This is a genomic window from Pseudomonas sp. BCA17 (genome assembly GCF_004519405.1).
In the GTDB taxonomy this organism is placed as follows: Bacteria; Pseudomonadota; Gammaproteobacteria; order Pseudomonadales; family Pseudomonadaceae; genus Aquipseudomonas.
Window position 1 is genome coordinate 631,964 of sequence record NZ_SGWI01000002.1, and the last position, 56,142, is coordinate 688,105.

Sequence of the window (56,142 nt, forward strand, 5' to 3'; positions counted from 1 at the left end):
GCCTGCCACGAGGCGGCATCATCCATGCGTTCGCCGGCAGCGCTGAAGAGGCCCGCGAGTACATCAAACTCGGTTTCAAACTCGGGCTGGGCGGCGCAGCTACCTGGCCCCAGGCACTGCGCATGCACAAGGTGCTCGCTCAACTGCCTCTTGAGGCGGTAGTGCTCGAAACAGACTCGCCGGATATGGCCCCGGCCATGTACCCAGGCCAGCGCAACAGCCCGCAACACTTGCCGGACATCTGCGTCGCCCTGGCTGAACGCATGGGCATCGAAGCGTCAAACCTGGCCGAGGCGAGCACCCGCAACGCCTGTGAGCTGTTCAATTGGCCGCGAACTGATGGCCTGTAGATTCAAGGTCATCTTCTGCCGGTGGCGGGCGTAACGCACGATCAGGCAGTGCACCAACACCGTCACCAGTGAGATATTGAACTGCCCGATCACACTGAGCAGCCCCACCCACTCCGCAACCAGCGCCATCAGCAAGGTCGTACACGTCAGAATGACCATGCCGGGACGAACCAGCGCCCAATGGTCCAATGCTCGGAATTGACGTAACTGCTTATGGCAACACAGCTGCAAGCACGAGTGACAATACCTGCAGCCAAAGGGCTCATCGATGGCAATGGCATTCAACTGCCAAGGCTTGAGCTCGAACGTCATATCACACTGTGCACAATGCCCTTTGATGCCGATGACAGCGTTCATGGCAGTGCCTCCACGAGATCGTTACTAGGTGATACAAATTCTCACCGTTTCACATCACAATGAAGGCCAATAGGAAAAACCAGACAAGCACCACGCCGTAAAAAGCTTGTTCCCACACAAACTTCCTACACGCGAAACGCACCGATCAATTGCTTCAGCTCGATCACCTGCGTCGACCACGGTCGGTTCGCAGGGGCGCTAAGGCAACACGGTCCAGATGGCAAACCCGGCGTACCACAACACGGCGGCGCGCAACAGCAGTTCCCACAAGCTGTCCAGGCTGCTGAGACCGTCGGCGCCCACTACGGGCGCAGGGATTTCCGCGGCCACCAGGCCGACTTTCTCCAGCAGTTGCGCAGCGCTGATATCCCAACTCAACAACTCGTGGAGCATCACCCGGCTGACCGCGACGAAGTTGCCGACCAGAGCAAAACTGGCCGCCAGCAGGCGTACCGGTACCCAGTCAAACGCATGCCGCAATTGCCCGGCGCGCTCGGCCACCAACGGGTTCTGGCTGTTTTCGTTTGCCAGCGCCAGCAAGCGATAGGCCAACGCCGCCACCGGGCCCAACAGGAAATACCAGAAAATCACCGCAAAAAAGCTCTGATAAGCCTGCCAGAGCAAGTGCCCTTGAACCCGTTCCAGCAATTGCTCGCCACTGTCTGCGCCGATCTTCAGGTCACGCTCGGCCACGTGCTCGGCGGCCTGCAGGTCACCGCGGCGCCAGGCATCGCGAAAAGGTCCAAGCTGCGCCAGCAGATCGCCACGCCCCAGGCTGTAGATCACCACCAGCAAGTGCACCGGCAATGCCAACAAGCCGTAAGCAACCGGCTCCAGCACCAGCAGCAACAATGCCAGCAACAGCACTGGCAACAGCACCAGCAACAGCAGAATCAGCCAGGGCCGCTTGCCCATGCGTGGGCTCGACTCCAACTTGGCCAGCTCACGCAACCAACCGCCATCACGTTGCAACCGCTGGCGCAGGGCCGAGAACTTCTCGATCCACACCGCCAGCACCAACACCAGGAAACTCATCGTGCGTGTCCTCCATCCTGCAGGGCGCTGCGAAAGCGCGTCCAATCAAAAGCCGGGCCGGGGTCGGTCTTGCGGCCCGGTGCGATATCGCTATGACCACAAATACGCTGCTGCGTTATGTCGGGGTAAGCCGCCAATAACTGGCGTGTCAGCTCGATCAGCGAAGCATACTGGGCATCGGTAAATGGCAGCTCGTCCGTTCCCTCCAATTCGATCCCCAGGGAAAAGTCATTGCAGACCTCACGCCCCTCGAAGCTGGAAACCCCGGCATGCCACGCCCGATCACGGCACGAGACAAATTGCGTCACCGTGCCGTCACGCTCAATCAGAAAATGCGCAGACACTCGTAGGGCGGCAATCCCTTCAAAATAGGGATGCTCCGTGACATCCAGGCGGTTCTGGAAAAACGCTTGCACCTTGCCTGTGGCGAACTGCGCCGGTGGCAAGCTGATGTTATGCACCACCAACAGCGAGATTTCACCAGCAGGGCGCTCGTTGAAGTTGGGTGAAGGGCAATGAAGGATGCCCTGGCACCAACCGCTGGCGGGGTCCAACTGCATACTGGCTCCTTAAATGAGACGAGGTGTTACCAGTATGCCGCGTTCAGCCCTGCCGTTGCGATCACTTGCCGCGATTGAGTTGACGCAGGTTGCCGATCACCGATGCCAACGCCCGATCAAACAGCAAGCCGTCGTCCAACGTGCGCAGCACACCCTGCTTGAAGGCCATGGCCAATTGCGCTGCACTCTTCTCCAGGACCTTGAGCCCGGAGCGATTGACAAAAATGTAGCTATTGGTCGGCGCCATGATCGCCGTGAGCTTACAGCGCAAGGTAGTGGTTTTGTCGGTCTGGAATTCGAACCAACTACCCATCCGCAACTGATAGACCTTGAGCAGGTCCGGGTCGTCATTGGGCAGGCTCACGACCGGATCAGACGCTGCGGAACCGAACACGAAGGGCTCGCGCACCTCAATCAGTGTCTCGAAGCCTTCGCCACCGAATGACTGCACATGCATGGCTTGCAACCGATCAAAGAATTCACGGGTGCTGAAGGGATCGAACGCGGCACTGGTCAGACCGTCGCGCAGTGCCTTGAGCAGCCCGGGCAACTGTTCCAGCAGATGACGACCGGCCTCGGTGTCTTTCTGCAGGCCCACGCTCCAGATCAGTTCGTCCATGGTGCGCAGCCCCGCCTGCCATTGGACCGACTGCTCCCCGTGCTTGAGATTGGCCAGCAGCAGTACCTGGCTCCAAGCCTGTTGGATAAATTGCACCACCGCCTGGGGCAACACCTTGCCCAGTAACCGTCGGTTGAGCACCTCGGCCACACGCTGGCGAGCGGCTTCGGCGCGCAAACGCCCTTCTTCGGCCACATAGGTGTGTTGTTCGAGCAGCTCGCTGCGGCGGCGCTCATCCGTGATAAACGCAGTGAACTGCGCCAGCAACTCGGAAAAAATCGTCATGTCGTCAACGAAATCATTCAGCAACCGCTGCACCACCTGCTCGATGTGCAGGTACAGGCTGTCGCGCTGATAGTCATCCCGAGGGCTCCAGCTCATGGCGGCGGCGGCTATTTCATTGAGCAAGCGTCGTGCCGGATGGCTGGTACGGCTGAAAAAGCTCTTGTCCAGCACCGCCACTTTCAGCATCGGGATCTGCAAACGACCGATCAGCGCCTTGAAGGCATCAGGCACGATGCGGTCATTAAGGATGTATTCGAACAGCAGCGCGACCAGGTTGATCACGTCCTCGTCGGCATCCTCCACCACGCGGGATTTGCCGCTCTTGACGCTGACCCGGGTCAACAGCTGCTCAAGCTGGTTACGCAGGTCAAAATCGTCTTCGGCCTCAGGTTCCGGTACGTATTGCTGCAGGTGAGAAAGCAGACGCAGCAGGTCGCGGGAGGCAATCGGTTGCGGTTCGGCGCTGGCTTCAAGGGTAGGAGCGACACTGCCACGCACGGCCGCCAGCAGCGTCTGCAAAGCGGCAAAGGCTTCCTGACCACTGTCATCTAACACCGGCTCGGTGGCCAGCGAGCGTTCCTCGCGCTGATGGTCACGGGACGCCCGCCCGCCGGAGCGGCGCGAGGGTATAGCCTTGAGCTCCGGCAATACGCCGGTGGCGACCAACAGTTGATTAGCTTCGCCGTACAACAGGTCAGCGTCACTGAGCACATACTTTTCAAAGAGTTTGAGAATGATCAGCTTGACGCGGATCTCCACCCCCAGGCTGCGCCCCGCCCGCAAAAAGAATTCGCATAACAATGCCGGGCCTAACGGGTTTTCACGCTCATCCAGCGGCTGCCCCAGCAAAGCACTCAAACGGGCCGTCAGTTGCCCCAGCGCCAGGCCGTCACGGTGGCGCACGCGCCCCAACATGGCCTCCAGCGCCACGGCTTTTTCCCGCTCATCACTGGACTTACCGGCGCCGGCTTCGTATGACACCCTCGGCACCAGGTGCACGTCACCGCGCCCAACCTGTCCCAGATTGGCGAAGGCTGCAAAAAGCTGCTCCATGAAGACGCGCTCGAAACTCTTGCGCTTGAGGCGCAGGTCACGCATGGCCTCAAAGAAAATGTGATGGTCGACGTTATTGCGGGCCTTGTCGGCCATCTCGAACAGGGTGTCGTCTGCGTTATCGAACAGTTCCTGCAACCCTTGTTGCAACTGTTGCGCAGCTTTGTCACGCACCTGCAGTAACACCACCGGCAGGCGCGCGAGCGGCGATGGCGTGGCCTGTGCCTTGTTGATGGGCACCACCTTTCCGTCATTGTGCATCCTGGCCTCCTGAAACGGCGGTGTTTAAATGGAGAAATATCGAGGGCAGGCCTGGACGGGCGCTGCAATTACCCCGGGTATCACCAATACGTCAAAGCTATGACGCCAATTGCAAGGCGCTGGATTATCTTGCAAATGAGGGCACTTGCGCCAGCAAACTCTGCCATTGCATGGCAAATGAGTAGCGAGTCTGGGTTCAGACGCCCGCTGCCCCTATAATCCATGCACTTTGTTTGTGGAGCCCGTTATGCCGAATCTCCGTCTTGCCGACCTCACCGCCGAAATCGAAGCCAATGTGCGCCGCGCACTGCTGGAAGATATCGGCAGCGGCGATATCACCGCGCAATTGATCCCGGCCGAACGGCTGGCCAAAGCCACGATCATTACTCGTGATGCGGCGGTTATCGCCGGTACCGCCTGGGTAGACGCGGTGTTCCGCCAGCTCGACCCGCGCGTCGCGGTGCATTGGCAGGTCGCCGATGGTGATCGCGTCAGCCCCAACCAAGCGTTGTTTCATCTCGAAGGCCCGGCGCGCTCGCTGCTCAGCGGTGAGCGCTGCGCGCTGAACTTTCTGCAAATGCTGTCTGGCGTGGCCACGCGGGCTCAGTACCTGGCGGATTTCGTCGCCAGCACCCAGGTCAAGTTGCTCGACACCCGCAAAACCTTGCCGGGCCTGCGCCTGGCGCAGAAATACGCTGTGACCTGTGGCGGCTGCCACAACCACCGTATTGGTCTGTATGACGCGTTCCTGATCAAGGAAAACCATATCGCTGCCTGTGGCGGCATTGCCCAGGCGATTACGGCCGCCCACAAGATCGCCCCAGGCAAGCCGGTGGAAATCGAAGTGGAAAGCCTGGAAGAACTGCGTGAAGCACTGGCGGCGAATGCCGATATCATCATGCTCGACGAATTGAGCCTGGATGACATGCGCGAAGCTGTGCGACTGAACGCCGGCAAGGCCAAGCTGGAGGCCAGCGGCGGGATCAATGAAAGCACCCTGCTGCCTATCGCTGAAACCGGAGTGGACTACATCTCCATCGGCGCGATGACCAAGGATGTGAAGGCGGTGGATTTGTCGATGCGCCTCAGCATCTGACTCAAATGCAGCAGTGAGCGGGGGCAAGCCCGCTCACTGCACTGTACTGTCAGACGACGAGATTATTCATCTCGCAATACTCTTCCCATTCGACACCCAGCACCTCGGCCGCCTCTTTGTGCAAGGCCAGCCGTGCGGCTTCGAACTCTTCCGGTGTAGAGGTGTACTTGAGGGTCAGTTCCCAGGGCTGATAGCCCTGGCTTTCAGCCTCGTCCTCGAATGCCCACTGGATCTGGTCGCGCTGGTCATCAGCACTCAAATCCTTGATCTCTTCTTTAAGCTGCGGTGACTCCTCGAGGTATTTTTCGAGGGCTGCCTGGTGCCGAACTTCCTGGGTCATCTCAGTCGTGGTCATGTTGTTCTCTTAGATCGAGGAATGGGGATGCATCTGGGTCATCAAGGTCGCGCAGATACTGATAAGTCGGCAGGAGTGCCGACTCGTCTGGCCTTCAGAACCATTCTGGGATCATCTGAAAACGTTGCCTTTGAAACAGTGTTGCCTTTTTGCCCGAGACAGGAATCGAACCTGCGACCTTCGCGTTACGAGTGCGCTGCTCTACCGGCTGAGCTACACGGGCGGTGGACTAAAGCTAGCACCGCATCGGGCATGCGGCAACTCACTCGCCTACCGCCCGGCAACCGTTACGCGCCGTCGGTGCCGCAGCCCTTGGCGATGTATTGCGCGTCAGCCGTGGTGGCACACTTCCAGCCCGTGGTGGCACTGCGCGTCAAAGTGATGCTCTTGCCCAGCACGGGCGCAGGTGCATCCAGGATTTCACAACGGATGGAACCGGCACCGGTGGCCACATCGCCAGCCACGTCGATCTTGCAGTTGGCGGTAGGACTGGTACCACCGATCAACGCCAGCGTCGGCACGGTGCCTTGGTTGAGGGTGTCCTCGAAGCCAGCCTTCAATGCACTGATTTCAGCCAGGCCTGCCGTGAACTTGGCCTTGGCCTGGTGCTTTGTATACATGGGCAGACCGATGGTTGCCAAAATGCCGATGATCGCCACGACGATCAGCAACTCGATCAAGGTAAAGCCTTTCTGACGCATCACATTCACTCTCCAGAGATAGAACCCAAGACAAGGCGCTTCCTGCGCCCTGCATTTTGCAGCGGCGCCAGTGTACTCATCCGTAAGCGGCCAATCGCGCCCAAGACGCACATTCTGACATTTTATCGCTCACCTGCTTCATGCCCGAATCCGTCACCTGACTAAGCTATAAAGCTTCCACTACCTGTGTGCGGAACCGTGACATGAACGACGCTTCGACGATCTACGCCTGGGAAGGCATCAACCGCAAAGGGCGCAGGGTGACCGGAAAAACAGTCGGCCATGACCTTGCGCAGATCAAGGCCCAACTGCGCCAACAAGGGATCTGCCTCGATCATGTGCGTAAGCAAGCCCAAGGCTTGCCAATGCTCGCTCCTGCAATAAAACCCACCGATATTGCGCTGTTCACTCGTCAACTGGCGACGCTGCTCAAGGCTGGCATCCCCTTGCTGCAAGCATTCGACGTCATCCGGGAAGGTGTCGAAAACCGACAACTGCGCGAATTGGTCGAGGGGCTGAAACACGAGATCGCCGCCGGCAGCAATCTGGCTGCCGCGCTGCGCAAGCACCCGCGCTGTTTCAATGAGTTGTATTGCAACCTGGTTGCCGCCGGCGAACAGGCCGGCGCCCTGGAAACCCTGCTGGAGCGAGTGGCAATCCATCTTGAAAAAAGCGAACGGCTCAAGGCCAGGATCAAGAAAGCCATGACCTACCCTATCGCGATACTGGTGGTTGCCAGCCTGGTCAGTACACTGCTGCTGATTCATGTGGTGCCGCAGTTCCAGAACCTGTTCGCGGGCGTCGACAGCCCATTGCCCGGCTTTACCCTGTGGGTCATTGCCCTGTCCGAGTTCCTGCAGCGCGCCTGGTGGTTAGTGGCACTGGGCCTGGGCGCGACGATTGCCGGGCTACGCCTGGCCTACCGGGCCTCCCCTGGCTTTCGTCACAAGCTGGAAGCGGGTTTGTTGAAACTGCCGCTGGCAGACACACTGCTGAAGAAGTCCGCCATCGCCCGCTATGCCCGCACCCTCTCGACTACGTTTGCAGCAGGCGTGCCTCTGGTGCAGGCATTGAGCTCGGCAGCCGGCGCCGTCGGCATCGGCCCCTTCAAAGAGGCGATCGAACGTATGCGCCACGATGTATCCACAGGCATGCAACTGAACCACTCCATGGCCGCCAGCGGTTTGTTTCCAGGCATGGCGATCCAGATGACGGCCATCGGTGAAGAGTCCGGCACGCTGGACGGCATGCTGGAAAAAGTCGCGAGCCACTACGAGGCCGATGTGGACCACTTGGTCGATAACCTCACCAGCCTGATGGAGCCGCTGATCATGGTGGTGCTGGGCGGTATTGTCGGTGCGCTCGTCATCGCCATGTATCTGCCGGTCTTCCAATTGGGGAGTGCATTTTGAGCATGCTGTTCGCTGAACGCCCATGGGCCTTCGTTGCAACCGCGCTGATGCTGGGCCTGATCGTCGGCAGCTTCCTCAATGTGTTGGTGTGGCGCCTGCCGAAAATGCTCGAACGGGAATGGCGTGCCCAGGCCAATGAAGTCCTCGGGCTGCCGGCTGCGCCTGTCGGGCCTGCCTACAACCTGATGCGCCCCAACTCCTGCTGCCCGCACTGCAATCAAACGATTCGTCCCTGGGAAAATATCCCGCTGCTCAGCTACTTGATGCTCAGGGGACGTTGCGCCCATTGCCGCGAGCCCATCAGCGCCCGCTACCCGTTTACCGAGCTGGCCTGCGCCCTCATTTCGGCCGCCACTGCGTGGCACTTTGGTTTCGGCTGGCAGGCCGGTGCAGCGATGGTGCTGAGTTGGGGCTTACTGGCCATGAGCCTGATCGATGCGGATCATCAACTGTTGCCGGACGTGCTCGTGCTGCCACTGTTATGGCTAGGCCTGATCCTCAACAGTACCGCCTTGCTGGCGACACTGCCCGATGCGCTGTGGGGAGCAGTCATGGGCTATATGAGCCTGTGGACGGTGTTCTGGCTGTTCAAGCTGATCACCGGCAAGGACGGCATGGGCCATGGCGATTTCAAATTACTGGCCATGCTCGGCGCCTGGGGTGGTTGGCAGATTCTGCCGATGACGCTGCTGATGGCGTCGCTGCTGGGGGTGTTTGCCGGGCTGATGCTGATGCATTTGCGCAAGTCCCGGGTATCGACGCCGATGCCATTTGGTCCTTGCCTGGCGATTGCCGGCTGGATTGCATTGCTTTGGGGTGGTCAAATAACAGACTTCTATTTGCAGTCTGTCGGTTTCAGATGACCACTTCTGTCGAAACACCCTGGATTCTTGGCCTCACCGGCGGCATAGGCAGCGGCAAAAGCGCCGCTGCCCAGCACTTTATCGACCTCGGCATCGACCTGGTAGACGCCGACCATGCCGCCCGCTGGGTCGTCGAGCCCGGCCGGCCGGCACTGGCGCGCATCACCGAACACTTCGGTACCGGCGTGCTGCTGCCCGACGGCCAATTGGATCGCGCCGCGTTGCGTAAACTGATCTTTGAAGTTCCTGAAGAACGCCTCTGGCTGGAAGCTTTGCTGCACCCACTGATTGGCGAGGAGATTCGCAGCCACCTGGCGCGTGCGCAATCGCCCTATGCGATCCTGGTGTCACCGCTGCTGATCGAGTCCGGCCAGTACAGCATGACCCAGCGCATCCTGGTGATCGACGTGCCGCAATCGCTGCAGATTCAGCGTACCCTGCAGCGCGACGGCATCAGCGAACAGCAGGTGCAGGCGATTCTCAAGGCCCAGTCCAGCCGTGAAGACCGCCTGAACCATGCCGATGACGTGCTGGTCAATGACCAGGACCTCGCCTGGCTGCACAGCGAGGTCGAGCGATTGCACCACTTTTACCTTACTTTGCGTGGAGGCCGATCATGAGCCAACCCTTGACCGTCGAATGCCCAACCTGCGGTGCACCCGTGGAATGGAAGACGACCAACCCCAACCGACCGTTCTGCTCGGACCGCTGCAAGCTTATCGACCTGGGTGCCTGGGCGGCCGAAGAACACAAGATTCCCGTGGCCCCGGATGCCGAAGACGAACTGTTCTCCGAAGACCTGCAGCCGCGCCACTAAGGCCGCATAAAAGCGTATTCCTGCTGGTCGTCGAGGCTCTCTGCAAGGTATTGCAGCTCGTCGGCCAGGTCTTCGAAAGTGCGCACGCCCTTGCTCTGTTGCACCACCGCACTGAGCATGGCACGCAGGGTCAATCCCGGGTCAAAACCGATTTCCTGTGCCGCGTCCTGGCTTCTGCGCAACTCCTGCCGTGCCCACTCATACACACTCATGATCCGTGCTCCTGGAAAATTGTGCAGAGCATGGGCCCGCCGGATTGCCCGCGATTTGATCTGGGTCAACGCTGCGGATCGTCATCCTTCCAAGGTGCCGAGAGGTAGCGGGTGCGGTTGAAAGTCTCCAGCCATTCAGGGCTGAACACCACCAGGGCACTGATCACCATGCCGTTGATAAATGCTTCGGGGAAGATGATCAGCCATAAGTAACCGACGAAGTCCTCCAGCCATTCCGGCATCGCAAAACGGCCGTCGAACCACAACAGGCCCAACGCGGCCAACAGGCAGAGCAACGCCGATAGCGCTGCGGCGAAAAAGCCCGAGCAAAAGATATACACAAAAGGGTTACGCGGCTGTGCTCGCTCCACCAGCAGCGCGCAGCCCTCGGTGACCAGCACCGGCAGTACGATCAACAACATGCCATTGATGCCAACGGCGGCCAGATCCTGGCGCCCCAACAATACCAGGCCCATTTGCGCGGCAAGGCCACCGACGATTGCCAAGGGCCAGTCGAGCAACAGGGTCACGGCGGTCATGCCGATAAAGTGATAGGAAACCCCCGTGTCGAAATCCCGACGCACCAGCCACAGCATGAACAGCGCAAACACCGTACCGAACAGTAAATGCTGGCGCCGGCGATCAGCGAACAGCTCGACCCAAGGCGAACGCAGGACCGCCCACAGCACCAAAGGCGCGTACAACAGCCAGCCGAAGCCGAGGGTTGCCGGCGCCAAGACCGCTGCGCCGATCACGGGGATACTCCTGCTGCAAATAGCCTCATGACGCATGTCATCCCTGGGGTCACTGTCGAGTGACCAGTCTACACCGCTGTTTTAAAGCAAGACTTCCTGTGGTCATCATTTGAACGCTAAGCTGCAGACATGGATGATTCAGATTATTTGCGCCTGCTCACCGTAGCGGCCGAACAAGCCAATGCATTCTTGTCCAATGCCCGCAAATGGGAGCGTGAGCGTTGGGTCTGCCAGCGCCTGCTGCAAGGCTTGAATGTGCCCTACCGGGCTGAAGAGTTTCACCCTGCCGGGCAAGAGCCGCCGGACGTACTGTTTCGCGACGCCAGTTTCGAGGTCTTTTTTGTTCTGGACGAAGGCCGACGCCTGAACGACGAATGGCGCGATGAGCTACTGCGCCGGCGCAGTGCGTTTTCCCTGAGCCAGCTGGTTCGGCGCGAGGCCAAGCCGCGACGCATTCCCGCCCATGAGTTTCTGCTGCGCCTGGCCCCCACCTTGCGCAAGAAAGCCCATAACTACAAAGAACGCGGCATGGACCTCGGCGAGCTGGACTTGATTGCGTTCACCAGCCTCAAACGTGAAGTACTGGACCTCAACAGCCACTTCCCACCGCCCACCGAATACCTGCGCCAGGGCTGGCGTTCGCTGTCGTTGGTGGGGCCGACCTTCGCACGGGTGCTGTTCGCCCATCCGGACGCACCGGATTTCTTGCGTAACAACCTGGGTCGCAGCATAGTATTCGACGTGGGCATCAGCCTGTGACACGGGCACAGGCTACGCTTGTGGCGATGCCGCCAATCCCCTGACTGTAACGTGGCGCCCTTTTGCAACGTCTACCTGACGAGGCCTTTATGACCAGCCGCCTGAACCCCGATGACCAACAGCATGTCGAAGAGTACCTGCAACTCTCCCAGAACCAAGTCGAGCGCAAGCCTTTCCGGCCGTGGCTGCTCCTTGGTGTGGTGCTGGTGGCGGTGATCGGGCTCGGTTTGCTGAGCCGCCTTTTGAGTTACCTCACGCTATGAGCTGCCTGGCGCTCGCGGGGGTGACTGCTCCGATTTCTTTTAGCCTTGCGAGATATCCCCATGACCCATCGTATTATTATCGTCGGCGGCGGTGCCGGCGGCCTGGAGTTGGCTACCCGCCTGGGTAAGACTCTGGGCAAGCGCGGCATCGCCAGCATCACATTGGCCGATGCCAACCTGACCCATATCTGGAAACCGCTGCTGCACGAAGTGGCTGCCGGCTCGCTGAACTCTTCGGAAGACGAACTCAATTATGTCGCCCAAGCCAAATGGAACCACTTCGAGTTCCAGCTGGGGCGCATGAGCGGGCTCGATCGTGAACAGAAGAAGATTCAGCTGGCCGCCACCCTCGATGAAGAAGGCCGTGAGCTGGTGCCTGCGCGCGTGCTGAGCTACGACACCCTGGTGATCGCAGTGGGCAGTACCACCAATGACTTCGGCACCGAGGGCGCGGCGCAACACTGCCTGTTCCTCGACACCCGTAAGCAGGCCGAGCGCTTCCATCAGCAGTTGCTCAACCACTATTTGCGCGCCCACGCAGGCCAGACCGATGTGGAAGAAAAAATCAGCGTCGCTATCGTCGGCGCCGGTGCCACCGGGGTTGAACTGGCCGCCGAGCTGCACAATGCCGCCCACGAGCTGGCGGCCTACGGCCTGGACCGCATCAAACCGGAAAACATGCACATCACCTTGATCGAAGCCGGACCGAAAGTCTTGCCCGCACTGCCGGAGCGAATCAGCGCGCCTGTGCATAAAACCCTGGAGAAACTCGGGGTGACCGTGCTGACCAACTCGACGGTCAGCGAAGTGACGGCAGATGCCCTGATCACCAGCAGCGGCCAGGTGATTCCGGCCAGCCTGAAGGTATGGGCCGCCGGTATTCGCGCCCCCGGTTTCCTCAAGGATATCGATGGCCTGGAAACCAACCGGATCAACCAACTGCAAGTGCTGCCGACGCTGCAAACCACCCGCGACGAGAATATCTTCGCGTTCGGTGACTGCGCCGCGTGCCCGCAACCGGGCACCGACCGCAATGTGCCACCTCGGGCCCAAGCGGCTCACCAGCAGGCCTCGTTGCTGGCCAAGTCTTTGAAGCTGCGGATCGAAGGCAAGGATCTGCCGTCGTACAAGTACACTGACTACGGCTCGCTGATCTCGCTGTCGCGCTTTTCCGCCGTGGGTAACTTGATGGGCAACCTGACCGGCAGCGTCATGCTGGAAGGCTGGCTGGCGCGGATGTTCTACGTGTCGCTGTACCGCATGCACCAGATGGCTCTGTACGGCTTCTTCCGCACAGCGATGCTGATGCTCGGCAGCAAGATCGGACGTGGTACCGAGCCGAGGCTCAAGCTGCACTGATTAATGCCGGCGTAAAAAATCCCCCTATCGTTCGATAGGGGGATTTTTTTGCCTGAGTAGCGACCGGCGCCCAGCCCAAGAGGCTTCGATCTGGCGGTGAGAGCGGTAACCACCGTCCCTGCCACGGCCATCGATCAAGAATACGCCCCGCTCAAATTGATAGCATTTAGCTATCAAGTCCGTACCTATTCCTAACTGGATGGGGCACCAGACTTGGACGTACCTTCACCACCAACGTGGTGGCTTAATAGCATCATTCGCACCAATCCAGGCCCACACAGGGCATATATCGAGCTAGCCATGAAAAAACCGGTCTCCCTGGCGACACGCATAGGGCTTAGCTTCGCAGCCATCCTTGCGCTTCTTATCGTCATAACCGCCGTCGGGATTCAGCGCGTTGCATTTATAGATTCCACGTTGAGCGACGTCAGCGAAAACGCGGCGAAGGTTCAACGCTATGCCATCAATTTTCGTGGCAGTGTCCATAACCGCGCCATTGCGATCCGAGACGCGGTGCTGGTAGAGAGCGACCTTGATCTGGAAAAACACCTCACGGAAATCAGGACCCTGGAAAAGGCCTACTCAGACTCGGCGGCGCCTATGGATCAGTTGTTCAAAGGCTTAAACGTGAGGGGCGAGGAAGCCCGGTTACTGAGTGCTATCAAGGACATCGAGCAACAAACCCTGAAATCCACCCAGGCTGTCATTTCCCTGCGCCAGGCTGGCGACGTATCGGGAGCCCAGGCACTGCTGATGCGTCAAACTTCTTTGGATTACAGTGAGTGGTTAAAGCGCGTTAATGCGCTCATCGACTACGAAGAGGCGTCAATCAAGGCGAAGCTTGGCGCGGTGCAGGCGACCGCAAGCCAGTTCAGTACGCTGATGTTGATCGCGACCGGTATCGCCCTGATGCTGAGCGTCATGCTGTCGGTTGTCATTATCCGATTCGTTAAATCCACGTTAGGCGCCGAACCCACCGAGGTCGCATTGGCCATAGAACGGCTGGCCGCTGGTGAGCTGAATCAGGCTATCTCAACGAACTACCCTGACAGTGTCATGGGTGTCTTGAAAGACGCGCTTAGCCATCTGGCCGAGACTATGCTGCAAGTGCGCAGTGCGGCACGAGAGGTCAACCACTCGTCCACGCAGTTGTCTGCCACCTCATCGGTAAATAATGAACAGATCAGCCTCCAAATCCGCGAAGCCGAGCAAGTGGCTGCAGCTATCACGCAAATGGCTGCAACGGTTACTGAGGTGTCAGGATACGCCGCTCAGGCAGCCGATGCCTCCAGGCTTGCTGATACTGAAGTGGAAAGCGGCAATCAATTGGTTGCAAGCACGACCCTCTCCATCGAACAGTTGGCGGTTAGTCTGGAGCAGACCACGAGTACCGTGAATCAGGTCTCCAAACACAGTGAAAATATCGAGTCAGTGATCGACGTTATCAACTCCATTGCCTCGCAAACCAATTTGCTTGCCTTGAATGCAGCCATTGAGGCCGCGAGGGCTGGAGAACATGGGCGCGGATTTGCGGTTGTCGCTGATGAAGTGCGTTCGCTGGCCAGCCGTACGCAGCAGTCAACCGAGGAAATTCGGGAGATGATCAGTACGCTGCAGTTGGGCACTGAAACCGCCGCGCAAACAATGCGTGACAGTTGCGAGATGGCGAGCCAAACGGTGGCACTCACCCGCAAAGCGCAAAGTGCATTGGGCAGGATCAGCGAGCAAGTGGGCGCCATCAGTCATATGAACGCCCAGATCGCCAGCGCCTCGGAGCAACAGAACGTGGTTGCCGATGAAGTGGCTCAAAACATCAACCGTATTCACGGCTCCACGGTGCAGTCCGCCGCAGGGTCATGCCAAGTTGCGACGGCGAGCCTGGAGCTCTCGCATTTGGCGGATCGCCTGACCGAGAAGGTGGCGTTCTTCAGCGCGGCTTAGGGTATTCAGCCAGGCAGAAGGGTTCAACACGCCATTCCTTATTGCTATCGATCGGCGCTTGGACGCGGTCCTCAAGACTATAATCTCGAACTACTTGGGCTATACGCAGGTGATAGTCATCGAAAACCTGCCTACGGCCAGCTAATTGGGCAGCACGATGCAGCTCAAGGCCGCGCCACCGCTTGATAGCTTCCTCGTCACGCCAGAATGACAGTGAGAGAACCTTTCCCGGTTCACTTAGGCTTTGGAAACGCTCGACCGAGATGAAGCCATCCAACTCTGCCAGCAATGGTTTCAGTTCAGCAGCAAGATCAAGATACCGCTGGTATTGCTGCTCATGAGGCCATGCCTCAAAGATAACTGCGATCATTGCTGAGTTTCCTGATCACGATAAAACTTAGGGATGCGGCCATTAAGGGACGGCAAATAGCGCCACCGATAAGGACGATCAAACGGGGTTGATTGGCGATGTAGCCATACCAAAATCGTCTGGGAGGCGATAGTCAATGCAAGTTGCTGACCTGGACATTCATGTCTTCCTGAGCCGAAGCTGAAGGTTCGTCGTTGCGTTCGATTGAGCAAGAAGCTATCGGGGTCTGGGTTCGCGCAGGCATCCCTGTTGGCTGAAGCGAGCAGCAATAGAACGGTATCGCCCTCCTCCAGTACGCGGCCCCTGATAGTGCATCGCTTTGCTACGAATCGCCGGGTGTTTTGCACTGGTGAGTCGTAGCGCGCTACCTCTGCCACCAAGTCTGCAACCATCATCGGCGTAAGTTGCATCTCCTCAATCAGGTCAGGGTTGCGATGGAGCGCTACGAGGGTATTGCCGATCAAGCCTGCTGTGGCTTCGCAGGTCTGTGACAATAGACCAATAAGATTAGCGATAAACGCAGGATGATCTCCCCAGGCCGTGGCCTCGCATCCGCTCCGGATATGGCTCAAGAAGCGGCTACATTTATCGTCGCTGCTTAGCAGCGCGGTGAATAATTCGCTTAGCCGAGTGGCCCCGGCATTGGCTTTACCGAGCTGAATTTCGTCGCTTAACGGCGATAGGCAAGCAACAAAATCCCGTGTCAGCTTCGCGACTTCCTGCAGCCGGCTGGATGGAAGGCCTATTAAGGTGGCAATGACGGAAACCGGCAACGTGAACATCAGCTCATCTACATTGTCGACCGGGTTATCGAGGATATCGACCACGCGTGACACGATGTCTTCGATGTTTTCTGTCTCTACAGAGGCCAAGGCAGGCTCGATAGCCATCCTGGGGCACAGGTGCGGCGGGCCCTCGTTCATGCGCATCAAACGACCGAAGATCACTCCTGCCATGCCCCGCGCGATGGCGGGAGGAATCGGCTCGTTTAGCGGACGCACGCAACAATCGGGATGCCCCAGAATGGCTTCGACAAACTCGGCATCACTTGCAATCCATAAACGAAGATCTGCATCGAATAACAGGCCGTTTTGCCGCCTGAGCCCTGAGTAATAAACATAGGGATCAGCATGAGTAGCTGCTTCAAAAGGCGTCATTCCGCAAGTCCTGTTCACAAAGAACGACTACTATCGAACACCCTTCATGCCGACGATTCGCTCAGGAACGAAATATGGACGCTCAAAGCAATGACACCGCGATTTCTCGGGTAGCCGGCGCCATTGCCGAACCGGCGAGGACGAAAATGCTTTGTTCGCTGATGGATGGGCACGCGCGTACCAGTACCGAAATGGCCGTCATCGCCGACGTTAGTGCTTCCACGGCGAGTGCGCATTTAGCAAGATTGAAAGAGGACGGGTTGGTGAGGTTGCACACGCAAGGCAGGCATCACTACTACAGTCTGGAAAACGCGCAAGTAGCCCAGGCTATTGAGGCCCTCATGGTGATAGCCCAAAACGCGGACACGCAATATGTTTCCACGACCCCAACCCGATTGCAGTTCGCGCGTACTTGTTATGACCATATGGCAGGAACACTGGCTGTAAAACTGCACGACTATTTCATGGGGGCGGGCTGGTTAATCGCGCCGGTCGCTGGGGAGAGTCTGTATCAGCTTACTATGAGCGGCGAAAAAGCGATGACAGCTCTCGGTATCGAGATAGAAACGGTAAGGGCACAGCGACGTCGTTTCGCGTGCTCATGCCTGGACTGGAGCATGCGGCGCCCTCATCTTGCGGGAGCACTCGGAGCAGCTTTTCTACAGACTGTCATAAGTCGCAAGTGGGTTATCCAAGACCTTGATAGTCGGGCACTTGCATTGACATCCAAAGGACGAAAGGAGCTGTCTGGCCGATTCGGGATCGTGCTTGAAGACAAAGATATGGAGAGATCAGTCATGCGAAATGGAACACCACTCGCCGAACCGGCATTACCGAAATGACTACAGCTTCCTTGGACTGAGCCTCTATCAACAAGCGAGCACTGCTTCGCGTGTTACGTCTTAAATCAGCGTGTATCAGCGGGATGCTTACGCCAAAAGTGCCGGGTCAAGTTTGGAATGCTGTTGCAGGACAAAACTGGCGCGGCGCATACGGATACGCGGGAACCGCGCAAAAAAAGCCCGGAGGCACACGCAAATGCACCACCGGGCAAAAACGAAGCGACCAGCTTCAGAAACGTGGTTTAACGGTTTTCCACTCCGGTTGATAGCGCTGCATCTGTTTCACGTCGTCGCGCTGGCGAATGCCGCAACTGAGGTACTGATCATGCAGCTTGCCCAGTTGGTCATGGTCCAGCTCAAGGCCCAGCCCCGGTGCACGAGTGATCCGTACGCAGCCGTCGACAATCGGCAGCTTGCCTCCCTTGATCACTTCTTCATCCGGTTCTTGCCACGGGTAATGGGTGTCGCAGGCGTAATCGAGGTTGGGCACCGATGCGGCGACATGGGCCATGGCCATCAGGCTGATACCCAGGTGCGAGTTGGAGTGCATCGACACACCGAGGCCAAAGGTCTGGCACATCTTCGCCAGTGCCTGGGTGTCGCGCAGGCCGCCCCAGTAGTGGTGGTCGGCAAGCACAATCTGCACGCTGTTCAAGGCCACGCTGCGGCGGAATTCGTCAAAGTCGGTGACCACCATATTGGTCGCCAGGGGCAGGCCAGTACGCTTGTGCAACTCGGCCATGCCGTCCAGGCCAGGGGTCGGGTCTTCGTAGTATTGCAGGTCATCGCCGAGCAGCTCGGCCATGCGAATCGAAGTTTCCAGGGACCAGTTGCCATTCGGGTCGATACGCAGCGGCACGCCGGGAAAGGCCTTTTTCAAGGCCTTTATGCATGCCACTTCGTGCTCGGGTTGCAGCGCACCGGCCTTGAGCTTGATGCTTTTAAAGCCGTAAGTTTCGATCATGCGCCGGGCTTGGGCGACGATCTGTTGCTCGTTGAGGGCTTCACCCCAACTGTCGGGTTTGTAAGGTGACTCGATGTGTTCGGCGTATTTGAAAAACAGGTAGGCGCTGAACGGAATCTGGTCGCGAATCGCCCCACCGAGCAGGTCCACCAGCGGTACATTCAATGCGTGCGCCTGCAAATCGAGAAAGGCCACCTCGAACGCCGAATAGGCATTACTCACCGCCTTGCTGGCATGAGAACCCGGCGCCAGTTCCGCCCCGGCCAGGCTCGCCGGTTTGTGGGCGGCCACCGTGGCTTGCACGATGGCGCGCAATTGGTTGAGGTCGAACGGGTCGAGACCGATCAGTTGCGATTGCACCTGCTGCTGGATCGCCAGTGCCGGGGCATCGCCGTAGCTCTCGCCCAGGCCGATGTAGCCGGTGTCGCTTTCGACCTCGATGATCGAGCGCAGTGCAAAGGGTTCGTGAATACCACTGGCATTGAGCAAGGGCGGGTCACGGAAGGCAATCGGAGTGACGGTAACGCGGACAATTTTCAAGAGGCGGCTCCCTGTGGACCTGAACGCAAGGCGTGGTGACGAGTAGAAAGTGTTGACGCGGGAGGCACCCCGCCCTGTGGCGTGGTGCGGGCAAAAAACACCACCACGGCGGCCAGTAACGAGGTTGCGGCGAGGCCGTACAAGCCACCCTCGATGGAGCCGGTGGTCTGCTCGAGCAAACCGAAGGTCGTGGGCGCGACGAAACCGCCCAAATTGCCCACCGAATTGATCAGGGCAATCACCGCCGCCGCGATCCGCGCATCCAGGTAGCCCTGGGGGATCGGCCAGAACAGTGCCGAGGCCGCCTTGAAGCCAATCGCGGCAAAACAGATGGCGACAAAGGCAAACACCGGCCCACCGGTGGTGGACATGAACATGCCGAAAGCGGCGATCACCAGCATCAGTGAAACCCACGCCTGCTGGTGCTTCCATTTGCTGGCCAGGGAGGCAAATCCGTACATGGCTACGATCGAAATCAACCAGGGGATCGAATTGAACAGGCCCACCTGGAAGTCGCCCAGGTTGCCCATTTTCTTGATCATGCTGGGCAGCCAGAACGTGGCGCCGTAAATAGTCAGGGCGATGGAGAAGTAGATAAAGCAGAACAGCGCGATCTGTTTGTCGGCGAGCAACTTGAACATCGACGGCCGCACACTCTGACTCGCCTCGCGCGCCTGCTGCTCCAGCGCGATGACGCTGGTCAATGCATGTTTTTCTTCGTCGCTCAGCCACCTGGCCTGATGGGGGTGGGACTGCAACCAGAACCACACAAAGCCGCACAACACGATAGAAGCAAAACCTTCGATCAGGAACATCCACTGCCAGCCATGCAGGCTCAACCCGCTGACGTTGAGCAACGCCCCCGACACCGGCCCGGAGATCACCGAGGCGATGGCCGAACCACTGAGAAAAATCGCCATGGCTTTGCCGCGCTCGGCGGCCGGCAACCATTGGGTGAAGTAGTAGATGATGCCGGGGAAAAACCCGGCTTCGGCAGCGCCGAGCACGAAGCGCAGGATGTAGAAGCTGGTTTCACCTTTGACAAAAGCCATCGCCATCGCCGCCGCGCCCCAGGTGAACATGATGCGCGTCAACCAGGCCCGCGCGCCGTAGCGTTGCAACAGCAGGTTGGAGGGCACTTCGAAGATCGCATAACCAATAAAGAACAGCCCGGCGCCCAAGCCGTAGGCCGCCGCGCCAATACCCAGGTCCGTCTCCATGTGGCTGCGCACAAAGCCGATATTGACGCGGTCGATGTAATTGACGATGAACATCACCACAAACAGCGGCAGTACATGACGCTTGACCTTGGCAGCCGCGCGGGCGAGCACCGTCGGGTCAGGCGGATTCTGGAGGGTATCCACGGGCAACTCCCATTCATTGTTTTTTTAAGGGACGCACGGATCATGGACGCCGGGGATTGTTCCCGTCTAATCTAACTTGACATACGATTGATACCAGGATTAGATCAATGTTCGAGCTAACACAGCTGCGCTGTTTTACTACCGTGGCGACCGAGCTGAATTTCCGCCGCGCCGCCGAACGGTTGAACATGACCCAGCCACCGCTGAGCCGGCAGATCCAATTGCTGGAACATCACCTGGGGGTTGAGCTGTTTACCCGTACGACCCGCAGCGTCGCCCTCACCGCCGCCGGCCGTGCGTTTTTCGTCGAGGCCCAGAACCTGCTGGAGCGCGCCCAGCAAGCGGCCGTGACTGCGCGGCGCTTTGCCGAAGGCGATATCGGCACGGTCAATATCAGCTTCGTCGGCAGCGCGGTGTATGAGTTCTTGCCCAAAGTGATCGCCGAGGCGCGACTCAAGCAACCCCACGTCAAGATCGACCTATCGGAGATGAACACCTACCAGCAATACGAGGCCCTGCGCGCCCGGCGCATCGACCTCGGCATCGTCCGCGCACCGTTGCTGGAGCCCGGCTACGCCACCGAATGCCTGGTTCGCGAACCTTTTGTATTGGCCGTGCCAAGCAGCCACCGGCTGGCCCAGGCAGCGACGGTCAGCGCGCAGGACCTGGATGCCCAACCTTTCCTGATGTACGCCCACGCCGCCTACCCGCCGTTCAACGAGCTGCTCACCGGCCTGCTGCGCTCCGCCCGCGTGGCACCGGAATACGTGCAGTGGCTCGGCTCGTCCCTGACCATCCTCGCGCTGGTCAACGCCGGCATGGGCCTGGCCCTGGTGCCCCGGTGCGCCAGCAGCGTGGTATTCAAAAACGTGGTGTTCCGCGATATCGACCTGGGCGAAGGCGCGCAGAGCGAGTTGCACCTGATCTGGCGCGAAGACAATGACAACCCGGCGTTTGCCATGCTGTTGGAGGGCATACGCAATGCGGTTCGTGAAGGGTGAGCCTGAGCGGCAGCGGGACCGCGAGCAGCTTCCCTATGAGGGCAGTTGAGCTAACAGAGATTGAGGCTAAGAAGAGCGAAAAAAACGAAGCCTGTGAACATGAATCGATGAACAGCCACGTTCATTCAATCATGGGCTCAAGATTCGCGGCATGAGCCCGATGAACAAACGAAAAAAGGCGCCATAAAGGCGCCTTTTTTCTTTGAATATGGTCGGGGTAGGGGGATTCGAACTCCCGACATCCTGCTCCCAAAGCAGGCGCGCTACCGGACTGCGCTATACCCCGGAAAAAAAGGCGACCTTTCAGTCGCCTTCTTCGATCAGCGCTTTTGGCCTCTGATCTTAAGATTCGATTCCAGCGTTAACTGGTCTCAAAAATGGTGGGTCGTGTGGGATTCGAACCTACGACCAATTGGTTAAAAGCCAACTGCTCTACCAACTGAGCTAACGACCCAAATATGGTCGGGGTAGGGGGATTCGAACTCCCGACATCCTGCTCCCAAAGCAGGCGCGCTACCGGACTGCGCTATACCCCGGTTTTGAATTGGCTCCGTGACCAGGACTCGAACCTGGGACCCAATGATTAACAGTCATTTGCTCTACCGACTGAGCTATCACGGAACTACATATTCAAATGTACAACTTTTACAGCGATGTAACCTTCTCTTCGACTTGTCCGTATCGCTACGTTCATGTCTCTGAGGCGCGCTATTCTACAATCTTAAAAACCCCTGTCAACCCTTTAAATTGCTTTTAAGACAATGATTTGCGCTTCTTTCTGATTTCTTCTTGGGGAGAAGAAATCCGTGGGCTGACGTTGTTGCGGGGCGCACTTTACAAGCCTTTGCCTTACAGTTCAACGCCCTATCGAAAAAAAAGGCCCCGCAATGCGGAGCCTTCGCTTATTGCAGAACTGGCCAGGCTTAATGGAAGACGATTTCGTCGTTCTCCACCGTGGCCTTGACGCTGGTCCCCGGCATAAAGCTGCCCGACAGGATCAACTGGGCCAGCGGGTTTTCGATCCAGCGCTGGATCGCACGTTTCAAAGGCCGTGCGCCATACACCGGGTCGTAACCGACCGCGATCAGCTTGTCCAATGCCTCACCGCTCAACTCCAGGTCAAGATCGCGCTCGGCCAGGCGACCTCGCAGACGACCCAACTGGATCTCGGTGATGCCCGCGATCTGGTCGCGTGCCAGAGGCTCGAAGATGACCACTTCATCAACCCGGTTGATAAATTCGGGACGGAAGTGACTGGTCAACGCGTCCATAACCGCAGCACGTTGTGCCTCACGATCACCCACCAGCTCCTGGATCTGCGCCGAGCCCAGGTTGGAGGTCATCACGACCACCGTATTACGGAAGTCCACGGTACGCCCGTGGCTGTCCGTCAGGCGGCCATCTTCCAGCACTTGCAGCAGGATGTTGAATACATCCGGGTGGGCCTTCTCGACCTCATCCAGCAGGATCACCGAGTAAGGCTTGCGCCGCACGGCTTCGGTCAGGTAACCGCCCTCCTCGTAGCCCACGTAGCCTGGTGGGGCGCCGATCAAACGAGCCACCGAGTGTTTCTCCATGAATTCGGACATATCAATCCGTACCATGGCCTCTTCGGTATCAAAGAGGAACTCGGCCAACGCCTTGCACAACTCGGTCTTACCCACACCCGTCGGGCCGAGGAACATGAATGAGCCGCTCGGACGATTCGGATCGGACAAACCGGCCCGGGAACGCCGCACTGCGTTGGACACCGCGACCACCGCCTCTTCCTGGCCGATGACGCGTTGATGCAACAGGCTTTCCATTTTCAACAGCTTGTCACGCTCGCCCTCAAGCATCTTCGACACCGGAATGCCGGTCCACTTGGAGACCACCTCGGCAATTTCCTCCTCGGTCACCTTGCTACGCAGCAATTGGTTCTCGCTGTGGCCGTGCTGGTCGACCATCTGCAGGCTGCGCTCCAGGTCCGGGATCACCCCGTACTGCAATTCGGCCATGCGGTTCAGGTCACCTTTACGACGCGCAGCTTCCAGTTCCTGACGGGACTGCTCAATTTTTTGCTGGATCTGTGCAGAACCCTGTACTTCGGCCTTTTCCGAGGTCCAGATTTCTTCCAGGTCCGAATACTCACGTTCCAGGCGGACGATTTCTTCCTGGAGTTTTTCCAGGCGTTTCTTCGCCGCGTCATCCTCTTCCTTCTTCAGCGCCTGGGATTCAACTTTCAGTTGAATCAGGCGTCGATCCAGACGGTCGAGCACTTCCGGTTTGGAGTCGATCTCCATGCGAATACGGCTGGCGGCCTCGTCGATCAGGTCAATAGCCTTGTCCGGCAACTGACGATCAGTGATGTAGCGATGGCTCAATTTAGCCGCCGCAATGATTGCGCCATCAGTGATCGCCACCTTGTGGTGGACCTCATAGCGTTCTTTCAAGCCACGCAGGATCGCGATGGTGTCTTCTTCGCTTGGTTCTTCCACCAGCACTTTCTGGAAGCGACGCTCAAGGGCCGCGTCCTTTTCGATGTACTGGCGATACTCGTTGAGCGTGGTCGCGCCAACGCAGTGCAACTCACCCCGAGCCAACGCCGGCTTGAGCATGTTGCCGGCGTCCATCGAGCCTTCGCCTTTACCGGCACCGACCATGGTGTGCAGCTCGTCGATAAACAGAATGATCTGCCCTTCCTGCTTCGACAGCTCGTTGAGCAGGGATTTCAGACGCTCTTCGAACTCGCCACGGAATTTGGCACCGGCGATCAACGAGCCCATGTCCAGGGACAACAGGCGCTTGCCTTTAAGACCATCCGGCACTTCACCATTGATGATGCGCTGGGCCAGCCCCTCGGCGATCGCGGTTTTACCCACGCCGGGCTCACCGATCAGCACCGGGTTGTTCTTGGTACGACGTTGCAGGACCTGGATGGTGCGACGGATTTCATCGTCACGGCCGATCACAGGGTCAAGCTTGCCCTCTTCGGCACGCTTGGTCAGGTCAACGGTGTATTTGTCCAGTGCCTGACGCGACTCCTCATGGTTGGGGTCGTTTACCGCGTCGCCGCCACGCAGGTTGTTGATGGCATTTTCCAAGGCTTTCTTACTGACGCCCTGGCCCAGCAGCAATTTGCCGAGTTTGCTGTTCTCATCCATGGCGGCGAGCAGCACCAGCTCGCTGGAGATGAATTGGTCACCTTTCTGCTGGGCCAGACGGTCGGCCTGGTTGAGCAGACGCGCCAAGTCTTGCGACATGTTCACGTCGCCGGTCGGATTCTGGATTTTCGGCAGTTGGTCGAGCTCTTTGCTCAACTCCTTGCGCAGGCTGTTGACGTCAAAGCCCACCTGCATCAGCAAAGGTTTGATAGAACCACCTTGCTGCTCCAGGAGCGCCTGCATCAAGTGCGCAGGCTCAATGGCCGGGTGGTCGAGGCCCACCGCCAACGATTGGGAATCAGATAAAGCCAACTGCAATTTGCTGGTTAAACGATCAATACGCATTAGTCACCTTCCTTTTGAGCAGGCCGGAGCTACAAACACATCCTGAATGAAGAAACCTGCCAGATAGCCCTATAGATGTGGTCGATTCTGGGAGATTCAAGCTGTGGATAGTTGACTTAGATCAGGAGAGTCTAGCGCTCAAGCCAGATCAGGGAGGCAAACCGACCGGTACGAGGGTGGCAGCGGTAAGAAAAGAAGCGTGGGTCGGTCACGGTGCAGAAACCGCCCCCATAAACAGCAGTGACACCTCGCGCAGCCAGACGCAATCGCGCCAACTGGTAGATGTCCGCCATGTATTTGCCGGGATTGCGGCTGGGCAAAAAGGCCTGCTCGGTCATCGGCAACTGCTGCATGAAGGCATCACGCACTTCCGGACCCACTTCAAAAGCTTGCGGACCAATGGCAGGGCCGAGCCAGACCAGGACGTCGGCAGGTTCGGTATCCAGGCTTTCGAACGCCGCCTCCAACACCCCTGCCGCCAGACCGCGCCAACCTGCATGGGCCGCCGCGACCCGAGTGCCGGCACGATTGCAGAACAACACAGGCAGGCAGTCAGCAGTCATTGAAGTGCAGGCAATGCCCGGGGTACTGGTCCAACTGCCATCAGCTTCGGCGACGCAGTCGGGATCGGCCTCGACCACGACCACGCCATGCACTTGGCGCAGCCAGGCTGGCTGAATATTAAAGGCCTCGGAAAGGCGACGACGGTTTTCAAGGACGGCCTCCAGGCTGTCCTCGACATGATCGCCCAGGTTGAGGCTGTCGAACGGCGCCGGACTGACGCCGCCCGTACGGGTGGTGACGCAAGCTTTCACCTGAGCCGGCGCAGGCCAGTCAGGAATCAGCCAGTCACTCATCCGATAAACGCCTCGCGATCCTGCTTGAGCAGTGACAACAACCAGACCAGGTCGTCAGGCAGAGGCGATTCCCAGCTCATGCGCTTACCGCTCGTCGGATGATCCAATTCCAGGAAGCGTGCATGCAACGCCTGGCGCGGGAAGTTTTTCAACGACTCAACCATGGTTGCACTGGCCGCCGGCGGAATGCGGAAGCGACCACCGTAGGCAGGATCTCCGACCAACGGGAAGTTGATGTGCGCCATGTGCACGCGAATTTGGTGGGTACGACCGGTTTCCAGTTTGACCCGCACATGGGTATGGGAACGGAAACGCTCCAATACACGGTAGTGGCTTACGGCCTGCTTGCCGCCTTCCATCACCGCCATACGCTGGCGCTGCTGGCCGTGGCGACCAATAGGGGCGTTGATCTTGCCGCCCGCGACCACAACGCCGATCACGATGCACTCGTAGATCCGGCTGACACTGCGGCTCTGCAACTGTGTGACCAGCTGCGTCTGCGCCTGAATGGTCTTGGCTACCACCATCAAGCCGGTGGTGTCCTTGTCCAGACGGTGCACGATGCCGCAGCGCGGGACATTGATGATATCCGGCACGTGATGCAACAGGGCGTTGAGCAAAGTGCCATCAGCGTGCCCGGCAGCCGGGTGAACCACCAGGCCTGCGGGTTTGTTGATGACCAGGATGTCGTCATCTTCATAGACGATGTCCAGCTCAATGTCCTGGGCAACCCATTCTCCCTGGGCTTCCTGCTCGGCAGTCAGCTCAAGAATCGCACCGCCATGAACTATGTCTCGCGGGCGGATAACCGCTCCATCCACAGTCAGGCGGCCGTCTTTGATCCAGGCGGAAAGGCGCGAGCGCGAGTGCTCAGCGAATAATTGTGCGGCGACTTGATCGAGGCGTTGGCCGCCCAATTCGGACGGCACCTCTGCGCGAAGTTCAATTTTATCGGACATGCTCAGACTAGGCGTGGCACAGCCTTTGGTTTCGGCTGCGCGCTTGTGGTTAAATACGGCGTCTTTTGCCCCGAGGCTTTCAACGGGGCGCTCATCATAACAGGACGGCCCCGCCCAAGACAGCGGCCGTCATAGGGACGCAAGCCGCCATGCAAGTGAAACACCTGCTGCTGATCGCCATCCTCGCCATGACTGCTGCTTGCTCGTCAACAAAGGACGTCGTCGACGAAAACCTGAGCGAAGTCGAGCTTTACCAGCAAGCTCAGAAAGACTTGGACAATAATAGCTACACCAGCGCCACAGCGAAGCTGAAGGCCCTGGAGTCGCGCTATCCGTTCGGACGCTATGCCGACCAGGCCCAGCTCGAACTGATCTACGCCAACTACAAGAACGCCGAGCCGGAAGCTGCCAAGTCCGCCGCCGAGCGTTTTATCCGCTTGCACCCGCAGCACCCGAACGTGGATTACGCCTACTACATGAAGGGCCTGACCTCGTTCGACCAGGACGTTGGCCTGCTGGCGCGCTTCCTGCCGCTGGACATGACCAAGCGTGACCCGGGTGCTGCCCGCGACTCCTACAACGAGTTCGCCCAGCTGACCAGTCGCTACCCCAACAGCCGCTATGCGCCGGATGCCAAGCAACGCATGATCTACCTGCGTAACCTGCTGGCGTCCTACGAAATCCACGTAGCCCACTACTACCTGACCCGTCAGGCGTACGTGGCCGCTGCCAACCGTGGCCGCTATGTGGTGGAAAACTTCCAGGAAACCCCATCCGTGGGCGATGGCCTGGCGGTAATGACCGAGGCTTACCAGCGCCTGCACCTGGATGCCCTGGCGAGCACCAGCCTGGAAACCCTGAAGCTTAACTACCCGGATCACCCGAGCCTGAAAGACGGCCAGTTCGTGCCTCAGGTCGCCGAAGCGGACAACCGTTCGTGGCTGAGCAAGTACACCTTGGGCCTGATCGAGTCCCGTCCACCGCTGCCGCCGGGCGAAACCCGCGCCAACCAGGACGTGGTCAAGCAGTTCCAGGACGCGAAAGATGCCATTCCTTCCGACCTCAAGCCACACGACGAAAACGGCGATGTGATCGAAGAGCAGGCACCGCAAGCCCTTGGCAACAACGAAGACCGTTCGTGGTTCAGCTACATGACCTTCGGTATTTTCGACTGATCGGTCCAGGCAGTAATGGAAGGGAGCCCGCAGGGCTCCCTTTTTTGTGGGCAGGCATTTTACGCTGTGCGCCTGCCACGTCCTTGGCTAAACTGGCGCATTCACTGTCGAGAAGCTGCTTACCATGGTTCGTCTACTGTTCTGGATTGCCGTCATTGCTGCCGCGGTATGGTTCTGGCGCAAATTCAAAAGCCCGACCGCTAAACAGCAACGGTCCAGCGAACTCGATGCCACGCCGATGGTGCGTTGTGCGCACTGCGGCGTACACCTGCCGCAGGACCGCGCACTGAGCGTACGCCAGGAGTGGTACTGCACCCAGGCGCACCTGGAACAAGGTCCGAAGCCTAGCCAGCGTTGAGGCGACCAGCAGGTGCGTAAGGTGCCGGCTCGATAATCGGTGCATGGCCCAGCAGCAAGTCAGTGAACAACTGGCAGGACGCGGGTGCGAGCACCAGGCCATTTCTGTAATGCCCACAATTGAGCCACAGCCCCTTGAAGCCGGGTACCTCGCCAATGTAGGGAACACCTTCCGGCGAGCCTGGCCGCAAGCCCGCCCAATGGCCCACCACCTCAGCCTCGGCCAACGCGGGAATCAACTCCACCGCCGAAGCCTTGAGGCTTTCCAGCGCCGCTTCGGTCGGCGTCTTGTCGAAGCCCTCATGCTCTAACGTGCTGCCAATCAATATGTGTCCGTCGCGACGCGGGATTGCATAGCGCCCTTTTGCAAGGACCATGCTCGACAAAAAGTCCGAGGCGCATTTGTACAGGATCATCTGGCCTTTGACCGGCTCAACGGGTAGTGCCAAACCCAGCGTCCCCAGCAACTCCCCACTCCAGGCTCCCGCCGCGAGCACGACCTGATCGCCGCAAACCCGCCCGGCCGCCGTTTCGACGCCCACTACGGTGTCGCCCTCCAGGACAAAACCTGCCACCTGACACTGTTCGTGAATCGTCACGCAGGGCAACGCCAGCAATGCCGCCTTCAAGGACTTGACCAATCGCGGGTTGCGCACATTGGCGACATCAGCCATGTAGATGGCCTGGGAATAACCAGCCCCCAGCACCGGCACGGCATCATGAGCCGCCGACACATCCACTTTGCTCAGCGGGCGCCCTTCACGTGCAGCCCAGGCTAATGCTTCGGCCTCATCTTCCAGGTCAAGCCAGTACAAGCCCGTGGTATGAACCTCCGGATCAACACCCGTGGCGGCAAACAACCGTTGCGCCAGCTGTGGATAAAAGTCCTGGGACAAGTGGGCCAAAGCGGTAACGGCCGGGCTGTAGCGCCACGGGTACAACGGTGAAACGATCCCGCCCCCGGCCCACGAAGACTCTTGCCCAAGCCCCCCACGTTCCAGCAGCACGACAGTCTGCCCTTGGGTGGCCAGGTTGAACGCCGTCAACAACCCGATTACTCCGCCGCCGACAATTACCACTCGCTGTTGCTTTGCCATCATTTGATCCAGCCGATATATAGGGATAGGCGCACCCGGCGCTCATTCTTCCAGCATTCTCATCACTGCCCCCAGCACGTTTTGCGCGACATTCCTGGCAGGGCTCCCGGGTTGCTTCGCACGCCGGTACTGCTCAAGCTGAATTCGCCGCACGCGTCGTCCGCCATGACTGAATCGACGATGGGCGTGGCAAGCAGGTCAAAATCCTGGGGAGTCAATACAGCGCTGATTCTATAGTGATCATTGCCCGTACTGACGTCCTCTGCACCAATAAAAGTGCCGTTCCGGGTGTAAAAGCGCTCCAGGTACTGGGCCTGTTCGGTCAACAGTGCTGCGACTTGACCGCGATAAACCTTTTTCACATGTCCGGTATATCCGGGATAAGCGACCCCGGCCAAAACCGCGATGATCGCCATGGCAACCAGTAACTCGATCAGGGTAAAACCCTGGCTCTCCATGCTCATCCGATTGCTCCTTATTGAAGTTGCCGCCATAGGATTCGTTGAAACCGCGCACGCCCTCCCTCCTCCACCCGCGCATATACGCTCTCGAGTACCGTGCGCGATTGGCCAACCAGCCCGACGGCTGTCACCCGAAACAACTGCGCCGAGGTTTGCGGCGGCAAATGCACAAGCCCCAGGCCATCGCCTATGGACTGAATGCCAAAGAATCCACCGTCCGAGGCGATCCAGTTAACCGCCGAGACAGGATTCGTCCCGGCCCCCATCAGCGAAAACGCCTCCTCGGGTGGCGAGCATGTGATGATTGAGTGGCATTCGGGCAGCGCCTCGCCACCTCGCCTTACCGTCACCTCCCCCACCCTGAGGCCGCTTTCGGCGCTTTGAAACGATTGATTGCGATGCCACAAGCTGCCAGCGACTTTTTGCTGGGATATCGCACCTTGCATTGATGACAAACCGACCAGTGATAACAGCAGCAGGAATACCAGGCTGACCAGCAACACCATCCCTGCCTGACGCAAATGAAAACCGCCAACCGTCCTCGTCACGGCCCTACCCCTGCCGATTTCGCAGCGCCGCCACAACGCTGTAGGTCTGGTCCCTGACACGCCCTGTCGGGTCTTGCAGCGTCAGGAGGACGCGCACACTGCGTATCAACGATTCGTCGGCCGGGTTGCTGTCGTAACGCACCACACCGGTCGATGCAGGCTTGGCCGCCATGCCAAAACTGATGTCGAACGCCCCCACGTTATCGATCAGCACCGCTTTAGCCGGCGCCGCCGGGGTACTGACTTTCAGTTGACCGGACTCATAGGTGTAGGTGAGCTGGCGCAGTGCAAAGTGGATCTGTCCAGGCGTCGGCGCAGGCGGCGTTCCAGCATACGCCCGGGCAACCGTCCTGCAGTCGGACGCCACCGTCCAATCAGGCTTGCCTCCACCCTTACCGACATCCGCAGTGATCAGTGTCAGCGCAGTTGCGTCGCCCGACCTACTCCACCCCACTGGCCGCTCCAAGGTAGCTGGAGCGTCTTCGATAAATGCGGTGGTCAGGCAGCCGAACATACCCGCCTGGCGAATATCCTGCGTCAGCTTGCCCAGAACAAACCGTGCATCGTCTTGCAGAACCGTTGCAGCCAATTGGCTGGCGTATGTCATCCGCGTGCTGATTACCACCTGGCTCCCACCCAGCACCAACATGAGCCCAACGGCCAATGCCACAAGCATTTCCACCAGGCTGAATCCGCGTACACGCCGCTTCATTGCAACGCGCCTTGTTCATCGGCCATGCGACTGGTAAGAACGAAAGTCTCCCTGGCTCCCGGGCCGCCTGCCCCCCTGGCTCCTTGCCAACTGATAGTGATGGTGACCTCAGACCCGCTGATCGACACAGCCCCTTTGGCATCTGCGCCGGCGAAGCCAATGATATTGGCCTCGAAATCATGCAAGTCCAGGTCACGCACGCTGGCGGTCGGGGCATTGGCCGGCGCGGGCTCGGCTCGCGTCCATGAATAATCGATCCCCGGATTGGAGCGAATTCGGTCGAGCATGTCATAGGCAATGAAACTGGCCTGGCTGGTCATCCTGGCGCTCTCGGTGTACTTGAGCGCGTTGAGTTGGATGGCCGAGGCCCCCAACAGACCAACAGCCAGAATCAACACCGCCACCAACACTTCGATCAACGTCATGCCGGTTTGGCGCCATTCGCAGGCGCGCAGAAAAAACGTGTGCGTACGGATTAGCATCACCGTCGTCATCCATGTCGAGGGCCGGGAAAGCAGGAAAAACCTGTTGTGAGCCCCAAGACTAGCGCCGCTTTTTAACCAACGCTGCTTCCGGAACAAAGGGAAATACTTTGGACATAAAAGCCATCATCCAACCCTGGCAGTCGGTAGCTATACCTATCGCTACCCGCGGAATCACCGGCGGCGTCCACGGAGGGACGACCTATGACAGAACGAGGCTTCACCCTGATCGAGTTGTTATTCGGCCTGATGCTGAGCGGCCTGCTGACGCATCTGGCAGTTCCCAGCTTCAAAGGGTTGCTCGAATCGCACCAGCAACGCAGCGCAGCGAACTCGCTGGCGGACGGCCTGCGCTTCGCCCGCAGCGAAGCGCTCGCACGTAATCGCGCGGTGATTGTTCATGCACTGGAGGACGATTGGAGCCGAGGTTGGCGAGTGATCGAGGATGTCAGCGGGCGCGGCCATATGGACGATGACAATCCGATACTGTTGGAGCGACAGGACAGCGGGCGCGCAACGATAGTGGGCAATGGCCCGGTCAGAAACCAAGTGCGCTTCAGCGGATTGGGCGAACCGGTTTTTACGGGAGGAGGCTTCCGTGCCGGCACCGTGCACATATGTGACACGGGCCAGGCACAAAGCCTGTATCAGGTGGTACTGGCTCCCAGCGGCCGCATAAGCCTGCGCAGTGATAAAACCGAGCAGGCATTATGTCGAGGCTGATCCGGCACGCCGGAGCTCAGAGCAAAGAGCGAACCCGCAGTTCCTTGGGCATGGAGAACGTGATGTTCTCTTCACGGCCGGCCAGCTCATCCGCGCCGGTCGCCCCCCAGGCCTGCAACTGTTGGATCACGCCACGCACCAGGACTTCTGGAGCCGAGGCACCGGCCGTGATACCGATACGCTCAACGCCATCGAACCAGCTGCGTTGCATGTCTTCGGCACCGTCGATCAGGTAGGCCGGCGTAGCCATGCGCTCGGCCAGCTCGCGCAGGCGATTGGAGTTGGAGCTGTTCGGGCTGCCGACCACCAGAACCACGTCGCATTCGTTGGCCAATTGCTTGACCGCGTCCTGACGGTTTTGTGTGGCGTAGCAAATGTCATCCTTGCGCGGGCCGCCGATATCCGGGAATCGCGCGCGCAGGGCGTCGATAACGCGGCTGGTGTCGTCCATGGACAAGGTGGTCTGCGTCACGAAAGCCAACCGTTCAGGGTTGTGTACCTGCAAGTTGGCGACGTCCTTTTCATCTTCTACCAGATAGATGGCACCGCCGTTGCTGGCGTCGTACTGGCCCATGGTGCCTTCGACTTCCGGGTGACCGGCATGGCCGATCAGGATGCACTCACGTCCATCGCGACTGTAGCGTGCGACTTCGATATGCACCTTGGTGACCAATGGGCAGGTGGCGTCGAATACTTTCAGGCCACGGCCGGCAGCTTCGGTACGCACGGCCTGGGAAACGCCATGGGCGCTGAAGATGACGATAACGTCGTCCGGTACCTGGTCGAGCTCTTCAACAAAAATGGCACCGCGTGCGCGCAGGTCTTCGACCACGAACTTGTTGTGGACAACTTCGTGGCGCACATAAATCGGCGGCCCGAAGACTTCCAGGGCGCGATTGACGATTTCGATCGCCCGGTCCACGCCGGCGCAGAAGCCACGGGGGTTGGCGAGTTTGATTTGCATGCTGTGCCTCGTGTCTTGCCTGCAGGAACGAGTTTGTGTGGCGAGGGAGCTTGATCCCTCACCACACAAGTCCGGCGCTGCAATAGGCCGAATTCGTCAGTTAGATCGCTTTAACGTCGATGATTTCCACATCAAACGTCAAGGTTTTACCGGCCAGCGGGTGGTTGAAGTCGATGGTCACTTGCGCGTCATCGAAGGCTTTGACTACACCTGGCAGCTCGGTATTCGCCGCATCGTTGAAGATCACCAGCAAGCCTTCCGACAGGTCCATGCCTTCAAACTGCGAACGCGCAATGATCTGCACATTCTGCGGGTTGGGCTGGCCAAAGGCATTTTCCGGCAGGATCTGCAGGTTGCGCTTATCGCCGGCCTTGAATCCGAAAAGCGCCGCTTCGAAACCCGGCAGCAGGTTGCCATCACCGACTTTGAAGGTCGCCGGGGCCTTGTCGAAGGTGCTGTCGACCGTGTCGCCATTCTCCAGGCGCAATGCGAAATGCAAAGTGACTTCCGTGTTCTGGCCGATCCGTTGTTCAGTCACTACCTGATCAGTCATTGACGGTCTCTCCGGTTTTCTTGCTTTTGAACATGTCCAACGCCAGCATCACCGCACCGACGGTGATGGCGCTGTCGGCAAAGTTGAACGCCGGGAAATACCAGCGATTCTGCCAATGCACCAGGATGAAGTCGATCACATGGCCCAGGGCAATACGGTCGTAGAGGTTGCCCAGCGCACCGCCCAGCACCAGGGCCAGGGCTATGGCAAGCCAGGTATCGTCGCGCCCCAGGCGCTTGAGCCAGACCACCAGCACGGCACTGACCACCACGGCAATCAGGGCGAACAGCCAGCGCTGCCAGCCGCCACTGTCGGCGAGGAAACTGAAAGCAGCGCCAGTGTTGTAGGCCAGTGTCCAGCTGAAGTAATCCGGGATCACCACGATCTGCTGGAACATTTCCAGAGCACCCTCGAAGTGAGCCTTGCTGGCCTGGTCAATGACCAGGACCAGCACACTCAATACGAGCCAGCCCAGGCGCCCGAAGCGACTGGCTTTAGGCATGTTTCCACTAGGCATAGTGGCGAACCTCGCCGGCACCGCTGATGTTGTCGACGCAACGACCACAGATTTCCGGATGCTCAGGATTCACACCGACATCTTCACGGCAGTGCCAGCAACGGGCGCACTTGGGGAACGCCGACTTGACGACTTTGAGCTTGAGGCCCGGCACTTCGGTGACCACGGCGTCTGCCGGCGCTTGGGCGAACGGTGCCAGGCTGGCCGTCGAGGTGATGAGCACGAAGCGCAGCTCGTTGCTCAGCTTGGCCAGGTCGGCCGTCAGGCCATCTTCGGCAAACAGGGTGACTTCGGCTTGCAGGTTGCCACCGACGGCCTTGGCCGCGCGCTGGACTTCCAGCTCCTTGTTCACCGCAACCTTGACGGCCATTACGCCCTCCCAGTATTCGCGGCCCAATTCGAAGTCCGCCGGCAGTTCGGTCAGACCTTCGTACCAGGTGTTGAGCATCACGGATTCGTTGCGCTCGCCCGGCAGGTATTCCCACAGCTCATCGGCGGTGAAGGCCAGGATCGGTGCGATCCAGCGCACCAGCGCCTCACTGATGTGGTACAGCGCGGTCTGCGCCGAACGGCGTGCCTTGCTGTTGGCGCCGGTGGTGTACTGGCGATCCTTGATGATGTCGAGGTAGAAACCACCCAACTCCTGCACGCAGAAGTTGTGGATCTTCGAGTAAACGTTCCAGAAACGGTATTCGCCGTAGTGCTCCTGCAACTCGCGCTGCAGCAACAGGGTACGGTCCACGGCCCAACGATCCAGGGCGAGCATGTCCTCGGCCGGCACGATGTCGGTGGCCGGGTTGAAGCCGGTCAGGTTCGACAACAGGAAGCGTGCGGTATTACGGATGCGACGGTAGGCATCGGCACTGCGCTGCAGGATCTGCTCCGACACAGCCATTTCGCCCGAATAGTCCGTCGAGGCCACCCACAGGCGCATGATGTCGGCACCCAGCGTGTCATTGACCTTTTGCGGCGCAATTACGTTGCCCAGGGACTTGGACATCTTGCGACCGTTTTCATCAACGGTGAAACCGTGGGTCAGCAGTTCGCGGTACGGGGCGTGGTTATCGATGGCGCAACCAGTGAGCAAGGACGAATGGAACCAGCCACGGTGTTGGTCCGAACCTTCCAGGTACAGATCGGCGCGAGGACCTGTCTCGTGGCCCATAGGGTGGGAACCACGCAGCACGTGCCAGTGGGTGGTGCCGGAGTCGAACCATACGTCGAGGGTGTCGCTGATCTTGTCGTACAACGGTGCTTCGTCGCCCAACAGCTCGGCGGCGTCCAGCTTGAACCAGGCTTCGATGCCTTCCTGCTCGACTCGTTGGGCCACGACTTCCATCAGCTCAACGGTACGAGGGTGCAGCTCGCCGCTTTCCTTGTTGAGGAAGAACGGAATCGGCACACCCCAGTTACGCTGGCGGGAGATGCACCAGTCCGGACGGTTGGCAATCATCGAGTGCAGGCGCGCCTGGCCCCAGGCCGGGATGAAGCCTGTGTCTTCGATGGCTTTGAGCGAGCGCACGCGCAGGGTGTCGCCGCTGACCGGCTCTTTGTCCATGCCGATGAACCACTGCGCGGTAGCGCGGTAGATCAGCGGGGTCTTGTGACGCCAGCAGTGCATGTAGCTGTGCTGGATGGTAGCGGACTGCAGAAGTGCACCGACTTCGCTCAGCTTTTCGATGATCGCCTTGTCGGCCTTGAAGATGAACTGGCTACCAAAGAACTCCAGCGATGGCACGTAAACGCCATTGCTTTGCACCGGGTTGATGATGTCATCGTTGACCATGCCGTATTTCTTGCAGATCACAAAGTCGTCCACGCCGTAGGCAGGCGAGCAGTGGACCACACCGGTACCCGAGCCCAGTTCAACGTAGTCGGCCAGGTAAACCGGCGACAGGCGGTCATAGAACGGGTGGCGGAAGTTGATCAGTTCCAACGCGGAACCGGTCGTCGTGGCGATCACCGAACCTTGCAGGTTGTAACGCGCCAGGCACGACTCGACCATTTCCTCGGCCAGCACCAGCAGGCGGTCACCGACGTCCACCAGGGCATAGGTGAACTCCGGGTGCACGTTCAGTGCCTGGTTGGCGGGGATGGTCCACGGGGTGGTGGTCCAGATCACGATGGCCGCCGGCTTGCCCAGGCTCGTCAGGCCAAAGGCCTCGGCCAGTTTGGCGTCTTCCGCAATCGGGAAGGCCACGTCGATGGTCGAGGACTTCTTGTCTTCGTACTCGACTTCCGCTTCGGCCAGGGCCGAACCGCAGTCGAAGCACCAGTTCACGGGCTTGAGCCCCTTGAATACGAAGCCACCCTTGACGATTTCGGCCAAGGCACGGATTTCACCGGCCTCGTTCTTGAAGTCCATGGTCTTGTACGGGTTGGCCCAGTCGCCCAATACACCCAGACGGATGAATTCGGACTTCTGCCCTTCGATCTGCTCGGTGGCGTAGGCACGGCACAGTTCGCGGGTTTTATCCGCGCCCAGGTTCTTGCCATGGGTCACTTCGACTTTGTGCTCGATCGGCAGACCGTGGCAGTCCCAACCCGGGACATAAGGTGCGTCGAAACCCGAAAGGGTTTTCGAGCGAATGATCATGTCCTTGAGAATCTTGTTCAGCGCATGACCGATGTGAATCGTGCCGTTGGCATAAGGAGGGCCGTCGTGCAGGACGAATTTCGGACGATCCTTGCCAATTTCGCGCAACTTTCCGTACAGGCCAATACTGTCCCAGCGCTGCAAGATCTGCGGTTCGCGCTGTGGCAGGCCGGCCTTCATTGGGAAGGCGGTGTCCGGAAGGTTTAGCGTGGCTTTATAGTCGGTCATTTAAGGCTCTTCGGTTAGCGATGGGCGCTAGGTGCGGCTAGTGCACGGGCGGCGGCGACATCCGCATTGATCGCCGTTTTCAACGCCTCAAGGGAGGCGAAACGCTGCTCTTCACGCAGCTTCTGGTGGAAAACCACCGTCAAACGCCGGTCATACAAATCACCGGCAAAATCCAAAAGGTGTACTTCCAGGTGGGCCTTGCCATCACCTGCAACCGTGGGCCTGACGCCTATATTGGCGACTCCCGGCCACGATTGGCCGTCGATGTCGACGCTCACCAGGTAAACCCCGGTCAGCGGCACACGGCGACGCTTGAGCTGCACGTTGGCGGTTGGCGTACCCAATTGGCGCGCCAGCTTCTGGCCGTGCAATACCCGCCCGGCAATGCGGAACGGGCGACCGAGCAGACGCTCGGCCAAGGCGAAGTCGGCAGCGGCCAGTGCATTACGCACCTGGGTGCTGCTTACGCGCAGGCCATCCAGTTCGACGGTTTGCGCGGCTTCGACGGTAAAACCCTGGTTGACGCCGGCGTGCTGCAGGAAATCGAAATCTCCTACGCGGTCGCAACCGAAACGGAAGTCGTCGCCGACCTCCAAATGTTGCACACCCAAGCCGTCCACCAGGATACGGTCGACGAATTCGGCGGCGCTGAGGCTTTGCAAACGCTGGTTGAAGGCCAGGCAGAGGACTCGGTCCACCCCCTCTTCAGCCAGCAACTGCAACTTGTCGCGCAAGCGGGCCAGACGGGCCGGCGCCGTTTCCGGGGTGAAAAATTCCCGCGGCTGCGGCTCAAAAATCACCACGCAGCTGGGTACACCCAACTCGACTGCTCGCTCACGCAGCCGGGCCAGGATAGCCTGGTGACCACGGTGAACACCGTCAAAGTTGCCAATAGTGGCGACGCAGCCCCGATGCTGGGGGCGCAGGTTGTGGAGACCTCGAACCAGCTGCATAACGCGCTTCTTGCTCATAAAGTGGTCGATTATAACCACACCCGGCCCCGGACGACAGGCAACAGCGCAGGCCAAGTGGGTCGATTCGATAAAACAATCGTTTTATTCAGGCAAAGTCCCTAGCTCAGGGACTTGCGATTGAAATCACGCAGGCGAAAGCCTTGCAGCAGCAACATGCCGAAGTAAACCACAACACCTGCAACCACCAGCACGCCCAGGCGCATGAAGCGCTCCAGCATGTGCCCTTCGTCCCAGGCGGGCATGAAGTGCATCAACCCCAATAGCACCGCAGACATCACGCCCACCGCGACCAGCAGCTTGAGCGCAAAGATGCCCCAGCCCGGTTGCGGCAGGAACATCTGCTGCTTGCGCAGTTGATAGAACAGCAAGCCGGCATTGATACAGGCACCGGCACTGATGGCCAGGGCCAATCCGGCGTGAGCCAGCGGGCCGATGAATACCAGGTTGAGCAATTGCGTGACGATCAGCGTGAAAATCGCGATTTTCACCGGCGTACGGATGTTTTGTTGAGCATAAAAGCCCGGCGCCAGCACCTTGATCACAATGATGCCGAGCAGCCCCACAGAGTAGGCAATCAACGCACGCTGGGTCATGGAGGCATCGAACGCGCTGAATTGGCCGTACTGGAACAACGATACCGTCAGCGGTTCAGCCAGGATCCCCAGGGCCAGGGCACAAGGCAACACCAGCACGAAGCACAAGCGCAGCCCCCAATCGAGAATACGCGAGTACTCCTGGCGGTCTTTGCCGGCATAGGTGCGCGACAGGGTCGGCAACAAAATCGTGCCCAAGGCCACACCGAGTACGCCGGACGGCAACTCCATCAGTCGATCGGCGTAGTACATCCACGACACCGAGCCAGACACCAGCAACGAGGCGAAGGCGGTGTTGATGATCAGGGAAATCTGGCTGACCGATACACCAAGGATCGCCGGCAACATGTTGCGCATTACACGCCAGACACCGGTGTCCTTCAGGTTGAGCCGCGGCAGCACGAGCATGCCGATCTTTTTCAGGTGCGGCAGCTGGTACAACAATTGCGCCAGGCCACCGGCCAGCACGGCCCAACCCAGGGCCATCACGGGCGGATCGAAGTACGGCGTGAGGTACACCGCGAAGATAATCATGCTCACGTTGAGCAAGGTCGGCACGAACGCCGGCACCGAGAAACGGTTCCAGGTATTCAGGACGGCGCCAGCCAGAGATGAGAGCGAGATCAGCAATATATAAGGGAAGGTCACGCGCAGCAGATCAGTGGTCAGCGCGAATTTTTCCGGTGTATTGGCAAAACCCGGGGCCGTGGCCCAGATCACCCAGGGGGCGGCGAGCATGCCGGCAATGGTGACCAGCATCAAAACCAGCGTCAGCAGGCCCGAGACATAGGCAAGAAAAGTGCGGGTCGCTTCTTCGCCCTGCTGGGACTTGTATTCCGCCAGGATCGGTACGAATGCCTGGGAAAATGCGCCCTCGGCGAAGATCCGACGCAGCAGGTTGGGCAGTTTGAAGGCAATAAAGAAGGCGTCCGTGGCCATACTGGCGCCAAAAATACGCGCCAACAGGGTGTCACGCACGAACCCCAATACCCGGGAGATCATTGTGATAGAGCTGACCGCAGCCAACGATTTGAGCAGATTCATTGAAAGAGTTTGCGCCTATAGATAAACAGCAGGCGAACAAAGCGCCCACTTATGCGATACTGCGCACCTGCAGCAGCACAGAGCCAAAGCTCGCGAGTTTACAGGTCAAGCGCCGGAAATAAATCACCCGCCTCTTCAGATCGACCACTCAGCAGTTCGCATCAGCCACCCTTGACAACACTTCAAGTCATCGGCATGATTCGCGGCCTATTTTGTTTGCTATTTCCTAAAAAGTCTTTCGAGGAGCTCGACGGTGGCCAACTCACCTTCCGCCAAAAAACGTGCAAAACAGGCTGAGAAGCGTCGCAGCCACAACGCCAGCCTGCGTTCCATGGTTCGTACCTACATCAAGAATGTAGTTAAAGCCATCGACACCAAAGACGCTGAAAAAGCTCAAGCTGCTTACGTTCTGGCTGTGCCGGTTATCGACCGTATGGCCGATAAGGGCATCATCCACAAGAACAAGGCCGCTCGTCATAAGAGCCGCCTGAATGGCCACATCAAGGCTCTGAACGTTGCTGCTGCAGCCTAAGTGGTAACAACTGCAACGCGGGTTTACCGGCGTAACAGTTAAGAAATGCCCCGTACCGAAAGGTCCGGGGCATTTTTGTTTGTACTCAGAAAATGAACATCACGCCTCAAACCCCAGGCAAAAAAATGCCCCGAACCAGTCGGGGCGTTTTTGCTACCAGCCGATCAACGTATCAATCAGTGGTGGTGACCGCCTTCACCGTGGACGTGACCGTGAGCCACTTCTTCCTGGGAAGCGTCGCGGATGGCAACGATCTTCACTTGGAAGTTCAGGCGCTGGCCAGCCAGGGGGTGGTTACCGTCGACAGTCACGTCATCGCCATCCAGATCGCGGATAGTGACGATCTGCATTTGGCCGTCCGGCGCGGAAGCGTGGAACTGCATGCCCACTTCCAGCTCGTCGACGCCTTCGAACATGCTGCGGCTCAGAGTGCTGACCAGCTCGGCGGAGTATTCGCCGTAAGCGTCTTCCGGCTCTACGACAACGTTCAGTTCATCGCCAACGCTCTTGCCTTCCAGAGCCTTTTCCAGGCCCGGGATGATGTTCCCTGCGCCTTGCAGGTAGACCAGCGGCGCGCCGCCGGCTGAGCTGTCGATGACCTCACCAGCGTCGTTGGTCAGGGTATAGTCGATGGAGACAGCCTTGTTAGCGGCGATCGTCATGGGGCGAGACCTTTTGCATAAGAATGAAGAACGGACAAGTCTAAACAAGGATTTGCCCGAAAGCGAACAGAACCCGGACAGACGGGACCGACCAACGGCATCCTTTATCATCGGGTTCCACCAGGACGACGACCAGCACTGGGTCGCCGAGCTCTCTTGCGGTCACACCCAGCACCTGCGCCACCAGCCGCCCTGGCAGTCCAGGGCCTGGGTACTCGATACCGCACAACGCCTCGAAAAAATAGGCCAACCCTTTACCTGCGGCTGGTGTGCGCAAGGCACGAATAACGATAACCTTGATGCCTGATTCCCGGCAGGCGCTCAACCATAGAGCACCGCCGAAGCCATGCACCTCCAGAGAATTCGCATGCAGACTTTTTTTATCGCGCCCACCGATTTTGGTGTGGGTCTGACCTCCATCAGCCTTGGGCTGGTGCGTACCCTTGAGCGAGCCGGGTTGAAAGTCGGTTTCTTCAAACCGATTGCCCAGCCGCACCCCGGCGACACGGGTCCGGAACGCTCCACCGAACTGGTGGCGCGCACTCACGGCCTGAAACCGCCACAACCCCTGGGCCTGGCCCACGTCGAGCGCATGCTGGGCGACGGCCAGCTTGATGAGCTGCTCGAAGAAATCATCACGCTGTATCAGCAGGCCGCCGTGGGCAAGGACGTGTTGATCGTCGAAGGCATGGTACCGACCCGCAGCGCCAGTTATGCGGCTCGAGTCAACCTGCACCTGGCCAAGAGCCTCGACGCCGAGGTGATCCTTGTGTCCGCCCCGGAAAACGAAGTGCTTACCGAACTTTCCGGCCGAGTCGAATTACAGGCGCAGCTGTTCGGCGGGCCGAAAGATCCGAAAGTGCTGGGCGTAATCCTCAACAAAGTGCGCACCGACGAAAGCATCGAAGCCTTCTCGGCGCGCCTGAAAGAACATTCGCCGTTGTTGCGCAGTGGGGATTTCCGCCTGCTCGGCTGCATCCCCTACCAGCCCGAGCTCAACGCTCCGCGCACCCGCGACGTAGCCGACCTGATGGGCGCGCAGATCCTCAATGCCGGCGATTATGAAAGCCGGCGCATGACCAAAATCATCATTTGCGCGCGTACCATGCGCAACACCGTGGAGCTGCTCAAACCCGGCGTACTGGTGGTGACGCCGGGCGACCGCGACGACATCATCCTCGCCGTCAGCCTCGCGGCGATCAACGGCGTGCCTCTGGCCGGACTGCTGCTGACCAGTGACACCCTGCCCGACCCGCGCATCATGGATTTGTGCCGTGGCGCGCTCCAGGCCGGGCTGCCGGTGCTGTCGGTGAGCACAGGCTCCTACGACACGGCGAACCTGCTCAACAGCCTCAACAAAGAAATCCCTATCGACGATCGCGAGCGCGCCGAGATCATCACCGATTTCGTCGCCAGCCACCTGGATGCGCGCTGGCTGCACCAACGTTGCGGCACGCCTCGGGAAATGCGCCTGTCACCGGCGGTATTCCGTTATCAATTGATTCAACGCGCCCAGGCCGCCAACAAGCGCATCGTATTGCCCGAAGGCAGTGAACCGCTGACCGTGCAAGCCGCCGCCCTCTGCCAGGCCCGCGGCATTGCCCGCTGTGTGCTGCTGGCCAAGCCGGCGGATGTGGAAGCCGTCGCCCGCGCCCAGGGCATCGAATTGCCCGAGGGCCTGGAGATTCTTGACCCGGACCTGATTCGCCAGCGTTACGTCGAACCGATGGTTGCGCTGCGCAAGAGCAAAAGCCTCAACGCGCCGATGGCCGAGCAGCAGCTGGAAGACAACGTGGTGATCGCCACCATGATGCTCGCGCTGGATGAAGTGGACGGCCTGGTTTCCGGCGTCATCCACTCCACCGCCAACACCATCCGTCCCGCCCTGCAGCTGATTAAAACAGCACCGGGTTGCACGCTGGTGTCGTCGGTGTTCTTCATGCTGTTTCCCGAGCAGGTACTGGTGTACGGCGACTGCGTGATGAATCCGCACCCGAGCGCGGCCGAGCTGGCAGAGATCGCCCTGCAAAGCGCCGACTCGGCCGCCGCGTTCGGCATTACCCCACGCGTGGCGATGATCAGCTATTCCAGCGGTGACTCAGCCAGCGGCGAGGAAGTGGAAAAGGTCCGCGAAGCCACCCTGCTCGCCCACGAACAGCAAAGCTCATTGCTGATCGACGGTCCCTTGCAGTACGACGCCGCCGCCAACGAAACCGTCGCCCGGCAGTTGGCGCCCAATAGCCAGGTCGCCGGTAAAGCCACAGTCTTTGTGTTCCCGGACCTGAACACCGGCAACACCACGCACAAGGCCGTGCAACGCAGCGCCGACTGCGTGAGCCTGGGGCCGATGCTCCAGGGCTTGCGCAAGCCGGTGAACGACCTGCCACGCGGCGCTCAAGTCGACGACATCGTGTACACCATCGCATTGACTGCGATCCAAGCCGCCAACCGCCCCATGGATATCTAAATGCTGGATTTTCTACCTGCCGCCGTGCGCGGAGTCATTGCTTCGCTGTTGCTGGCGTTGAACACGATCCTGCTGTGTTCGTTCCTGTTTATCGTGGCCTTGTTCAAGGCGCTGCCGTTTGCCAAGCGCTTCAGCGAATGGCTGATGAACCACACCCATGAAGCCTGGGTCACCAACAACAAGGGCTGGATGAATCTGGTGCAGCGCACTCGCTGGCACCTGACCGGCCTTGAGGGCCTGGACTACCAACACTCGTATCTGGTGACCAGCAACCACCAGAGCTGGGTTGACATCATGGTGTTGCAATACGTGCTGAACCGGCGGATCCGCCCGTTGAAATTTTTCCTCAAGCAGGAACTGATCTGGGTGCCGGTGATTGGCCTGGCGTGGTGGGCGCTGGGCTTTCCGTTCATGAAGCGCTACACCAAGGCCTATCTGGAAAAGCACCCGGAGAAGAAAGGCAAAGACCTGGAAACCACCCGCAAGACCTGCGCGAAATTTCGCGACAACCCCGTCGGCATCTTCAACTTCGCCGAAGGCACGCGATTTACTCCAGGCAAACATGCACAGCAGAAGTCGCCGTTCCGCTACCTGCTCAAGCCCAAGGCCGGTGGTATCGCCTTTGTACTGGATGCCATGGGCGAACAGTTGAAGTCACTGGTCAACGTGACCATCCACTACCCCGCCGGGCGCCCAGGCTATTGGGATTTGCTGTGCGGGAATGTGAAGGACGTGGTCGTGCAGTTTGAAGAGGTACGGATTCCGGCCGAGTTCATTGGCAAGAATTATGAACAGGACGGGATATATCGGGTGGCATTCCAAGGCTGGATCAACCAGCTGTGGGAAGACAAGGACGCCCTCCTGGAGAAACTGCACACGCAATTCCCAGGCAAAAAATAATCATCATGTGTGACGGGGCTTGCTCCCGACGGTAACGCTCAGCTGAGGCCGTGACTGGCACTCGGCAATCGTGAACAAGCTCTCCGCTGCAGTTGATCTGCGCTGACCGTAAGTGCATGAAAAAGCCCGCCACCGATCACTCGGTGGCGGGCTTATTTGTGCTGGAGCGGTTTAGATCGCGCCGCGCTGACGCAACAACTCGAGCACCTGCTTGACGCTCTCTTCCAACGACAGCGCCTGGGTGTCGAGCACCAGATCGGCGTTCAACGGCACGTCATACGGGAAGGATTCGCCAGGGATGTTATCCCCTCCGGCAGCGTACAGGCCTTGCGGATCACGCTCGGCGCACACCAGCGGCGACGCTTGTACATAGACGGTCAGAAGACGGTCGGCGCCGATCAGTGCCTTGGCCTGTTCGCGGCCTTCGGCATCCGGCGCAACGAACGCGGCCAGGGTCAGCAGGCCGGCTTCGTTGAACTGGCGCGCCACGTGGGCGGCACGCCGCCAGTTTTCAGTGCGACCAGCACGGTCCTGCGGCAACCCTTTGTTCAGGTCGTGACGCAGGTTCTGGCCATCCAGCACGAATACCGCCCGGCCCATGTCGAACAGCTTGCGCTCAACCGCGTAGGCCAAGGTACTTTTGCCGGCGCCCGACAAGCCGCTGAACAACACGGTGGCCGGCTGCTGGCCGAAGCGCAGCGCACGCTCCTCGGTGGCGACATGAGCCAATTTACCGTGCTGTGCCGCACTGCCATGGCCAACCGGTGGCGCGATGATCATGCCTGCGGCTACGGTGCCGTTGGTCAAACGGTCGATGACGATAAACGCACCCGTGGTGCGGTTGCTGTCGTAGCCGTCCAGGGCAATGGCGGCGTCGAGGCTGACCTTGACCCGGCCGATCTCGTTCAATTGCAACGAACTCGCCGGGCCTTCGGCCAGGGTGTTCACGTCTACGCGGTGCACGATGCTGGTGATGGAACCCGGCACATAGCTGGTAGCGCGCTTGATGTCGTATTTCTTGCCCGGCAGCATCGGCTCTTCAGCCATCCATACCAGCATGGCGTCGAAAGCGTCAGTCACTTGCGGCACATTGTCGGCATGCACCAGCAGGTCGCCACGGGAGATGTCGATCTCGTCTTCCATGGTCAGGGTCACGGCCTGGCCTGGGCCTGCGTGCTCCAGTTCGCCTTCGAAGGTGACGATGGATTTGACGCGGCTGCTCTTGCCCGAAGGCAGCACCACCACTTCGTCGCCCTTGTGCACGATGCCGCTGGCCAGGGTGCCGGCGAAACCGCGGAAGTTCAGGTTCGGACGGTTGACGTACTGCACCGGGAAACGCAAATCGGTGTAGTTGCGGTCGTTGGCGATCTCGACGGTCTCGAGAATCTCCATCAGCGATTGGCCGGTGTACCAAGGCGAACGCTCGCTCTTGTTCACCACGTTGTCGCCCTTGAGCGCGGACATCGGTACGAATGCCAGGGTACTCGGCTTGAAGGCGATGCCGTCGGCAAACTTCAGGTAATCGGCCTTGATCTGCTCGAATACGCTTTGATCAAAGCCATTGATGTCCATCTTGTTGACGGCCACCACGATATGTTTGATACCCAGCAACGAGGCGATAAAGCTGTGGCGACGGGTCTGGGTCTGCACGCCATAACGCGCATCGATCAGAATGATCGCCAGGTCACAGGTGGATGCACCGGTGGCCATGTTGCGGGTGTACTGCTCATGGCCGGGGGTGTCGGCAATGATGAATTTGCGCTTTGCGGTGGAGAAATAGCGATAGGCAACATCGATGGTGATGCCCTGCTCGCGCTCAGCCTGCAAGCCGTCGACCAGCAAGGCCAAGTCGATGTCGTCACCGGTAGTGCCGACTTTCTTCGAATCGCGGGTGATGGCTTCCAGGTGATCTTCGTAGATCATCTTGGAGTCGTGCAGCAGGCGCCCGATCAGGGTGCTCTTGCCGTCGTCGACGTTGCCGCAGGTCAGGAAGCGCAACATTTCCTTGCGCTCGTGCTGGCCCAGGTAGGCGAGGATGTCCTCGCTGATCAAATCAGATTGATGGCTCATCGGGTTCAAGCTCCAAGCTGTAAGCTTCAAGCGGCAAGCTTGTCGGCGTACAGCTAGTCAGAAATTTTGTTGATCAGGCCGCAGAGCATTTTTGAGAGCTCGCGGGTTTCTGCAATCCAGTTATCAGCCATTGGTTGGGCGATGTAAGCGATGTCACTGCCGATGAGAATCTGTGTTCGTAATTCTCCACAAGAGCCCTTCGCAATCCAGAGAAAACGTACCTTTTCTTTGGCACCGCGACGCTCCATCCCTTCAGCAATATTGGAAGGTACCGAAAGTGCTGAGCGAGTGATTTGGTCCTTGAAACCAAGATCCCTGTATTGAGCAAACTCTCGGTAAATTCTCACCGCTAGACACTTGCTTCTCTGCCAGACAACCAACTTCTCGAAATCCATTACGAGTCACTCAAACGTGGCTCGCAACGACCGGCTGCAAGCACCAAACTGCAAATTACGCATAACGCCTTTAACTGCAGCTTGCCGCTTGTAACTCGACGCTTAAAAGTACCCCTGCCGTTTTTTGTCTTCCATCGAGCCAGCACCATCGTGATCGATGACACGGCCCTGGCGCTCGGAAGTTCGCGTCAGGAGCATTTCCTGAATGATGTCCGTCAGCGTCTCGGCTTCGGACTCCACCGCGCCCGTCAACGGGTAGCAGCCAAGGGTGCGGAAACGCACTTTCTTTTTGACGATTCGGGCTTTTTCTTCGTCGGACAGGTGCTCAAGGATGCGGTCGTCGTCGATCATGATCAACGTGCCGTTCTTCTCGATCACATCGCGCTCGGCGGCGAAATACAGCGGCACGATCGGAATACCTTCCAGGTAGATGTACTGCCAGATGTCCAGCTCGGTCCAGTTGGACAGCGGGAACACGCGGATCGACTCGCCCTTGTTGACGTTGCCGTTGTAGACGTTCCACAGCTCGGGACGCTGGTTCTTCGGGTCCCAGCGGTGTTTGCTGTCGCGGAACGAGTACACACGCTCTTTGGCGCGGGATTTCTCTTCATCGCGACGGGCACCGCCGAAGGCTGCGTCGAAACCATGTTTGTCCAGGGCCTGCTTGAGGCCCTCGGTCTTCATGATGTCGGTGTGCTTGGCGCTGCCGTGAGTGAATGGGTTGATGCCCTGCGCCACGCCATCCGGGTTGATGTGGGTGATCAGGTCCAGGCCCAGTTCTTCGACCATTTGGTCGCGGAACTTGTACATCTCCTGGAATTTCCAGCGGGTGTCGACGTGCATCACCGGGAACGGCAACTTGCCCGGAAAAAAAGCCTTGCGTGCCAGATGCAGCATCACGGCGGAGTCTTTACCGATCGAGTAGAGCATCACCGGGTTGTCGAACTCGGCGGCGACCTCGCGGATGATGTGGATGCTTTCCGCCTCCAGCTGTTTCAGATGCGTCAGTTTGTCGACCATGGTTACTCACGGAAAAACGATCTTGTGGACGGCCAGCGGGCCGTGTTCGAGCGAGGCATGCTAGCACAGCACCTTCTTCTATTCAGGGAGCCATCTAGATCGAAACGGTATATGAATATGCCCCGCGGTTTGGCCCTGTGCACGAGAGGGCTTACCCTAATGCCAGTCAGTTAAGAGGGATAAAGGCTAAAAAGTAACCTGTGGCGAGGGAGCTTGCTCCCGTTGGACTGCGCAGCAGTCCCATGCTTTGTAAACAAAGAGCGGGGCCGCTTCGCGGCCCGACGGGAGCAAGCTCCCTCGCCACACATACAGCGTTCACCCTTAACTGACTGGCGTTAGGGCTTACCCTCCATTTGTTCATTGATACGCGTCAGATCGGGTTCGGGCAATCGATGAACAGGTGCTCCAGGGCGAAACGCCGTGCCAGGTAGTCACCCAGCGCCTGCACCCCGTAGCGCTCGGTGGCGTGATGGCCGGCCGCGATGAAGCTGATGTCGTTTTCACGCGCACTGTGGAAGGTCTGCTCGGAGGCTTCACCACTCAGGTACAGGTCGACACCGGCGGCAATTGCCTGATCGATGTAGCTCTGGCCTCCGCCGGTACACCAGCCGACGCGGCGGATCATTTCGCTGCCTTCGATCAGCAGCGGCTCGCGGCCCATCACGTCCTGCACACGGCGGGCGAAATCGCGGGGCGACAAGGGCTCGGCGAGGGAGCCGACCAGGCCGACGATCTTGGGGTTGTTCGGGTCCAGCGGGCCTTCGACGGTGATGTCCAGTTGGCGGGCAAGCTGCACGTTGTTGCCCACATCCGGGTGCAGGTCCAGCGGCAAATGGTAGGCCAACAAGCTGATGTCGTGCTTGAGCAGGGTTTTCAGGCGACGCTGCTTCATGCCGGTGACACACGGGTTCTCACCCTTCCAGAAATACCCGTGATGCACCAGCACCAAGTCGGCCTCGGCTTCGACGGCGGCGTCCAGCAAAGCCTGGCTTGCGGTCACGCCGCTGACGATGCGCCGCACTTGCGGGCGCCCCTCGACCTGCAGGCCATTGGGGCAGTAATCGGCAATTTTTGCGCTGGCAAGGTAGCGGTCCGCTTCCTCGACGAGGGTAGTAAGGGGGACGGCCATGTAAAGACTCCTAAATATCCCGTTCCGAGGCGCTCGCAGCCTCGTATAATGCGCGACATTATGGGCGCTCTCCCGCCCCCTGCAACCTGTCAGGACTTACTTGATGCTCAAGGCACTGCGTTTTTTTGGATGGCCATTGTTGGCTGGCGTGCTGATCGCGATGCTGATTATTCAGCGTTATCCCCAGTGGGTGGGCTTACCCAGCCTTGATGTAAACCTGCAGCAGGCTCCGCAGACCAGTTCGGTGGTGCAAGGCCCGGTGACCTATGCGGACGCCGTCGTCATCGCCGCGCCTGCCGTGGTCAACCTGTACACGACCAAGGTTATCAACAAGCCGGCGCATCCGTTGTTTGAAGACCCGCAGTTCCGCCGTTATTTCGGTGACAACGACCCCAAGCAGCGCCGCATGGAATCCAGCCTGGGTTCCGGGGTGATCATGAGCCCGGAAGGCTACATCCTCACCAATAATCACGTGACCAGCGGTGCCGACCAGATCGTCGTGGCCCTGCGCGACGGCCGTGAAACCCTCGCCCGTGTGGTCGGCAGCGACCCGGAAACCGACCTCGCCGTGCTGAAGATCGATTTGAAAAACCTGCCCTCCATCACCATCGGCCGTTCAGAAGGGCTGCGCGTGGGTGATGTGGCATTGGCCATCGGCAACCCGTTCGGCGTTGGCCAGACGGTGACAATGGGCATTATCAGTGCCACCGGGCGAAACCAGTTGGGGCTCAACAGTTACGAAGACTTCATCCAGACCGACGCAGCAATCAACCCGGGCAACTCCGGTGGCGCGCTGGTGGATGCCAATGGCAACCTGACGGGCATCAACACCGCGATTTTCTCCAAGTCCGGCGGCTCCCAAGGCATCGGTTTTGCGATTCCGGTGAAACTGGCGATGGAAGTGATGAAGTCGATCATCGAGCACGGCCAGGTGATTCGTGGCTGGCTGGGGATCGAAGTGCAGCCATTGACCAAGGAACTGGCCGAATCGTTTGGCCTTACCGGTCGCCCAGGCATTGTCGTGGCGGGGATCTTCCGCGACGGCCCGGCCCAAAAAGCCGGCCTGCAATTGGGGGATGTGATCCTGAGCATCGATGGCGAGCCGGCCGGTGATGGCCGCAAGTCGATGAACCAGGTGGCGCGGATCAAGCCGACGGAGAAGGTGACGATCCAGGTAATGCGTAACGGTAAAGAGATCAACCTGTCGGCGGAAATTGGCCTGCGCCCACCGCCTGCGCCCGTGAAGGAAGAGGGATAGGCCGCAGTACAGGTGCCCGATCGAGGGCACCTGTAAGAAACTATTTCAAAGCAATTCATTCTCATTAGGCATGTTATATTGTTTCAATATCGCTATTGGAACGCTCTACCATGTCGTCTCGAAAGTTTGTGCCCTTGGCCGGCCTGGCCTTGGGTTTGCTGCTTGACCCCGCCTACGCCGAAGACAATACCGTTGAACTGGACGCCATCAGCGTCACCACCGGCGCTTATGAATCCGCCACTGGCCCGGTTGAAGGCTACCGTGCCACCCGCTCCGCCAGTGCGAGCAAAACTGACACCGCCATTCGCGACATCCCACAATCCATTAGCGTGATCCCTGCCACGGTGCTCAAGGACCTGGGCAGTAACAATGTGGAGCGCGCCCTGGAATATGCAGGCGGCGTCTCCAAACAAAACAATTTCGGTGGCCTGACGCTCTATGAATACAGTGTGCGTGGCTTCACCACATCAGAGTTCTATCAGGACGGTTTCAGCGCCAACCGCGGTTACCCGAGCACACCGGACACGGCCAATATCGAACGCATTGAAGTGCTCAAGGGGCCCGCTGCCAGCCTGTATGGCCGTGGAGATCCGGGCGGCACCGTGAACATCGTCACCAAGAAACCCCAGCCGGACGCCTTCACCACTGTGCAGACCAGTGCCGGCAGTTGGGACCGCTACCGCACTGCCGTAGACGTCAACACGCCGCTGGACAGCGAAGGCAACGTGCTGTCGCGGGTCAACGTGGCGGTGGAGGACAACCACAGCTTCCGCGATCACGTGGATGCCCAGCGGGTGTTTGTCGCGCCGTCCTTCAGTTGGCAGTTGAGCCCGGACACCCACTTGCTCGTAGAAAGCGAATTCGTACGCCACAGCTCCACGTTCGATCGAGGCATCGTCGCCAACACCGGCATGTCCCACTCCACATTCTTGGGCGAACCCAACGACGGCAATATCCGTAACCATAACAATCGCCTTCAGGCCGCTATCGAACACAACCTCAACGACACCTGGCAATTACGCCTGGCCAGCCATTACAAGCAAGGCAGCCTGTGGGGCGATGCCTCGGAAAGCCGGGCACTGAACGCCGACGGCCACACCGTCAACCGCCGCTACCGTGAACGCTCCACCGGCTGGCACGACAGCATTACCCAACTGGAACTGCGCGGCCGGTTCGATATCGGCAGTTGGCAACACGAACTGCTGGTCGGCACCGAATACGAGGACTACCGCAAGAAAGAACGTGTCACCGCCATTGCCGGCAGCCCTTACGCCATCGACCTCTACAACCCCATTTATGGTCAGCCCAAACCCGATGGCACGCGCTCCGGCACAGACGTCTACGAACAGGTCAAAAGCCAGGCACTGAACCTGCAGGACCAGATCGTCTTCACTGACCGCCTGCGCGGTATGGTCGGCGCACGCTTCGAGCATTTCGAACAGAGCACCGACGACTTCACCCGTAACCATGCCAAGAGCCGGCAAACCCACGACGCCCTGACCCAGCGCGCCGGCCTGTTGTACCAGCTCACACCGCAAGTCGGCCTGTTTGCCAATGCCTCGACGTCGTTCAAACCCAATAACGGCCTGGATGCCGCTGGCAAATCCTTCAAGCCGGAAGAAGGCGTGGGGTATGAAGTGGGCATCAAGAGCGAGCTGTTCGACGACCGCCTCAGCACAACCCTTGCCGCTTTCCATATCGACAAGGAAAACGTCTTGGCCCTGGATCCGGCCACCGACACTCAGCGCGCCATGGGCAAGGCCCGCAGCCAGGGTTTTGATCTGCAAGTTAGCGGGCAAGTGACCGACGCCGTGCGCGTGATCGGCGCGTTCGCCTACATCGATGCCGAGGTCACCAAGGGCGATAAAGCCATTCCAGCCGGTAGCCGGATTCTCGGCGTGCCCAAGCGCAGCGCCAGCCTGCTCGGTGTGTATGAATTCCAGGATGGCGCGTTGCGTGGTTCAGACCTGGGCGCGGCATTCACCTATGTCGGCGACCGCTCCGGAGAGGCGGGCAGTCGCTTCGAATTGCCGGCCTATCACACCGTCGACCTGCTGGCCCATTACAAAGCTACCGAGCAGGTCACCGTGGGCCTGAACCTCAACAACCTGTTCAACGAAAAATACTACGAGCGCTCCTACAGCACCTACTGGGTTGCCCCCGGCGAGCCGCGCAACCTGACCCTGAGCCTGACCCTCAACCTGTAAAAGGACCTTCTCATGCTCCCGCTCAAACCCCTCGCCTTGATCGGCCTGCTCTTCGCCACTCAGGCATCGGCCCATGGCCTGTGGACCGAACAACGTCGCGGCAACATCGAAGTGATCTACGGCCATGGTGCCGAGGACAACGCCTTCAACGCCCAGAAGATCAGCGGCGCCTGGGCCTACGACGCCGGCGGTAAAATGATCCCGGTGACCGTGGAGCGCCTCGACGATCACGCACGCCTCAAGCCGCTCAAGACACCGGCGATATTGGCCGTCGCGCTGGATAACGGCATGTGGTCGCAGACGGCGGATAAAAAGTGGATCAACAAGGGGCGTACCCAGGTGCCTGGGGCCATTGAGTCGACGCAAACCTTCAAGTACAGCCTGGCGATCTACGAACCGGGCGCCAAGTTGCCCAAACTCGACGCGCTCAAACTGCTGATTCTGCCGGAGGCCGACCCGCTGACAGTGGGGCCGGGCAAGTCATTGCCCGTGCGAGTGCTGCTCGACGGCAAGCCGGCGGCCGGGATCAAGCTGGTGGGCGACTATCGCAATGCACCGAACACCTTGAGCACCGAGACCGATAAAGACGGGCGTGCCCAGGTGTTGGTACGTAACGAAGGCTTGAATGTGATCGCCGCACAAGTCGAGGTGCCGCTTAAAGACAACCCCGATGTGGCGACGCGCGGGCTATTCACCTCGCTGACGTTCCTCGGCGAACTCCACCACGAGTGACCGCATTCAAAGGTCCAACGGCGCTCTTTCACACAAGGTGTTGAGCGCCACTGCCCATTGCGGGTCGTCATTGAGGCACGGCACCAACACCAACTCCTCGCCACCCGCTTCGCGGAACTGCTCCAACCCGCGATCGCCGATCTCTTCCAGCGTCTCGATGCAATCGGCGACAAATGCCGGGCACATCACCAGCAGCTTTTTCACACCTTGCTGAGCCAAGCTCTCAAGACGGGCCTCGGTGTAGGGTTCGATCCACTTCGCCCGCCCCAGACGCGACTGAAAAGCCACCGACCACTTATCTTCGGGCAGCCCCATACGCGCGGCAAAATCCCGCGCCACACTGAAGCACTGGCCACGGTAACAAGTAGCACGCACTTCGGCTGATGCGTTGGCACAGCAGTCCGTGGCGCCATCAAAGGCATGGTTCGGATTGAGCTTCTTCAGGTGCCGCTCCGGCAGACCGTGGAAACTGAACAGCAGGTGATCATAGTCCTGCTGAAGGTGCGGCCTGGCACTGGCGACCAGGGCATCGAGGTATTCGGGTTGGTCATAGAAAGGCTGCAGGACGGCAAAGCGCAGGTCGAGGTGTTTCTCGCTCACCACGCGCCGCGCTTCTTCCACCACGGTAGTCACGGTGCTGTCGGCGAACTGCGGATACAACGGCGCCAGGGTGACGTTGCGGATACCTTGGCTTGCCAGCCGCGTCAGCACGCTTTCAATGGAGGGCTCGCCATAACGCATGGCCAACTCGACCGGGCCTTGGGTCCATTGCGCGGTCATCTGCTGTTGCAGGCGGCGGCTGAGCACCACCAGCGGCGAGCCTTCCTCCCACCAGATCGAGGCATAGGCGTGGGCAGACTGTTCAGGCCGCTTGATCAGGATCAGCGACACCAGCAAACGACGCACCGGCCACGGCAGGTCGATCACATAAGGGTCCATGAGGAACTGATTGAGGTAGCTGCGCACATCGGCTACCGAAGTGGACGCCGGTGAGCCCAGGTTGACCAATAACAACGCGTGATCCGTCATGCAACATCCTATCTCTAGAGGCGGCCGGACAAGTCTTCCAGGGCCGCGTGCAACTCAGTGAACTGAAAAGTGAAACCGGCGGCCAGCAGCCGTTCGGGGACGGCCTTCTGCCCGCCCAGCAACAACCCGGACAACTCGCCCAAGCCTATTTTCAACGCCAGGGCCGGCAAGGGCATGAACGCGGGGCGGTGCAGCACCCGGCCCAGCGTCTTGGCAAACTCGCGGTTGCGCACCGGGTGGGGTGCGCACGCATTATAAGGACCGCTGGCGTCAGGCTTGTGCAGAAGAAAATCAATCAGGGCCATTTGATCTTTTATATGCACCCACGGCATCCACTGCCGACCATCGCCGATCGGCCCGCCCAGCGCCAGTTTGAACGGCAGCAACAGCCGCGACAAAAAGCCGCCCTCGGCGGCCAGCACCAGGCCCGTGCGCACCAGTACCACACGTACGCCCAGCGCCTCGGCGCGCAGTGCGGTTTCTTCCCAGGCGATACACAGTTGGCTGGGGAAATCATCCTGCACCGGCCCGCTCGCCTCGTTCAGTTCGCGCTCGCCGCCATCGCCATACCAGCCCACGGCCGAGCCGGAAATCAGTACGGCGGGTTTCTGCTCGAGACCTTCCATCCACGCCAGCAAGGTTTCGGTGAGGCTGATACGACTGCTCCACAGCAGCGTCTTGCGTTTCTTCGTCCACGGGCGATCGGCAATGGGCGCGCCAGCCAAATTAATAACTGCGTCCACCGCGCCGATAACCTCTTGAAGGCGGCCGACACCCAACACGTGCTCGCCGCAGAGTTTGGCGACTTGCTCCGGGTCACGGCTCCACACGGTGAGGCGATGGCCTTGAGCGAGCCAGTAGCGGCAGAGTTGGCGACCGATCAAACCAGTACCGCCGGTCAGCAAAATATGCATAAGACGCTCCTCATGTAACGTTTGCCGCCCGCCACTGGTCTATTTTATAAACAGGGATCATTTGTTATCGGGCGTAGCTATGGCCTTGAACCGCATGGTTTGAACCATCAGGTTTCAAGCCTCTGCTTTAACCATAGGTCACGCTGTAAGAACAGTTACGCCAAAACTTATACCAAAAAACAATATTGTACAGCTATTAGTGTCGGCGTAGGCTGTACCCAACGGTAAACGAGGCCTCCCATGACTGTTCCCATCGCGATCATCGGCACCGGCATCGCCGGTCTCTCCGCCGCCCGAGCGTTACAAGACGCGGGGCACACCGTACAACTCTTCGATAAAAGCCGCGGCAGTGGCGGCCGCATGTCCAGCAAGCGCAGTGATGCCGGCGCACTCGACATGGGCGCGCAATACTTCACCGCCCGCGACCGACGCTTCGTCAACGAAGTACAACGCTGGCAAAGCAACGGCTGGGCCGAGCAGTGGAAGCCACAGTTGTACAACTTCAAGTCCGGCCAACTCAGCCCCTCCCCCGATGAACAGACCCGCTGGGTGGGCACGCCGCGCATGAGCGCCATCACCCGCGCCTTGCTCGACGACCTGCCGGTAGAGTTTGGTTGCCGCATCACTGAAGTGTTTCAGGGTGAACGCCATTGGAACCTGCTGGACGCCGATGGCGGTAGCCACGGCCCGTTCAGCAACGTGGTGATCGCTACGCCGGCGCCTCAAGCGACGGCTCTGCTGGCTGCCGCGCCGAAGCTGGCGAGTGCCGCCGCTGGGGTCAAAATGGACCCGACCTGGGCCATCGCCCTGGCCTTCGACCAGCCTCTGGATACGCCGATGGAAGGCTGCTTTGTACAAGACAGCCCTCTCGACTGGCTGGCGCGCAACCGCAGCAAACCAGGACGCGACACCGCCCTCGACACCTGGGTGCTGCATGCCACCAGCGCCTGGAGCAAAGCCCACCTGGACTTATCCAAGGAGGCGGTGATCGAGCACTTGCACGGCGCCTTCGCCGAATTGCTGCACAGCACCATGCCCGCACCTTCATTCAGCATGGCGCACCGCTGGCTGTACGCCCGACCGTCCAGCAGCCATGAGTTCGGGGTATTGGCCGATGCCGACCTCGGCCTGTACGTATGCGGCGACTGGTGCCTGTCGGGTCGGGTGGAAGGCGCCTGGCTCAGTGGTCAGGAAGCGGCACGCCGGCT

General features: G+C 59.3%; 54 protein-coding genes, 5 tRNA genes and 3 pseudogenes (2 of these 62 only partly in view). 24 read left to right on the forward strand and 38 right to left on the reverse strand.

From position 1 onward, the window contains the following. Window positions 1-350, forward strand: the 3' end of a protein-coding gene (locus EXW71_RS11775; RefSeq protein WP_134658737.1) for a TatD family hydrolase. Its footprint begins 445 nt before the window's first position; only the last 350 of its 795 coding nucleotides appear in the window; its start codon lies off the left edge, out of view; the stop codon is at window positions 348-350. Here EXW71_RS11775 and EXW71_RS11780 read toward each other — a convergent pair. From EXW71_RS11780 to EXW71_RS11795, 4 genes are all read right to left on the reverse strand, one after another. After that, the gene (locus tag EXW71_RS11780; protein ID WP_134658739.1) at window positions 279-707 is read right to left on the reverse strand and encodes a hypothetical protein; all 429 of its coding nucleotides are present in this window, start codon (window positions 705-707) and stop codon (window positions 279-281) included. The two genes, EXW71_RS11775 and EXW71_RS11780, sit on opposite strands and share 72 nt — an antisense overlap. 198 nt (window positions 708-905) lie before the next feature. Further along, window positions 906-1,742, reverse strand: coding sequence for a regulatory signaling modulator protein AmpE (ampE, locus tag EXW71_RS11785; protein WP_123714529.1), 837 nt, complete (start codon window positions 1,740-1,742; stop codon window positions 906-908). After that, the gene (gene ampD / locus EXW71_RS11790) at window positions 1,739-2,302 is read right to left on the reverse strand and encodes a 1,6-anhydro-N-acetylmuramyl-L-alanine amidase AmpD (protein ID WP_123714528.1); all 564 of its coding nucleotides are present in this window, start codon (window positions 2,300-2,302) and stop codon (window positions 1,739-1,741) included. Before ampD ends, ampE begins: the two co-directional genes overlap by 4 nt. 61 nt (window positions 2,303-2,363) lie before the next feature. Then, window positions 2,364-4,520, reverse strand: coding sequence for a DUF1631 domain-containing protein (locus EXW71_RS11795; RefSeq protein WP_134658741.1), 2,157 nt, complete (start codon window positions 4,518-4,520; stop codon window positions 2,364-2,366). 247 nt (window positions 4,521-4,767) lie between these two features. Between EXW71_RS11795 and nadC the strand changes: the two genes are divergently transcribed. Further along, window positions 4,768-5,616 (forward strand): carboxylating nicotinate-nucleotide diphosphorylase, encoded by an 849-nt coding sequence (gene nadC, locus EXW71_RS11800; RefSeq protein ID WP_090366842.1) that lies wholly within the window; start codon window positions 4,768-4,770, stop codon window positions 5,614-5,616. Window positions 5,617-5,665: 49 nt separating this feature from the next. Here nadC and EXW71_RS11805 read toward each other — a convergent pair whose 3' ends face one another. The 3 genes from EXW71_RS11805 to EXW71_RS11815 form a co-directional block, all read right to left on the reverse strand. Further along, on the reverse strand, window positions 5,666-5,971 hold the full coding sequence (locus EXW71_RS11805) for a DUF6388 family protein (protein ID WP_123714525.1): 306 nt from the start codon (window positions 5,969-5,971) through the stop codon (window positions 5,666-5,668). 150 nt (window positions 5,972-6,121) lie between these two features. After that, a tRNA-Thr gene (locus EXW71_RS11810) sits at window positions 6,122-6,194 on the reverse strand. Window positions 6,195-6,258: 64 nt separating this feature from the next. Then, entirely contained in the window at window positions 6,259-6,672 is a 414-nt protein-coding gene (locus EXW71_RS11815; protein ID WP_123714524.1) for a pilin, read from the reverse strand. A 203-nt stretch (window positions 6,673-6,875) separates the two neighbouring features. Between EXW71_RS11815 and EXW71_RS11820 the strand changes: the two genes are divergently transcribed. Genes EXW71_RS11820 through yacG form a run of 4 tightly spaced genes read left to right on the forward strand, consistent with a single transcriptional unit; the run spans window position 6,876 to window position 9,764 of the window. After that, entirely contained in the window at window positions 6,876-8,084 is a 1,209-nt protein-coding gene (locus EXW71_RS11820) for a type II secretion system F family protein (RefSeq protein ID WP_134658743.1), read from the forward strand. After that, complete coding sequence (locus tag EXW71_RS11825) at window positions 8,081-8,947, forward strand: A24 family peptidase (protein WP_134658745.1); 867 nt, start codon at window positions 8,081-8,083, stop codon at window positions 8,945-8,947. The genes EXW71_RS11820 and EXW71_RS11825 overlap by 4 nt, the downstream gene beginning before the upstream one ends. Then, window positions 8,944-9,567 (forward strand): dephospho-CoA kinase, encoded by a 624-nt coding sequence (gene coaE / locus EXW71_RS11830; protein WP_123714521.1) that lies wholly within the window; start codon window positions 8,944-8,946, stop codon window positions 9,565-9,567. The genes EXW71_RS11825 and coaE overlap by 4 nt, the downstream gene beginning before the upstream one ends. Continuing rightward, window positions 9,564-9,764 (forward strand): DNA gyrase inhibitor YacG, encoded by a 201-nt coding sequence (gene yacG, locus EXW71_RS11835; protein ID WP_123714520.1) that lies wholly within the window; start codon window positions 9,564-9,566, stop codon window positions 9,762-9,764. Before coaE ends, yacG begins: the two co-directional genes overlap by 4 nt. On the opposite strand, the gene EXW71_RS11840 is transcribed toward yacG, so the two are convergent. Then, entirely contained in the window at window positions 9,761-9,976 is a 216-nt protein-coding gene (locus tag EXW71_RS11840; RefSeq protein ID WP_134658747.1) for a hypothetical protein, read from the reverse strand. The two genes, yacG and EXW71_RS11840, sit on opposite strands and share 4 nt — an antisense overlap. Before the next feature lie 65 nt (window positions 9,977-10,041). Next, a complete protein-coding gene (locus tag EXW71_RS11845) occupies window positions 10,042-10,731 on the reverse strand; it encodes an energy-coupling factor ABC transporter permease (protein WP_134658749.1) in 690 nt (229 codons plus the stop codon). A 129-nt stretch (window positions 10,732-10,860) separates the two neighbouring features. Between EXW71_RS11845 and EXW71_RS11850 the strand changes: the two genes are divergently transcribed. The 5 genes and pseudogenes from EXW71_RS11850 to EXW71_RS29390 all read left to right on the forward strand — a co-directional run. Continuing rightward, a complete protein-coding gene (locus tag EXW71_RS11850; RefSeq protein ID WP_053254334.1) occupies window positions 10,861-11,490 on the forward strand; it encodes a DUF1780 domain-containing protein in 630 nt (209 codons plus the stop codon). An 89-nt stretch (window positions 11,491-11,579) separates the two neighbouring features. Next, complete coding sequence (locus EXW71_RS11855) at window positions 11,580-11,753, forward strand: DUF3094 family protein (protein WP_090366854.1); 174 nt, start codon at window positions 11,580-11,582, stop codon at window positions 11,751-11,753. Between the two features lie 60 nt (window positions 11,754-11,813). After that, a complete protein-coding gene (locus tag EXW71_RS11860) occupies window positions 11,814-13,112 on the forward strand; it encodes an NAD(P)/FAD-dependent oxidoreductase (RefSeq protein ID WP_134658751.1) in 1,299 nt (432 codons plus the stop codon). 300 nt (window positions 13,113-13,412) lie between these two features. Further along, window positions 13,413-13,922 (forward strand): annotated as a pseudogene (locus EXW71_RS29385) (MCP four helix bundle domain-containing protein); the annotation flags it as partial. A 609-nt stretch (window positions 13,923-14,531) separates the two neighbouring features. Then, window positions 14,532-15,053, forward strand: a pseudogene (locus EXW71_RS29390) (methyl-accepting chemotaxis protein); the annotation flags it as partial. Here the strand turns inward: EXW71_RS29390 and EXW71_RS11870 are convergent. Next, window positions 15,040-15,423 (reverse strand): antibiotic biosynthesis monooxygenase, encoded by a 384-nt coding sequence (locus EXW71_RS11870; RefSeq protein ID WP_134658755.1) that lies wholly within the window; start codon window positions 15,421-15,423, stop codon window positions 15,040-15,042. The pseudogene EXW71_RS29390 and the gene EXW71_RS11870 overlap by 14 nt on opposite strands. Further along, window positions 15,420-16,580, reverse strand: coding sequence for a cytochrome P450 (locus EXW71_RS11875; RefSeq protein WP_167659671.1), 1,161 nt, complete (start codon window positions 16,578-16,580; stop codon window positions 15,420-15,422). The genes EXW71_RS11870 and EXW71_RS11875 overlap by 4 nt, the downstream gene beginning before the upstream one ends. A gap of 74 nt (window positions 16,581-16,654) precedes the next feature. On the opposite strand from EXW71_RS11875, the gene EXW71_RS11880 reads away from it, so the two are divergent. Beyond that, complete coding sequence (locus EXW71_RS11880; RefSeq protein ID WP_134658757.1) at window positions 16,655-17,422, forward strand: helix-turn-helix transcriptional regulator; 768 nt, start codon at window positions 16,655-16,657, stop codon at window positions 17,420-17,422. A gap of 229 nt (window positions 17,423-17,651) precedes the next feature. On the opposite strand, the gene EXW71_RS11885 is transcribed toward EXW71_RS11880, so the two are convergent. Together EXW71_RS11885 and EXW71_RS11890 are read right to left on the reverse strand one after the other, a co-directional pair. Continuing rightward, window positions 17,652-18,926, reverse strand: a complete 1,275-nt coding sequence (locus EXW71_RS11885) for a glucarate dehydratase family protein (RefSeq protein ID WP_134658759.1) — start codon at window positions 18,924-18,926, stop codon at window positions 17,652-17,654. Then, window positions 18,923-20,290, reverse strand: a complete 1,368-nt coding sequence (locus tag EXW71_RS11890; protein WP_134658761.1) for an MFS transporter — start codon at window positions 20,288-20,290, stop codon at window positions 18,923-18,925. The genes EXW71_RS11885 and EXW71_RS11890 overlap by 4 nt, the downstream gene beginning before the upstream one ends. 107 nt (window positions 20,291-20,397) lie before the next feature. Here EXW71_RS11890 and EXW71_RS11895 point away from each other — a divergent pair, with 107 nt between their 5' ends. Continuing rightward, window positions 20,398-21,291 (forward strand): LysR family transcriptional regulator, encoded by an 894-nt coding sequence (locus EXW71_RS11895; RefSeq protein WP_123714513.1) that lies wholly within the window; start codon window positions 20,398-20,400, stop codon window positions 21,289-21,291. Window positions 21,292-21,500: 209 nt separating this feature from the next. Here the strand turns inward: EXW71_RS11895 and EXW71_RS11900 are convergent. From EXW71_RS11900 to rluD, 7 genes are all read right to left on the reverse strand, one after another. Then, window positions 21,501-21,577, reverse strand: a tRNA-Pro gene (locus tag EXW71_RS11900). Between the two features lie 92 nt (window positions 21,578-21,669). Next, window positions 21,670-21,745, reverse strand: a tRNA-Lys gene (locus EXW71_RS11905). Window positions 21,746-21,750: 5 nt separating this feature from the next. After that, window positions 21,751-21,827, reverse strand: a tRNA-Pro gene (locus EXW71_RS11910). A gap of 9 nt (window positions 21,828-21,836) precedes the next feature. Continuing rightward, window positions 21,837-21,912, reverse strand: a tRNA-Asn gene (locus EXW71_RS11915). A 302-nt stretch (window positions 21,913-22,214) separates the two neighbouring features. After that, a complete protein-coding gene (clpB, locus tag EXW71_RS11920) occupies window positions 22,215-24,779 on the reverse strand; it encodes an ATP-dependent chaperone ClpB (protein WP_123714512.1) in 2,565 nt (854 codons plus the stop codon). A 131-nt stretch (window positions 24,780-24,910) separates the two neighbouring features. Next, a complete protein-coding gene (gene pgeF / locus EXW71_RS11930; RefSeq protein WP_134658763.1) occupies window positions 24,911-25,636 on the reverse strand; it encodes a peptidoglycan editing factor PgeF in 726 nt (241 codons plus the stop codon). Further along, a complete protein-coding gene (gene rluD, locus EXW71_RS11935) occupies window positions 25,633-26,595 on the reverse strand; it encodes a 23S rRNA pseudouridine(1911/1915/1917) synthase RluD (RefSeq protein WP_105697438.1) in 963 nt (320 codons plus the stop codon). The genes pgeF and rluD overlap by 4 nt, the downstream gene beginning before the upstream one ends. 149 nt (window positions 26,596-26,744) lie before the next feature. On the opposite strand from rluD, the gene EXW71_RS11940 reads away from it, so the two are divergent. Together EXW71_RS11940 and EXW71_RS11945 are read left to right on the forward strand one after the other, a co-directional pair. Further along, complete coding sequence (locus EXW71_RS11940; protein WP_123714510.1) at window positions 26,745-27,770, forward strand: outer membrane protein assembly factor BamD; 1,026 nt, start codon at window positions 26,745-26,747, stop codon at window positions 27,768-27,770. 124 nt (window positions 27,771-27,894) lie between these two features. Beyond that, complete coding sequence (locus EXW71_RS11945; protein ID WP_123714509.1) at window positions 27,895-28,128, forward strand: PP0621 family protein; 234 nt, start codon at window positions 27,895-27,897, stop codon at window positions 28,126-28,128. On the opposite strand, the gene thiO is transcribed toward EXW71_RS11945, so the two are convergent. From thiO to pilV, 5 genes are all read right to left on the reverse strand, one after another. Further along, window positions 28,115-29,224 (reverse strand): glycine oxidase ThiO, encoded by a 1,110-nt coding sequence (gene thiO, locus EXW71_RS11950; RefSeq protein WP_134658765.1) that lies wholly within the window; start codon window positions 29,222-29,224, stop codon window positions 28,115-28,117. The two genes, EXW71_RS11945 and thiO, sit on opposite strands and share 14 nt — an antisense overlap. A 62-nt stretch (window positions 29,225-29,286) precedes the next feature. Beyond that, on the reverse strand, window positions 29,287-29,688 hold the full coding sequence (locus tag EXW71_RS11955; RefSeq protein ID WP_134658767.1) for a type IV pilin protein: 402 nt from the start codon (window positions 29,686-29,688) through the stop codon (window positions 29,287-29,289). A gap of 11 nt (window positions 29,689-29,699) precedes the next feature. Beyond that, window positions 29,700-30,191: a PilX N-terminal domain-containing pilus assembly protein gene (locus EXW71_RS11960; protein WP_134658944.1), complete on the reverse strand. Its 492-nt coding sequence runs from the start codon at window positions 30,189-30,191 to the stop codon at window positions 29,700-29,702. Window positions 30,192-30,237: 46 nt separating this feature from the next. Continuing rightward, on the reverse strand, window positions 30,238-30,945 hold the full coding sequence (locus EXW71_RS11965; protein WP_134658769.1) for a PilW family protein: 708 nt from the start codon (window positions 30,943-30,945) through the stop codon (window positions 30,238-30,240). Further along, complete coding sequence (gene pilV, locus EXW71_RS11970) at window positions 30,942-31,427, reverse strand: type IV pilus modification protein PilV (protein ID WP_134658771.1); 486 nt, start codon at window positions 31,425-31,427, stop codon at window positions 30,942-30,944. The genes EXW71_RS11965 and pilV overlap by 4 nt, the downstream gene beginning before the upstream one ends. A 204-nt stretch (window positions 31,428-31,631) precedes the next feature. On the opposite strand from pilV, the pseudogene EXW71_RS11975 reads away from it, so the two are divergent. Then, window positions 31,632-32,147: pseudogene (locus EXW71_RS11975) on the forward strand (GspH/FimT family pseudopilin); the annotation flags it as partial. A 19-nt stretch (window positions 32,148-32,166) separates the two neighbouring features. On the opposite strand, the gene ispH reads toward EXW71_RS11975, so the two are convergent. From ispH to murJ, 6 genes are all read right to left on the reverse strand, one after another. After that, entirely contained in the window at window positions 32,167-33,114 is a 948-nt protein-coding gene (gene ispH / locus EXW71_RS11980; RefSeq protein ID WP_134658775.1) for a 4-hydroxy-3-methylbut-2-enyl diphosphate reductase, read from the reverse strand. Window positions 33,115-33,214: 100 nt separating this feature from the next. Beyond that, the gene (locus tag EXW71_RS11985) at window positions 33,215-33,667 is read right to left on the reverse strand and encodes a peptidylprolyl isomerase (RefSeq protein ID WP_123714501.1); all 453 of its coding nucleotides are present in this window, start codon (window positions 33,665-33,667) and stop codon (window positions 33,215-33,217) included. Then, a complete protein-coding gene (gene lspA / locus EXW71_RS11990) occupies window positions 33,660-34,169 on the reverse strand; it encodes a signal peptidase II (RefSeq protein WP_123714500.1) in 510 nt (169 codons plus the stop codon). The genes EXW71_RS11985 and lspA overlap by 8 nt, the downstream gene beginning before the upstream one ends. Window positions 34,170-34,176: 7 nt before the next feature. After that, complete coding sequence (ileS, locus tag EXW71_RS11995; RefSeq protein ID WP_134658777.1) at window positions 34,177-37,008, reverse strand: isoleucine--tRNA ligase; 2,832 nt, start codon at window positions 37,006-37,008, stop codon at window positions 34,177-34,179. Between the two features lie 14 nt (window positions 37,009-37,022). Further along, entirely contained in the window at window positions 37,023-37,961 is a 939-nt protein-coding gene (gene ribF, locus EXW71_RS12000) for a bifunctional riboflavin kinase/FAD synthetase (protein WP_053254290.1), read from the reverse strand. A gap of 119 nt (window positions 37,962-38,080) precedes the next feature. Beyond that, a complete protein-coding gene (gene murJ / locus EXW71_RS12005; RefSeq protein WP_123714498.1) occupies window positions 38,081-39,619 on the reverse strand; it encodes a murein biosynthesis integral membrane protein MurJ in 1,539 nt (512 codons plus the stop codon). 253 nt (window positions 39,620-39,872) lie between these two features. Between murJ and rpsT the strand changes: the two genes are divergently transcribed. After that, window positions 39,873-40,151, forward strand: a complete 279-nt coding sequence (gene rpsT, locus EXW71_RS12010; protein WP_123714497.1) for a 30S ribosomal protein S20 — start codon at window positions 39,873-39,875, stop codon at window positions 40,149-40,151. A gap of 176 nt (window positions 40,152-40,327) precedes the next feature. On the opposite strand, the gene EXW71_RS12015 is transcribed toward rpsT, so the two are convergent. After that, a complete protein-coding gene (locus EXW71_RS12015; protein WP_134658779.1) occupies window positions 40,328-40,813 on the reverse strand; it encodes a peptidylprolyl isomerase in 486 nt (161 codons plus the stop codon). Here EXW71_RS12015 and EXW71_RS12020 point away from each other — a divergent pair. The 3 genes from EXW71_RS12020 to EXW71_RS12030 are packed head-to-tail and all read left to right on the forward strand — an operon-like array spanning window position 40,782 to window position 44,180. Further along, on the forward strand, window positions 40,782-41,120 hold the full coding sequence (locus EXW71_RS12020; RefSeq protein WP_123714495.1) for a DUF3565 domain-containing protein: 339 nt from the start codon (window positions 40,782-40,784) through the stop codon (window positions 41,118-41,120). The genes EXW71_RS12015 and EXW71_RS12020 overlap by 32 nt on opposite strands. A gap of 60 nt (window positions 41,121-41,180) precedes the next feature. Beyond that, complete coding sequence (pta, locus tag EXW71_RS12025; RefSeq protein WP_134658781.1) at window positions 41,181-43,280, forward strand: phosphate acetyltransferase; 2,100 nt, start codon at window positions 41,181-41,183, stop codon at window positions 43,278-43,280. Beyond that, the gene (locus tag EXW71_RS12030) at window positions 43,281-44,180 is read left to right on the forward strand and encodes an acyltransferase (RefSeq protein ID WP_134658783.1); all 900 of its coding nucleotides are present in this window, start codon (window positions 43,281-43,283) and stop codon (window positions 44,178-44,180) included. A 171-nt stretch (window positions 44,181-44,351) separates the two neighbouring features. On the opposite strand, the gene cysN is transcribed toward EXW71_RS12030, so the two are convergent. From cysN to EXW71_RS12060, 4 genes are all read right to left on the reverse strand, one after another. Next, on the reverse strand, window positions 44,352-46,250 hold the full coding sequence (cysN, locus tag EXW71_RS12035) for a sulfate adenylyltransferase subunit CysN (RefSeq protein ID WP_134658785.1): 1,899 nt from the start codon (window positions 46,248-46,250) through the stop codon (window positions 44,352-44,354). Between the two features lie 53 nt (window positions 46,251-46,303). Continuing rightward, window positions 46,304-46,645: a four helix bundle protein gene (locus EXW71_RS12040; protein WP_134658787.1), complete on the reverse strand. Its 342-nt coding sequence runs from the start codon at window positions 46,643-46,645 to the stop codon at window positions 46,304-46,306. A 102-nt stretch (window positions 46,646-46,747) separates the two neighbouring features. Next, entirely contained in the window at window positions 46,748-47,665 is a 918-nt protein-coding gene (gene cysD, locus EXW71_RS12045; protein WP_123714490.1) for a sulfate adenylyltransferase subunit CysD, read from the reverse strand. Window positions 47,666-48,035: 370 nt separating this feature from the next. Beyond that, the gene (locus EXW71_RS12060) at window positions 48,036-48,794 is read right to left on the reverse strand and encodes a Nif3-like dinuclear metal center hexameric protein (protein ID WP_134658793.1); all 759 of its coding nucleotides are present in this window, start codon (window positions 48,792-48,794) and stop codon (window positions 48,036-48,038) included. A 103-nt stretch (window positions 48,795-48,897) separates the two neighbouring features. Between EXW71_RS12060 and algW the strand changes: the two genes are divergently transcribed. From algW to EXW71_RS12075, 3 genes are all read left to right on the forward strand, one after another. Continuing rightward, entirely contained in the window at window positions 48,898-50,052 is a 1,155-nt protein-coding gene (algW, locus tag EXW71_RS12065) for a Do family serine endopeptidase AlgW (protein WP_134658795.1), read from the forward strand. A gap of 110 nt (window positions 50,053-50,162) precedes the next feature. Continuing rightward, window positions 50,163-52,259: a TonB-dependent siderophore receptor gene (locus EXW71_RS12070; RefSeq protein WP_134658797.1), complete on the forward strand. Its 2,097-nt coding sequence runs from the start codon at window positions 50,163-50,165 to the stop codon at window positions 52,257-52,259. Window positions 52,260-52,271: 12 nt separating this feature from the next. After that, window positions 52,272-52,991 (forward strand): DUF4198 domain-containing protein, encoded by a 720-nt coding sequence (locus tag EXW71_RS12075; RefSeq protein WP_134658799.1) that lies wholly within the window; start codon window positions 52,272-52,274, stop codon window positions 52,989-52,991. 6 nt (window positions 52,992-52,997) lie between these two features. Here EXW71_RS12075 and hemH read toward each other — a convergent pair whose 3' ends face one another. Together hemH and EXW71_RS12085 are read right to left on the reverse strand one after the other, a co-directional pair. Further along, complete coding sequence (gene hemH, locus EXW71_RS12080; protein ID WP_134658801.1) at window positions 52,998-54,020, reverse strand: ferrochelatase; 1,023 nt, start codon at window positions 54,018-54,020, stop codon at window positions 52,998-53,000. 14 nt (window positions 54,021-54,034) lie between these two features. Then, on the reverse strand, window positions 54,035-54,934 hold the full coding sequence (locus tag EXW71_RS12085) for a TIGR01777 family oxidoreductase (RefSeq protein WP_134658803.1): 900 nt from the start codon (window positions 54,932-54,934) through the stop codon (window positions 54,035-54,037). A gap of 240 nt (window positions 54,935-55,174) precedes the next feature. Between EXW71_RS12085 and EXW71_RS12090 the strand changes: the two genes are divergently transcribed. Continuing rightward, window positions 55,175-56,142: the 5' portion of an NAD(P)/FAD-dependent oxidoreductase gene (locus tag EXW71_RS12090; protein WP_134658805.1), read on the forward strand. 19 nt of this gene lie beyond the right edge of the window; 968 of the gene's 987 nt are visible here — the first part of the coding sequence; the start codon lies at window positions 55,175-55,177; its stop codon lies beyond the right edge, outside the window.

Coding starts and splice junctions, on each gene's coding strand:
- thiO (WP_134658765.1), bottom strand. CDS start 29,224: ATGGCAAAGCAACAGCGAGTGGTAATTGTCGGCGGCGGAGTAATCGGG.
- EXW71_RS11875 (WP_167659671.1), bottom strand. CDS start 16,580: ATGACGCCTTTTGAAGCAGCTACTCATGCTGATCCCTATGTTTATTAC.
- algW (WP_134658795.1), top strand. CDS start 48,898: ATGCTCAAGGCACTGCGTTTTTTTGGATGGCCATTGTTGGCTGGCGTG.
- EXW71_RS12085 (WP_134658803.1), bottom strand. CDS start 54,934: ATGCATATTTTGCTGACCGGCGGTACTGGTTTGATCGGTCGCCAACTC.
- EXW71_RS11945 (WP_123714509.1), top strand. CDS start 27,895: ATGGTTCGTCTACTGTTCTGGATTGCCGTCATTGCTGCCGCGGTATGG.
- ampE (WP_123714529.1), bottom strand. CDS start 1,742: ATGAGTTTCCTGGTGTTGGTGCTGGCGGTGTGGATCGAGAAGTTCTCG.
- EXW71_RS11805 (WP_123714525.1), bottom strand. CDS start 5,971: ATGACCACGACTGAGATGACCCAGGAAGTTCGGCACCAGGCAGCCCTC.
- EXW71_RS11820 (WP_134658743.1), top strand. CDS start 6,876: ATGAACGACGCTTCGACGATCTACGCCTGGGAAGGCATCAACCGCAAA.
- EXW71_RS11985 (WP_123714501.1), bottom strand. CDS start 33,667: ATGACTGATCAGGTAGTGACTGAACAACGGATCGGCCAGAACACGGAA.
- EXW71_RS11840 (WP_134658747.1), bottom strand. CDS start 9,976: ATGAGTGTGTATGAGTGGGCACGGCAGGAGTTGCGCAGAAGCCAGGAC.
- EXW71_RS11965 (WP_134658769.1), bottom strand. CDS start 30,945: ATGAAGCGGCGTGTACGCGGATTCAGCCTGGTGGAAATGCTTGTGGCA.
- lspA (WP_123714500.1), bottom strand. CDS start 34,169: ATGCCTAAAGCCAGTCGCTTCGGGCGCCTGGGCTGGCTCGTATTGAGT.
- EXW71_RS11860 (WP_134658751.1), top strand. CDS start 11,814: ATGACCCATCGTATTATTATCGTCGGCGGCGGTGCCGGCGGCCTGGAG.
- EXW71_RS11955 (WP_134658767.1), bottom strand. CDS start 29,688: ATGAGCATGGAGAGCCAGGGTTTTACCCTGATCGAGTTACTGGTTGCC.
- EXW71_RS12030 (WP_134658783.1), top strand. CDS start 43,281: ATGCTGGATTTTCTACCTGCCGCCGTGCGCGGAGTCATTGCTTCGCTG.
- ampD (WP_123714528.1), bottom strand. CDS start 2,302: ATGCAGTTGGACCCCGCCAGCGGTTGGTGCCAGGGCATCCTTCATTGC.
- hemH (WP_134658801.1), bottom strand. CDS start 54,020: ATGACGGATCACGCGTTGTTATTGGTCAACCTGGGCTCACCGGCGTCC.
- EXW71_RS11855 (WP_090366854.1), top strand. CDS start 11,580: ATGACCAGCCGCCTGAACCCCGATGACCAACAGCATGTCGAAGAGTAC.
- EXW71_RS12070 (WP_134658797.1), top strand. CDS start 50,163: ATGTCGTCTCGAAAGTTTGTGCCCTTGGCCGGCCTGGCCTTGGGTTTG.
- ileS (WP_134658777.1), bottom strand. CDS start 37,008: ATGACCGACTATAAAGCCACGCTAAACCTTCCGGACACCGCCTTCCCA.
- pilV (WP_134658771.1), bottom strand. CDS start 31,427: ATGCTAATCCGTACGCACACGTTTTTTCTGCGCGCCTGCGAATGGCGC.
- EXW71_RS11895 (WP_123714513.1), top strand. CDS start 20,398: ATGTTCGAGCTAACACAGCTGCGCTGTTTTACTACCGTGGCGACCGAG.
- EXW71_RS12060 (WP_134658793.1), bottom strand. CDS start 48,794: ATGGCCGTCCCCCTTACTACCCTCGTCGAGGAAGCGGACCGCTACCTT.
- EXW71_RS12075 (WP_134658799.1), top strand. CDS start 52,272: ATGCTCCCGCTCAAACCCCTCGCCTTGATCGGCCTGCTCTTCGCCACT.
- EXW71_RS11780 (WP_134658739.1), bottom strand. CDS start 707: ATGAACGCTGTCATCGGCATCAAAGGGCATTGTGCACAGTGTGATATG.
- EXW71_RS11960 (WP_134658944.1), bottom strand. CDS start 30,191: ATGGTGTTGCTGGTCAGCCTGGTATTCCTGCTGCTGTTATCACTGGTC.
- EXW71_RS11880 (WP_134658757.1), top strand. CDS start 16,655: ATGGACGCTCAAAGCAATGACACCGCGATTTCTCGGGTAGCCGGCGCC.
- pgeF (WP_134658763.1), bottom strand. CDS start 25,636: ATGAGTGACTGGCTGATTCCTGACTGGCCTGCGCCGGCTCAGGTGAAA.
- EXW71_RS12015 (WP_134658779.1), bottom strand. CDS start 40,813: ATGACGATCGCCGCTAACAAGGCTGTCTCCATCGACTATACCCTGACC.
- EXW71_RS11795 (WP_134658741.1), bottom strand. CDS start 4,520: ATGCACAATGACGGAAAGGTGGTGCCCATCAACAAGGCACAGGCCACG.
- EXW71_RS12040 (WP_134658787.1), bottom strand. CDS start 46,645: ATGGATTTCGAGAAGTTGGTTGTCTGGCAGAGAAGCAAGTGTCTAGCG.
- EXW71_RS11870 (WP_134658755.1), bottom strand. CDS start 15,423: ATGATCGCAGTTATCTTTGAGGCATGGCCTCATGAGCAGCAATACCAG.
- cysN (WP_134658785.1), bottom strand. CDS start 46,250: ATGAGCCATCAATCTGATTTGATCAGCGAGGACATCCTCGCCTACCTG.
- EXW71_RS11850 (WP_053254334.1), top strand. CDS start 10,861: ATGGATGATTCAGATTATTTGCGCCTGCTCACCGTAGCGGCCGAACAA.
- EXW71_RS11940 (WP_123714510.1), top strand. CDS start 26,745: ATGCAAGTGAAACACCTGCTGCTGATCGCCATCCTCGCCATGACTGCT.
- yacG (WP_123714520.1), top strand. CDS start 9,564: ATGAGCCAACCCTTGACCGTCGAATGCCCAACCTGCGGTGCACCCGTG.
- rluD (WP_105697438.1), bottom strand. CDS start 26,595: ATGTCCGATAAAATTGAACTTCGCGCAGAGGTGCCGTCCGAATTGGGC.
- ispH (WP_134658775.1), bottom strand. CDS start 33,114: ATGCAAATCAAACTCGCCAACCCCCGTGGCTTCTGCGCCGGCGTGGAC.
- clpB (WP_123714512.1), bottom strand. CDS start 24,779: ATGCGTATTGATCGTTTAACCAGCAAATTGCAGTTGGCTTTATCTGAT.
- coaE (WP_123714521.1), top strand. CDS start 8,944: ATGACCACTTCTGTCGAAACACCCTGGATTCTTGGCCTCACCGGCGGC.
- nadC (WP_090366842.1), top strand. CDS start 4,768: ATGCCGAATCTCCGTCTTGCCGACCTCACCGCCGAAATCGAAGCCAAT.
- ribF (WP_053254290.1), bottom strand. CDS start 37,961: ATGCAGCTGGTTCGAGGTCTCCACAACCTGCGCCCCCAGCATCGGGGC.
- murJ (WP_123714498.1), bottom strand. CDS start 39,619: ATGAATCTGCTCAAATCGTTGGCTGCGGTCAGCTCTATCACAATGATC.
- EXW71_RS11815 (WP_123714524.1), bottom strand. CDS start 6,672: ATGCGTCAGAAAGGCTTTACCTTGATCGAGTTGCTGATCGTCGTGGCG.
- EXW71_RS12020 (WP_123714495.1), top strand. CDS start 40,782: ATGGAGACAGCCTTGTTAGCGGCGATCGTCATGGGGCGAGACCTTTTG.
- cysD (WP_123714490.1), bottom strand. CDS start 47,665: ATGGTCGACAAACTGACGCATCTGAAACAGCTGGAGGCGGAAAGCATC.
- pta (WP_134658781.1), top strand. CDS start 41,181: ATGCAGACTTTTTTTATCGCGCCCACCGATTTTGGTGTGGGTCTGACC.